The following is a 47,372-nucleotide window of genomic DNA, read 5'->3' on the forward strand; positions in this document are numbered from 1 at the left end:
ACAGCATCGTTAAAATTTAATCTTTATTTAATGAGATTTGCATTATGTTATCTTGATCACAATAATGGCATGGTGAATTTACAGTAATATACAAAATAATTGAAACTACTTTTTATTTGTGAGTGTCTTATTAGTCAGTGAAGTTGAGTGATTAATGAGTTTAGACAATATTAATATATCAGAGAATAGCAGGGCATATTATCCATGAATATTATTGACCACGATCGCCGAAAGTGGCTCGGCTTAAGTGTGGCTGCATTGGGATTAAGTTTATTACCTCAATCTGCTTTGGCTGCATTGACAACGCCTCGTCCCCGAATTTTACGTTTCGATAATCTGCATACCGGAGAAACGCTCAAGGCCGAATTCTTTGATGGTCACCGCTATAATAAATCAGAATTAATCCGTCTGGATCATTTATTTCGCGATTTTCGTCAAAATGAGATCAAAGCTATTGACCCGAAATTATTTGACCAAATTTATTTATTGCAAATGATGATGGGAATAAATAAGTCTGTTCAATTAATTTCGGGTTATCGTTCCTTGGCAACAAATAATCGATTGCGTCAGGTCAGTAGTGGGGTGGCAAAGCAGAGTTACCATACCCGTGGAAAAGCGATGGATTTCCATATTGAAGGTATTAAGCTCGCCCATATTCGTAAGGCCGCATTAAAAATGCGGGCAGGGGGCGTGGGTTTTTATCCAAAGAGTAATTTTATTCATATTGATACAGGCCCGGTCAGGACGTGGTAACCTTATTACCAGTTATGAGTCTTGATTGTGGAGTGAAACGATATCATGAAATACCACATTATCCCCGTCACGATGGCGATGCAAAATTGTACTTTAATTTGGTGTGAAGATACTCAGGAAGCGGCGATTGTTGATCCCGGCGGTAATGCTGAACAACTTATTGCCGAGATAGAACGCCGTGAACTGAAACTAACCCAAATTTTGCTGACGCATGGTCATTATGATCATGTTGGTGCGACGGTTGATGTTGCGAAGCATTTTGGTGTACCTGTTTACGGGCCACATAAGGAAGATGCTTTTTGGATCGAAGGTCTGGAAATTCAATGCCAGATGTTTGGTGTTGAACCATGCCCCTCTTTTACGCCGGAGCTCTGGCTGGATGAAGGTGATACATTGCAGATTGGCAATATAGAACTGTCTGTTTTGCATTGTCCGGGGCACACCCCAGGGCATATTGTCCTTGCTAATCACGCTGATAAATTAATCTCAATGGGAGATGTGTTGTTTAAGGGCAGTATCGGTCGCACGGATTTTCCCGGCGGGAATTATGATGAACTGATTCAATCTATCAAAGAAAAAGTACTGCCATTAGGTGATGAATATCAATTTATTCCCGGTCACGGGCCAATGTCGACATTGGGACATGAACGGAAAACCAACCCATTCTTGCAGGATTGATTGAACACGTCTTGGTTGTAAAAAATTGCTGTAAAAAATTCGTGTAAGAAGGATAAAAGCCGCTTTGTCAGCGGCTTTTAGGCAGAAAGAGCAACGATCCAGCTTAAAGAACTGCAACGATAGCTTCACACAGAGGAACCATATTCTCCAGTGTCAGGCCCGCGACGTTGATACGGCCAGAACTCACCGCGTAAACACCATATTCTTCACGCAGACGCTCAACTTGTTCTTTAGTCAAGCCGCTGAATGAGAACATGCCATTTTGGGCAATAATAAAGCTAAAATCTTGCTTCGCACCTTTTTCTTGTAAGGTGTTTACAAACAACTGGCGCATACGCTGAATGCGCTCACGCATTGTTGCCAATTCCTGAATCCACTCTGCTTTCAGATCATCATTGGACAGAATAGTCGTCACAACAGAGGCACCGTGTGCCGGTGGGTTGGAATAGTTAGTACGTACAATGGATTTTGCTTGGCTGAATGCTTTTTCTGCGGTATCGCTGTCTGCTGCAACGATGGTGCAGGCACCAACACGCTCATTGTACAAACCAAAGTTTTTGGAATAAGAGCTGGCCACGATCAGCTCATTGTGGTTTCTGGTAAAGATACGCAGACCTTCTGCATCTTCATCCAGCCCCTTGGAAAACCCTTGGTAAGCAAAGTCGAACACGGGCAGCCAGCCATTTTCAGCAGACAGATCTGCCAGTTTCTGCCACTGTTCAGCCGTTGGATCGATACCGGTTGGGTTATGGCAGCAACCATGCAGTAAGACAACATCGCCGGCTTGGGCTTCAGACAGGCTTGCCAACATGCTATCGAAATCCAAGGCATGATTTTCTGCATCATAATAGTTGTATTCGCGGATCTCTAAACCTGCGCTGGCGAAAACACCTTTATGGTTTGGCCAAGTTGGATTGCTGATCCAGACACGTTTTGCGTTGGTCTGTTTGGCAATAAAGTCAGCGGCAATGCGCAATGCGCCAGTTCCACCCGGACTTTGTACAGTACGGGCGCGTTGGTCAGTGACGACAGGGCTGGTTTTGCCGAAGAGCAGTTCCTGAGTGGCACGGCCAAATTCAGGTAATCCACTAATTGCCAGATAATTTTTGGTAGTCTCGTTTTCCAGCAGGAATTTCTCTGCCTTTTTAACGGTGGTCAGGACTGGCGTTTTACCTGTTTCATCTTTGTAAACACCAATACCCAAGTTAATTTTATTTTCACGGGGATCGGCTTTAAAGCTATCCGCTAAACCAAGAATAGGGTCGGCAGGCGCTGCGGTGATTTTTTCAAACATTTTTTTTGATTCCAAGACTTGGAGAGTTAAGCCCAAAGTAAGTGATACGCGTTCAGGGTAACCTTAAGGAATCTATTTGCCAACCACTTGTAGCAAAAAGAATAAAATCTTGTGAAGTCGTTTACGAAGTGAGAAAAAGAGCCTGAAAAAACAGGGAAGTAAAACGCAAAAAACAGCGCCGAAGCGCTGCTTTTTCTGCGATAAATGGGGTTAACTTTTTGTTAAACCGTTTATCAGCAGTAATTAGAACTGATAAGTCAGACCAACACCGAATACGTTGCGAGCGTTTGCATCGCCACCTTTGTGTTTGTCCAGCAGGTTGATTTTGTAATCAACGTAAGTAGACAGGTTTTTGTTAAAGTAGTAGTAAGTACCTACAGAAACGTATTTAACCAGATCTGCGCTAGTAGTGCTTCTTGGTTCACCAACGTTTTTAGCTTTAGACTGAACATAAGCCAGAGATGGTTTCAGGCCTAAGTCAGAGAACAGGTATTGTGCAACAGCTTCAAAGTTCTGGGTTTTATTAGCAACACCGTTGAATGAATCTTTCTCAATTTTTACTGAACCAGAAGTCATGTTACGGGTTTCACCGTACATTGCTGCCAAGTATACGTTGTTGGCATCGTATTTAGCACCCAAGTTCCATGCTTCAGCACGTTTACCGTGAGCATAACCCTTAACCCAATCACCGTTTGCACGAGTAGAGTTAGCGTAAGAAGCACCTAAAGTGATACCGTAACCTACGTCATAAGTAGTAGATAAACCGTAACCGTCACCGTTCGCAGTTGCTCCGCTGCGGCCATTTTTGGTGCGCTCGCTGTTTTGGCCTTGGTATTGCAGGGCAAAAGTCAGACCATCAACCAGACCAAAGAAGTCAGTGTTACGGTAAGTCAACAGACCTGTCGCACGGCCAGTCATGTAGTTATCAGTTTTAGACATGGAGTCGCCACCGAAGATTGGCAGTACGTCAGTCCATGCGTTGACATCATAGTTTACGCCGTAGTTGCGGCCGTAATCCAATGTACCGTAGTTAGCGAATTTCAAACCCGCGAAAGCCAGACGAGTTTTGGTTTCTTGCTTACCTTCTACATCGTTAGCATTCAGGTTGTATTCCCAACGACCGAAACCAGTCAGTTGGTCAGAGATCTGAGTTTCACCTTTGATACCGATACGTGCGTAAGAGTCATCACCATCTTGACCGCTTCTGCTGTCTGCGATTTGGTGACGAACGTCAACTTTACCGTACAGATCCAGTTTGTTGCCGTCTTTGTTAAAAATTTCAGCTGCGTTTGCTGTACCAGCAACCAGCAAAGCTGGGATGACCACTGCAAGAATATTGCGTTTCATTATTATTACCCTCATTGGTGTTATCTCGACACCTGCCACTGCCAGAAATAGAACACTAAAAAATTTTGGAACTATTTATGGGTATTGAGTGTCTTATTAGTCGGCGACCAGTGTTCCATTGGTCATGAATTTTATCTACCTTCAAAATGCTACAAAAGTGCAAAATAAGTAACAAAATGAAAATAGATGTTTCAAAATGTAAATATCAGGGAACTTTTTTTATGTGCTTTTCGCCATAGAATAAAAAAAGCCAACTTTCGTCGGCTTTTTGAGGGATTGATTTTTAGCTTATTTATTGATCTGATTCATTAGAAACTTGCGTTTCTTGGTGTCCGTGGGAAGGGAATAACGTCACGAACGTTGGAGACGCCGGTAACATAAGCGACCAAACGTTCGAAGCCCAAACCGAAACCGGCATGAGGAACGGTGCCGTAACGACGCAGATCACGATACCACCAGTAATCTTCTTTATTCAGCCCCATTTCTTCCATGCGCTGATCCAGCCTATCCAGACGCTCTTCACGCTGAGAACCCCCGATGATTTCACCGATGCCCGGCGCCAGCACATCCATCGCCGCAACGGTTTTGCCATCTTCGTTCATGCGCATATAGAAGGCTTTAATGTCTTTTGGATAGTTTTTCATGATCACCGGCGCGTTGAAATGTTTCTCTGCCAGATAACGTTCATGCTCTGATGCCAAATCCACACCCCAGAAAACCGGGTTTTCAAATTGCTGGCCACAATTTTCCAGAATTTCGATGGCGTCGGTGTAATCCAACTGAACAAAATCGGAATCAACAAATTTTTCCAGTCGCGTAATAACTTCACTATCAACACGTTCTGCAAAGAAAGCCAGATCATCAGCACGCTCTTCCAATGCCGCCTTGAAAACATATTTCAGCATCTCTTCGGAGAGCTTGGCAATATCATTCAGATCGGCAAAAGCCACTTCGGGTTCAACCATCCAAAATTCAGCCAAGTGACGGCTGGTATTGGAGTTTTCTGCCCGGAAAGTTGGCCCGAAGGTGTAAATTTTGCTTAACGCGCAAGCATAAGCTTCACCGTTTAACTGGCCGGATACCGTTAGGAATGCTTCACTGCCGAAAAAGTCTTGGCTGAAATCCACGTCACCTTTGTCTGTGCGTGGCAGGTTTTGCAGATCCAACGTGGAAACGCGGAACATTTCGCCGGCACCTTCTGTATCTGATGCGGTGATCAGGGGGGAAGACACCCAGAAGAAGCCTTTTTCATGGAAGAAACGGTGCAGCGCTTGAGCCAGTGTATGGCGAACACGCGCCACTGCGCCGATCAAGTTGGTGCGCGGGCGAAGATGGGCGACCTCACGCAGGTACTCAATACTGTGGCGTTTGGCCGCCATTGGGTAAGTATCAGGATCATCAACCATACCCACGACAACAACCTGAGCCGCTTGCAATTCAAACGACTGGCCTTTGCCTTGCGATTCCACCACGGTACCCGTGACTTCAACTGAGCAGCCCGTGGTTAAATGTAATACTTCATCCTGATAATTAGGTAAATTATTATTAACGACGGCCTGTAATGGATTAAAGCAGGAACCGTCATAGACGGCGAGGAATGAGATACCAGCTTTAGAATCTCTCCTTGTACGTACCCAACCGCGAACGGTGACTTCGTTGCCAACCGGAACACGACCTTGCAGCACATCGACTACAGGCGCTACGCTCATAAATTTCTCTCTTTTTTTATATAGTGGATTAATAACTTGATAGATTGACTCACTACTCCCTTGATTAGGGAGCAGATCCTCTATCTTACTTGCCATCTCTCAGGAAACAAGAGGAAATTGCGGGTGTTAAGGCGGAAACAGAGGGAAAAGTTGCTTTTTTATTTGCGTAACCAGCACAAGACTGGTTACGCAAGAGAATAATTAGCCAGATTATACCGTTTTTCTATATTGCTTGCGCTGGATATTGCTTGCGCTAGACGGCCTTCTCGATATAGGGAAGGTCAAACGCCCGACGTAATCGATCGACAAACTCATCATCTTCACAAATCGTCTTCCCGGGACTATCGGAAAGTTTTGCTACGGGTTTGCCATTGCATTCGACGAGCTTGATAACAATATTCAGCGGCTTTATGCCCGGAATATTACAGGTCAGCCGGGTGCCAATACCGAAAATAACATTGATTCTCTGATGGAAATGGCGATACAGCGCCAATGCTTTTTGCAAATCCAAACTGTCAGAGAACACCAATGTTTTCGTCATGGGATCGATACCCAGTGATTGGTAGTGCGCGATGGCTTTTTCACCCCACTCAATAGGATCACCTGAATCATGGCGCAGACCTTGGTAAGCCATTGCTAATGGTTTGTCAAAATCCCGCAGGAAAGCATCCATCGTGATGCAGTCAGTCAGGGCGATACCCAGATGATCTGGATATTCAGCCAGCCAGGTTTTCAGCGCTGCCCGCTGACTATTGGCGAGTTCCGGGCTAATCTGTTGATGAGCCTGAAACCATTCATGGGCTTGTGTGCCGAGGGGGGGAAGATCAAGCTGTTTTGCCAGTTGATAATTACTGGTGCCAATCAAATAAGGAAAGTTATTTTTCAGCTCATTGATAATGGCATATTGTACTTCGTGTGAAAAACGACGGCGAGTACCAAAATCCATTAACTTGAAACCGGACAGATCGATATTTTCTTCCGTCACGTCTTTATAAAACAGTTCAATCAGTTTTCTTAGCTGGATAACAGCATCTTCGGGGGTTATTTCAGGTGAGCGGTGACGATGAACCAATTCGCTGATCAGGGCAAGCAGAGGCACTTCCCACAAGATAACTTCGTGCCATAAACCAGTAATACGGACGGCCAATTGCCCTTCATGGGTAACAGAAACTTCGACTTGTTTAGGATTAAAGCGGAATGTTTTGCACCAGTTCAGGTAATCCTCTTTAAAGAACGGGAGGCGAGAAAGATAATCGACTTCGCGTTCTGTCAATGTTAAATCTGCCATCATGTCAACTTGATGACGTAATGCTTCGGCGTATTCTCCAAGCAGCTCATCACCACGACAACGAAATTCTGCAACAACAGGAATGGTGCTGTAATGGTGGTACACTGCTTGCTGCATGTGAAACTTATAAGCATCAGTATCAAGCAGTGATTTGATAATCGGGGTAGCGTCTAAAGTCATGGCGCGTCAGGCATCCTCGCGGAGCGTATTCGTGTCAGCTAAATCGATAAAGTCGGGAGAGTATAGCGTGATTATTGGGTTATTAAAGCCATATAACTATATATATTTTCCCGAATCTAAAGATCAAGGTTAATCCATTTATAGATAATATCATGTTAAATAAGATATGAGATGACAATTTGCACGAAAGTACTAATATGCTGACTACATCATTTATACCTTTATTTCATAAGTTATTAACATCTAAAAAGAGAAGCTTATTGATTGAAAGAAGGGTTTCTCTGTGGCAGCGTTAGCGATTTGAATGTTTCTATGGAAACGCAATATGCTAGGCGCCTTGTAGATAAGGTTATGCAGGTGTTATCAACTAAATCTGTCAAAACACATCCCGTTAAAGCACGCCGGTTAAAAATAATGGAAAAGGTTCCCTATGACACAACAGCGACTCGTTAAACACCGTCTGGATTACAAAGCACCAGATTATACAATAACTCACATTGATCTCGATTTTGAGCTGGGTGCTGAGAAAACAACGGTGACCGCAATCAGTCAGGTAAAACGTCAGGTTAATGGCATTACCCCGCTGGTTTTGGATGGAGAAAATCTCACGTTAAAAAGTCTCTATATAGATGATAAAGCGTGGGAGCATTATCAAGAACAGGATGGAAAGTTACAGATTGGGCAACTTCCAGCCCAGTTCACCCTGAAAATTGTGAATGAAATTAATCCGGCAGCCAATACCGCACTTGAAGGGCTGTATGTGTCTGGCGATGCCTTGTGTACCCAATGTGAGGCAGAAGGATTCCGTCACATCACTTATTATTTGGATCGTCCAGATGTTCTGGCCTGTTTTACGACTCGCATTACTGCGGATAAATCCAAATACCCATTCCTGCTTTCCAATGGTAACCGTATTGGGCAAGGCGAGCTGGAAGATGGGCGCCATTGGGTGAAATGGCAAGACCCATTCCCCAAACCGGCGTACTTGTTTGCCTTGGTGGCGGGGGATTTTGATGTCCTGCGTGACACGTTCGTGACCCGCAGTGGCCGTGAGGTCGCGCTGGAACTGTTTGTTGATCGAGGCAATCTGGATCGTGCTGGCTGGGCCATGACATCGTTGAAAAATTCGATGAAATGGGATGAAACCCGCTTTGGTCTGGAGTATGACCTTGATATCTATATGATCGTCGCGGTTGATTTCTTCAATATGGGGGCGATGGAGAACAAGGGACTGAATGTCTTCAATTCCAAATATGTTCTGGCAAAAACAGAAACCGCGACGGACAAAGACTATCTCGCCATTGAAGCGGTGATCGGGCATGAATATTTCCATAACTGGACAGGAAACCGCATTACCTGCCGTGACTGGTTCCAGTTAAGCCTGAAAGAGGGGCTGACCGTATTCCGTGATCAGGAATTCAGTTCTGATTTAGGTTCCCGTTCGGTTAACCGTATTAATAATGTGCGGATTATGCGTGCTTCACAGTTTGCTGAAGACGCCAGCCCGATGGCTCATCCAATCCGTCCCGATCAGGTGATGGAGATGAATAACTTCTATACGTTGACCGTCTATGAAAAAGGCGCGGAAGTAATTCGGATGATCCATACCTTATTGGGTGAAGAACAATTTCAGGCGGGTATGCAGCTTTATATCCACCGTCATGATGGCAGTGCTGCAACCTGTGACGATTTTGTTCAGGCGATGGAAGACGCTTCAAACGTCGATTTGACCCTCTTCCGTCGCTGGTATAGCCAATCCGGCACACCGGTGCTGGCTGTCCGTGATGAATACGATGCAGAAAAACAACAATATATTCTGCATGTCAGCCAGATGACACCACCAACGACAGATCAGAAAGAGAAACAGCCCCTGCACATTCCTCTGGACGTTGAACTGTATGATAAGCAAGGAAAAGTCATCCCGTTGCGCCGTCATGGCCAGCCCGTGCATCATGTCCTGAATGTTATTAATGCCGAACAAGCATTTGTATTTGATGATGTTCCATCACAGCCTGTGCCTTCTTTACTGCGTGAATTTTCTGCACCAGTGAAACTGGATTATCCCTACAGTGATGAACAGCTTTCATTCTTGATGAAACATGCGCGTAATGAGTTCTCCCGTTGGGATGCGGCGCAGGCATTGCTGACCAACTATGTGCAATTAAATGTTGCCCACAACCAAAAATGCCTGCCACTGGAATTGCCAATACATGTCATTGATGCTTTCCGTGCGGTATTGCTGGATAAAGATATCGATCCGGCATTGGCAGCATTGATTCTGACGCTTCCGTCTGAAAATGAAATGGCAGAACTGTTTACGGTCGTCGATCCTAACGCTATTCATGATGTCACCCATGCAATGACAAAAGCACTGGCCAATGAAATGGCTGATGAATTTGCGGCGGTTTATCACAGCCTCCAGACAGGCGCATACCGTGTAGAGCATAAAGATATTGCGAAACGTGATTTGCGTAATACCTGCCTCTATTATTTAGCCTTTATTGATGACAAAGCGCTGGCTGATAAATTAGTGGCGGCACAATATTATCAGGCTGATAACATGACTGACAGTATCGCGGCCTTGTCTGCGGCGGTGTTTGCTGAATTGCCTTGCAGTTATCAATTAATGGATGAATTTGATCAGCGCTGGCATCAGGACGGTCTGGTCATGGATAAATGGTTCAGGCTGCAAGCGACTAATCCAGCCTTCGATGCGCTTGATAAAGTACGTGGCTTGATGCAGCACCGCTCTTTCAGCCTGAGCAATCCAAACCGCGTTTATTCACTACTGAGAACCTTCTTTGGCAATAATGCAGTGGCTTTCCATGCGGAAGCGGGGAGTGGTTACCAATTCCTGGTGGAAGTCCTCACCGATCTGAATAGCCGCAACCCTCAAGTCGCCTCACATTTGATTGATCCATTGCTTCGTCTGAAACGTTACGATGAGAAACGTCAGGCTTTGATGCGTGCGGCACTGGAGCAGTTGAAAGGATTAGAGAACTTGTCGGGTGATCTGTTCGAAAAGATTACCAAGGCGCTTGAAAGTTAATCTGTCATCTATCCTCCGGTGCTGGCCGGAGGATATCAGACCGCTGGCCATCAAGAGTGCTTTTTTGTTTACGCATATAATGGTAAATTAGCGCTCTCTTCCTGTGACGACAACGCAGCAATGATAAAAGCAATAGGTCAATTTAAATGTATTATTCTCTAGTACGGAAGGCATTGTTCCAGCTTGATCCTGAACAGGCACATGAGCTGACTTTCCGCCAGCTTAAACGTGTCGCCGGTACGCCTTTCGAATTTCTTATCCGCCAGTCAGTTGCTACGAAACCCGTTACTTGCATGGGGTTGTCTTTCAACAATCCACTTGGTTTAGCCGCGGGTCTTGATAAAAACGGTGATTGTATTGATGCGTTCGGGGCGATGGGCTTTGGGTTTGTTGAAATTGGTACAGTGACTCCGCGCCCACAAGCCGGAAATGATAAGCCAAGATTATTTCGTGTGGTTGAAGCGGAAGGGATTATCAACCGGATGGGGTTTAATAACCTTGGGGTGGATAATCTCGTTGAGAATGTTAAACGCGCAAAATACGATGGGATTATCGGGATCAATATTGGTAAAAATAAAGATACGCCGGTCGAAAATGGCAAAGAGGATTATTTAATTTGCATGGATAAAATTTATCCTCATGCAGGTTATATTGCTATTAATATTTCTTCTCCTAATACGCCGGGTTTGAGGACATTACAGTATGGTGATGCACTGGATGATCTCTTATCTGCGATTAAAAATAAGCAAAGTGAACTTGAGCAAAAATTCCAGAAGTATGTTCCGGTTGCTGTTAAAATCTCTCCCGATCTGTCAGAAGAAGAATTAATAAAAATTGCTGATAGTTTAATGCGTCATCATATTGATGGGGTCATCGCAACAAATACCACATTGGATAGAAAGATTGTGGAAGGTTTGCATCACTGCCAGCAGGCAGGAGGATTGAGTGGACGCCCTGTGCAATTGCGTAGCACAGAGATCATCCGTCGCCTTGCTCAAGAATTAAAAGGTGAAATACCGATTATTGGTGTCGGTGGAATTGATTCACTTGTTGCAGCCAGAGAAAAAATGGAAGCAGGCGCTTCATTAATTCAGATATATTCTGGTTTTATCTATAAAGGGCCAAAACTCATCAAAGATATTATTAATCATATCTGAATATTTGCTGCAATTTGGGGGCAGGGGTTTATTTCTGTCCTCAACTCGTCTATATTTTATCTTATAGATAAAATTTTATCATTTATTTTTAACTTCCCATTTTGGTGTTAATGTTTATTTTTAACCAAAAAAGCTATTTTGAGCATAAAAGGGTAATCAATGAAAATTAGACCTGATGATCAGTGGCGCTGGTATTTCGACCCTGAGCATAGCCGCGTCATGCTCGATCTCGCTAATGGCATGGTTTTTCGTTCTTGTTTCCCAAGCAAAATGCTGACTAACGACGCTATTACCATGAAAGAAATGGCATTTTCTGTCGATGATGCTGCATTTTTTTACACCTTTGAAGAACATTCACGTTGTGTCAATATCGCTCCCGCACTGAGAGCTGAATTAGCTTTAAATGGGGTGGTTGCGTTACGTTTCATGAAACCACAAATGCCGAAGAGCTGGTATTTTTCCCATTTTTCTTTAGTAGAAAAACCAGAACACGGTGGCATTGTTCAGCTTCAATTACAGGCTAGTGGTACTGAAGCGCTGTTTATGGTTGTAGAGGTGGGGGACAATGCCAGTTTATGTCTACTGGCACAGCAAAAATTAGCACTGAATGATCGTGTAATGAATTTTTGTGATCCCATTAAAGTGATGAATGACCGCATGATGCCTTATATCGAGCCAACTCAGCCATCGGTATACGATAGGGCAATATAAATATTAGGCGTTGTGTTCATCATTTTATTAACCTTATTACGGCGGTTAATATTATTAATTGTACTTGATTACACTCCCCCAGATATATTTATCACATCAATCAACGCAATGGCTTGCTGCCATAATGATATCGCCTGATTAAAAATTCAATTAAAATTAATAAGATAGATATAAAAATAAAGTGGGTATAAAAATCAGGCAGAGGGATGCTTTACACCGCCTGATTTAATCGAAAACACTATCGCCTTATATTATTAATGATTACCCTAATTCAATGACTAAATTATTTTTAGGTATACAACTACATACCAGAATTTTTCCATCATTCTTGATGGACGTTGATTTTAATGGCAATACATCCCCTTTAATCAGAGACACCTTACAAGAGCCACAAATTCCGGCACGACATGAATAGGGAACCCGAATACCTTGATCTTCGAGTTGCTCTAAAATAGTTTGCTGATTATTGCCGATAAAACGCTGTCCATTGAATTCAATAGAAATAGCCTGTTGAGCAACTTCCTTGATCGCCAAATCGGTCGCCTGCTCACCGCCGCCATATTCGCGTGGCGGTCTTTTTTCTAAAATGGTAATCGGATCGCCAACACGGATAATGCCACTATTTCGGGCAATGGCATTCTGCCCAAAATCAACCGCCCCATTTTCTGTGGCCGTCCTGAAAGACTGTAGTGTAGCCAGTGGCTCCCCTTGCGGATTTTTACGCCCTTTTTCCGGACTGACGGTTGTCAAAATACAGCGACTGCAAGGTTTTGGCAGATCGAAAACAATATCGCCGATTTGGATAACCTGCCAGCTATCCTCTGCAAAAGGGGCAGCACCGGTGACAATGATATTGGCCCGAAACTGTTCTATTTTAATGCTGGCAGGGCAACGTTGTTGCAGGGCATGGAAAGAGGCTTCATTGATTATTAAATAGGGAAAGCCATCAGCAAATGATAAAGAAACATCGGGGAATTTTTTGACCCGCCGTGTCAGTTCTTCACTGAGCCAGCGGAGTTGTACCGGTGTATTAAAAAAACCACTGAGCCAACGATTCACCCTCTCAGGGGCGACTAAAGCGGTAAAATGATTTCCCCAGACTTCGGTGGGGAAACGCGCCTCTTGGAAATCATCATAAAGTACCGTTGCGCTTTCCCCGTTTGGTGCCTGCAAGTACAGACCGTTATGGAGCATCGCTGGCGTAAATAGCAGCATTTGTGGATATTGGCGGGCAGTCACAAAAGTACCGTCTGTTGTCGTTATCATAAAATTGCGGTCAAACATCAGGCCACTTTCATTGACGAGGGAATGAGAGAGTTGTAATCCACGCATGGATTTGACGGGATAGGTATAAAGGCGCGACAGAGTTAACATCCATTATCTCCAAAATATTTTCATCTTTGCCGACATGTTTTTATCTTTACCAACATGTTTTCATCATTGATCGTGTCAGCAACTTTAGGAGATGTCGAAGGTATTGGCTATAATGTGCAACAATTTTTTTTAGTGGTGAATTTTTTGTAATGATGAATAAGATGAACTCTCTGTTTGCCAGCACGGCTCGTGGGCTGGAAGAACTGTTAAAGAACGAACTGGAAATGCTGGGGGCGCAATCCTGCCAGATTGCCCAGGGTGGGGTTCATTTTCAGGGCGATGATCGGGTAATGTATCAGAGCCTGCTGTGGAGCAGGCTCGCATCCCGCATCATGATGCCGCTTAACGAATTTAACGTTTATAGTGACTTGGATCTGTATCTTGGTGTCCAATCCATTGACTGGAGTGAGATTTTCTCAGTGGAGAGTACGTTCTCTGTGCATTTCAGTGGCACCAATGAGGAGATCAGAAATACACAATATGGCGCATTGAAAGTCAAGGATGCCATTGTCGATAGCTTTATGCGCAAAATAAAACAACGTCCTGATGTTGCCAAACAACAACCGGATGTTCGTGTCCATGTTTTCCTGCATAAAGAGAAGGCAATCGTGTCACTCGATTTGAGTGGAGATAGCCTGCATATCCGTGGCTACCGTGATTTGGCGGGGCAAGCCCCCCTGAAAGAGAATCTGGCGGCCGCGATTATCTTGCGTTCTGGTTGGAGCGTAGGAACGCCAATGGTTGATCCTATGTGTGGCTCAGGGACATTGCTGATAGAAGCCGCCATGATGGCAGCAGATTGTGCACCCGGCCTGCACCGCAAGCATTGGGGATTTACTTCGTGGTTGAAATTCGATGAAACCCTCTGGCGTGAAGTGACGACAGAAGCACAGGTGCGTTTCCGTAAGGGGTTACCGGAAACAACTTCCCGCTTTTTTGGCACGGATATTGATCGCCGTGTCATGGATATGGCACGTTCAAATGCACGCAGGGCAGGGGTAGCCCAATTGATCCAGTTCCAGCAGGGAGATGCCAGCAAACTGGAAAATCCCCTGCCGGAAGCAGAGGGAACCGTATTGAGCAACCCGCCTTATGGTGAGCGTCTTGAAAGTGAACCGGCTCTGATTGCACTGCATAGCGTATTTGGTCGCGTGATGAAAGCCCGTTTCCCCGGTTGGCGCTTGTCATTGTTCAGTGCTTCACCTGAGTTGTTGAGTTGCTTGCAATTACGCGCAGAACGTGAATTTAAGGCTAAAAATGGCCCGTTGGATTGTATCCAGAAAAATTATGCTATCCAGAAGCGTGAGCAGGGAGCGGATAAACCTCAGTCATTGGATACCGGTATTGCTGAGGATTATGCTAACCGTCTGCGCAAGAATGAAAAAAAACTCAGCAAGTGGGCCAAGCAGCAAGGCATTGACTGCTATCGTTTATATGATGCGGACTTACCTGAATATAACGTGGCTGTTGATCGCTATGCCGATAAAATCGTTGTGCAAGAATATGCACCGCCGAAATCAGTGGATGCCAATAAAGCTCGCCAACGTCTGTTTGATGTGATCAGTGCAACAATGAATGTGCTTGGCTTATCATCCAGCCAACTGATTTTGAAAACCCGCCAACGTCAAAAAGGCACAAGCCAGTATGAAAAAGTGGCCGAGAAGAAAGAATTCTTTTTGGTCAACGAATATGATGCGAAATTCTGGGTCAACCTGACCGATTATTTGGATACGGGATTATTCCTTGATCATCGTATTGCCCGCAAAACCTTGGGTGAAATGAGCCGAGGCAAAGATTTTCTTAACTTGTTTGCTTATACCGGTTCAGCGACCGTTCACGCAGGATTAGGCGGTGCGCGTTCGACAACCACGGTAGATATGTCTCGCACTTATCTTGAATGGGCAGAGAAAAACTTACAGGTGAATGGCTTAACCGGACGCCAGCACCGTTTGATTCAGGCTGATTGCTTGGGATGGTTAGCTGAGTCGCGTGAACAATTTGATCTCATCTTTATTGATCCCCCCACATTCTCTAACTCCAAGCGCATGGAAAACACGTTTGATGTTCAGCGTGATCACATCACATTATTGAAACAACTAAAATGCTTGTTACGTTCTGGTGGAACGCTAATGTTCTCCAATAATAAGCGGGGTTTTAAAATGGATTTTGCTGAGTTGAATCAGTTAGGGCTGGTTGCCAATGAAATAACAGAAAAGACGCTGTCTCAGGATTTTGCCCGTAACCGTCAGATCCATAACTGTTGGCTGCTGCGTCACGCGGGTGAGGAAAAATAACACTATGTCATTAATTAATTTATCTGGTGCTTGGTTATCATTCAGTGATGCACCCTTGTTGGATAATGCAGAACTGCACATCGAAGAAAACGAAAGGGTGTGTCTGGTCGGGCGAAATGGTGCGGGCAAATCCACATTGTTGCGCGTGTTGGCAAAAGAGCAACCATTGGATGATGGTCAGGTTATTTATGAACAAGATCTGATTGTTGCGCGTTTACAGCAAGATCCTCCGCGTGACATAGAAGGCACGGTATTTGATTTTGTTGCCGAAGGGGTAAAAGAGCAGGCTGAATACCTTAAAGCGTACCATCATGCTTTACATTTGATCGAAACCGATCCGAGTGAGAAAAACCTCAACCGCTTGGCCGAGTTGCAGGAAGTGCTGGATATCCGTGGCCTCTGGTCACTGGATAAGCGGATTAGCGATGTGTTGAAACAGCTCTCCCTGCCGGCAGAAGCGGAACTCTCTTCATTGTCCGGCGGGTGGTTACGTAAGGCCGCATTGGGCAGGGCGCTGGTTTGCTCGCCAAAAGTACTGTTTCTCGATGAACCGACCAACCACCTTGATATTGATACCATCGAATGGCTGGAAAATTTCCTGAAAGACTTCAATGGCAGTCTGGTGTTTATTTCCCATGACCGCTCATTCATTCGTAATATGGCGACGCGCATTGTCGATCTGGATCGCGGAAAGATGACCTCGTGGCCGGGAAATTACGATAAGTATTTAGATGGAAAAGAAGAGGCGCTGCGGGTTGAAGAGTTGCAGAATGCTGAATTTGACAAAAAACTGGCGCAGGAAGAAGTTTGGATCCGTCAGGGCATTAAAGCACGCCGTACCCGAAATGAAGGCCGGGTAAGGGCATTGAAAGCACTACGTGTAGAACACTCTGAACGTCGCAATGTGATGGGAACGGCGAAAATGCAGGTCGAGGAAGCGACACGTTCCGGTAAGATTGTCTTTGAAATGGAAAATGTCAATTACCGGATTGGTGATAAGACATTAGTCAACAATTTCTCGGCCCAAGTTCAACGCGGTGACAAAATTGCATTGGTGGGGCCAAATGGCTGCGGTAAAACGACATTATTGAAGTTAATGCTGGGTGATTTGCCGGCAGACAGTGGGCGCATTCACTGTGGCACAAAACTTGAGGTGGCTTACTTTGATCAGCATCGTGCCGCACTGGATCCGGATAGAACCGTCATGGATAACCTCGCTGAAGGTAAACAGGAAGTGATGGTCAACGGGCGTCCCCGTCATGTACTGGGTTATTTACAAGATTTCCTTTTCCATCCCAAACGTGCAATGACCCCGGTGCGGGCACTGTCTGGTGGTGAGCGCAATCGCCTGTTGCTGGCGCGTCTGTTTTTGAAACCAAGCAACTTGCTTATTCTTGACGAACCGACCAATGACCTTGATGTTGAAACATTAGAATTACTTGAAGAATTAGTTGATGGTTATACCGGCACTGTGATTCTGGTGAGCCATGATCGTCAATTTGTTGATAATTCAGTTACTGAATGCTGGATTTTTGAAGGTAACGGTGAAATCAACCATTATGTCGGGGGATATTACGATGCCCAACAGCAACGGATGCAAACTGTTTCCCTGCGTCAACCCCCGGGGAAAAAGGCTGATGTTGAAAATAAGGCGGTAAAACCGAAAGAATCGCCTAAACAGACAAACAATAAGATAAGTTACCATTTACGGCGTGAATTAGAACAACTACCCTTATTATTAGAGAAATTAGAAACAGAGATCAATCAATTGCAATCTCAGGTCAGTGACCCGGAATTCTTTAACCAATCACATGAAATTACGCAAAATACTCTGAATGAATTGGCAAATAAAGAACAAGAATTGGAAACTGCTTTTGATCGTTGGCAGGAATTGGAAATGATGAAAAATGGATGATAGCTGCCGCGTAAAAGAAACGTGTGAGTTTTGCTAAAGGAGAAACACTTTGTGTTCCAACAATCACCAGCATGACAAGCTGGTTCTTTGTCCCCAATGCGACATGTTGGTGGCTGTGCCTGATTTGGAACAAGGGAAAAAAGCGGTTTGTCCACGGTGTAACGCGTTGCTGACAGCAAAGTGGAAAGAACCGCGTAATCAACCAACAGGCTATGCGTTAAGCGCACTCATCATGCTCTTTCTCGCTTGCCTGTTTCCTTTTGTTAGCATGAGTGTTGCGGGGATGGTGAGTGAAATAACATTAACTCAGATCCCCAAGGTGATGTTCAGTGAAAACTATTCCAGCATGGCGGTGTTTTTCCTGATCTTCGTCCAGCTCGTGCCGGCATTTTGTATGGTTGCCGTCATCCTCTTATGCCAGAACGTTAAAATGGCGCGCCGCTTGAAAATAGAGCTGGCGCGTATTTTGTTTCAGATGAAAACGTGGTGCATGGCAGAAATCTTCCTCGCGGGTGTGCTGGTGAGCTTTGTTAAATTGATGGCACATGGCGAAATCAGCGTCGGCCTGAGTTTCTTCCCTTACTGCCTGTTTTGCCTGTTTCAGGTCAGGGCGTTTCAGTGTCTCGACCGACATTGGTTTTGGAATGAAATAGCGCCGGCACCTAAAGTTTGTCATACCTTGCAGGCGGGGAAACCCGGCCTGATGCAAGGTGTCAGGCTCTGCCAGTGCTGTACCGCAATCTTGCCTGCCCAACAATCGCGCTGCCTTCGTTGCCACACAAAGGGACATGCCCGCCGTCGTAATAGCCTTCAATACACAATGGCACTGCTGGTAACATCAGCCGTACTTTATATTCCGGCGAATATTTTGCCTATCATGGTCACTCAGGCGCTGGGACAACAAATTAATTCCACCATTTTTGAAGGGGTGATTTTACTTTGGAGCTCAGGCTCTTATCCAGTTGCAATGGTTATTTTTATTGCCAGTATCATGGTGCCGGTCTTGAAAATGCTGGCGATTAGCTGGTTATGCTGGGATGCAAAAAGCCAGACGAGCCATGATTCCGAAAAAATGAATTTTATTTATGAAATGGTGGAGTTTGTTGGGCGTTGGTCGATGATTGATGTATTCGTTATTGCCGTTCTGTCCGCATTGGTTCGCATGGGGCAACTGATGAGTATCTATCCTGCTCTGGGCGCCGTACTGTTTGCACTGGTGGTTGTTTTGACGATGTTTGCATCAATCATGTTCGATCCGCGTTTAACTTGGGACAAAGCCAATCGAAAATTTGAGCGACATAAGAATGAGGAGTCGTAAGGTGACGGATAAAGAAGAAGATCTGACTCAGGCCAGAATTCGTAAACTTAAGAGCTGGTCACCTGTATGGATCGTACCCATTATCACTGTGCTTATCGGGGCTTGGATACTGTTTTATCATTTCAGTCATCAGGGACCGGAAGTCACATTGGTCACTTCCAATGCTGAAGGTATTGAAGCCGGTAAAACTAAGATTAAAAGCCGCAGCGTTGACGTTGGCGTCGTTGAAAGCGTGTCTTTGAGCGAAAATTTGGGGCAGGTTATCATTAAAGCCCGCCTCAATGACGGCATGAATCGCTTGTTACACAAAGATTCGGCTTTCTGGGTGGTGAAACCTCAGATTGGCCGTGAAGGTGTTTCTGGCCTGAGTACATTACTGTCCGGGGTTTTTATCGAATTACAGCCCGGTACAGAAGATGAAGAAGAAAACAGCTTTTCATTGCTGGATGCCCCACCACTTGCTTCCCCTGATGTAAAAGGAATTCGCCTTATTCTGACCAGCGAGAAAGCAGGGCGGTTAACCCCCGGCGATCCGGTGTTATTTCGGGGATATCGCGTAGGTTCCGTTGAAGCCGGCACGTTTGATCCAGTCTCCCGATTGGTTCGCTATCAAATTTTCGTTAAAGCACCTTATGACGCCCTGTTGACCACCAATGTCAGATTCTGGGAAGACAGTGGTGTCACATTTGATATGTCATCACAAGGGATACGGGTTGAAGTGGCTTCATTATCAACTTTGTTTGGTGCGGGGGTGAGTTTTGATATACCGAAAGGTTGGGAACGGGGTAATCCGGTTAAAGAAAAGGAAGTCTTCAAACTCTATGAGAGTGAGAAAAATATCCAAAACACACTTTATACAGAACATACAGAAATTTTATTATTTTTCTCTGATTCTGTGCGTGGCTTGCAGCCGGGAGCACCTGTCGAATTCCGGGGTATTCGGGTAGGAACGGTAGCAAAAGTGCCCTTTTATATTGAAGGTATTAAACAGCGTATCGACAGTGACTTCCGTATTCCTGTCTTGATTCATATCGAGCCTGGCCGGTTTGTCAAAGAGTTGGGTAATGGACTCAACACAGACAAAGAATTAAAAGAAACGATAGCGCGGGGTTTAAGGGCCACGTTGAAGTCCGGCAACTTATTGACAGGTGCGTTGTTTATTGATCTGGACTTTTTCCCTCATGAGAAAGCTTGGGAAGGTTCGTATGACATTGCAGGTTATAAAACCCTGCCTACGGTCAGTGGTGGTTTGGCGCAAATTCAACAAAAAGTCATCACGGCGCTGGATAAGATCAATGGCATGCCGATTGAGCCAGTCTTTGTTCAGGCCACGCGTGCACTGGAAGAGAGCCGGAAAACCATCAAAACAGCGCAGAAAACCATGGATGAATTAAACCGTATTCTTGCGAGTAAAGAAGCACAGGAGCTGCCTAAAGATATACAAAGTACATTACAGGCGTTGAATCGCAGTATGCAGGGGATTCAGCCAGGCTCACCGGCTTATAGTAAGTTGATGGATAATATGCAACGGTTGGATCAGGTATTACGTGAATTGCAGCCTGTTTTGCAGACACTCAATAACAAGAGTAATGCCTTGGTATTTGAAGCAGAAGCCGTAAACGATCCTGAACCTAAAAAGGCGCCTAACTGATGAAAAAATTGATTGCAAAACTGGCATTTTTTATCTCCTTCAGTGTGTTTATTGTGGGGAGTGGGCTTACTTCGGGATGCAGCAGCAGCCAGCCACAAAAAACCTATTATCAGTTACCGGTCTTGACTCACTTATCACCGGAAGAGCAGAGTCCGGTATCACAGGAAGGTAAACCGGGGGCTAAACATGAACGGCAGCTATGGATAAAACGGGTTAACCTTTCTGACTATCTTGCCGCTCCCGGCATTGGGTATCAGACGGGGAAGGTGAGTTATATCAACGCATCGAACCATTTATGGGCCAGCCCATTGCAGCAACAGTTACAACAAATCTTGATCTCTGAGCTGAGCGCCGCATTGCCACATCGTTTGGTTTCTGGGCAGGAATTGGAACCAGGCGCAGATACGTTGGATATCACACTAACGGCTTTTCACGGGCGCTATGATGGTCAGGTATTGATTGAAGGCTATTGGCTATTGTCTCACTCAGGCAGGGTGATTAAGCGGCCATTTAGCCTTAAGTTGAAACAGGAAAAAGATGGCTACGCTGAATTAGTCCTTACTTTGGCAAAGGGCTATAGCCAGTTAACCAAATCCATCGCCGGGCAACTCTCTTTGCAACATTAACAAGCGATGAATATCTCTGCTTGATATTCATTTCACATAGGGGTATGACTAGCGCTAATCGGGCAGAAAACGAACATTGTTTTATCTTCATGGTCACAAGTGAGGAAATGAGGCATGAAAAGACAGAAAAGAGACCGTTTAGCAAGGGCACTTTCCAGAGGCTATCAAGCAGGAGTTTCGGGGCGACCACGGGAGCATTGCCCTTATTATTCATTGGATGCTCGTTCGTATTGGTTAGGGGGATGGCGTCAGGCACAAGAAGATCGTGTTTGAATTAACGACATGAGTTAAAAGCACCTCCGCAGTCGCGGAGGTGTTCAGCATTGGCGATAGAAACGTTGATAAACTTATTGGGGTGCCAATGTGAGTGGATTAAAAAGCACTGGTATCTTTAAACAAGCCTACTTTCAAATCAGTCGCAGTATAAATCAGTTTGCCATCGACCAGAACTTCACCATCAGCCAGGCCCATAATTAATTTGCGATTAATGACACGCTTGAAACTAATGCGATAGGTCACTTTTTTGGCTGTTGGTAATACTTGCCCAGTGAATTTGACTTCCCCTACGCCGAGTGCGCGGCCTTTACCTTCTCCACCGACCCAGCCCAGAAAGAAACCAACAAGCTGCCACATTGCATCAAGGCCAAGGCAGCCGGGCATGACTGGATCATTGACAAAATGACAATCGAAAAACCACAACTCAGGATTGATATCGAGTTCAGCCTCGACATACCCCTTATTGTAAGTACCACCGGTTTCTGTCATTTTCGTGATGCGATCCATCATCAGCATATTGCCAGAAGGCAGCGGTGGCCCATTTTCACCAAACAATTTACCTTGCCCGGAGGCTTGAAGTTCTTCTTTCGTGTAGGACTCTTGTTTTTTAAACATACTCTCAGGTTGCCTCATAATCGTGTAAGGCTAGAGAATAGCGTACACTTGTACGCTCAACAACTCCGATCAGATAACGATGGAGTTAACCTAGCCAGTGTAAAAACCATGGAAGTCGAGGTCGTTCTTGAATATTAGCCTGTGTAATGCGCTCACGTATAATGGCTAACAAGTGTTCTTTTTGTGGATCATTTTGCGGTTCATGATCTTGAGGTTCATGATTTTGTGGGTCATGGTCTTGTGGATCATAGTCTTGTGAATCATGTCCTTGTGAACCATAGTAGAGCATGCCTGTTAACAGTGGTGTAGCCTCAGAGACATGCCCAACCGCCCAAATATGAAATTGCTCATTTTTTACTGCATTAACAACATCCTGACTCAGGCACAAATGTTGAATATTGGCGGTTGGAATAATGACACCTTGATGACCGGTTAGCTCCCGGTAGTGACATAAGCGGAAAAAACCCTCAATTTTTTCATTAACGCCGCCGATAGGTTGTACATAACCGAATTGATCCACCGCCCCAGTCACGGCAATTTGCTGATCGATAGGCTGCTGTGACAAGGCGCTGATAAGGGCACATAATTCGGCGAGTGACGCGCTGTCCCCATCTACTTCACCATAAGATTGTTCAAATACGATAGAAGCAGAGAACGGTTGTGGTTGATCTAATTTCAATTCAGAAATTAAATAAGCCTGCATGATCAGCATGCCTTTTGCATGAATATTGCCGCCCAACTCAACCTTGCGTTCCACATCAATAAATTCTCCATCCCCCAGATGTGCAACACAACTGATACGGGAGGGTTCTCCCAGTGGGGTAGGGTGCCCAGGATATTCGAGTACGGATAACCCATTGATTTGGCCGATAACTGAGCCTTGCGTATGAATCAATATCTGGCCTTTCAGAATTTCATCCATGCTGCGTTCAGCCAAATAGCCATGACGCCAAGTACGATTATCTTCCGCTTGTTGCAGAGAGTGTTGGGTAATCTGTTGTTCCTGATGATAATTGGCTGCGGCTTCCAGTTTTTGCTGCAACCATTGAATATCCAGCGGCAAGCGGCATTGATCTTCGGTATAACGAACGGCGAGTCTAATTAGCTCAGGCCAGGCATCAGCACTGAGTGAAGGCAGGTTTTGCTGCTGGATGAGACCATTAACGTATCGGCACCATACGGCCAAATCATCTTCTTCATGAAAAGGCATATCCAGCTCAAATTCGCCATACAATGCACTGCTTGCCAGTTCAGGCTCAATGGCCTGTAGCTCTTCAAGGCTGAACCGATCCCCGACCAAAACGAGACGCAGATCCAATTCCATTGAAGGTATCGGTAATGGGAGAGAGCGGTTCTCATCGTGAGACAACCAATCAAAACGGCGTTGAATTATCATCTGCTTGAGACGAACCCACATCAATGGCTGGGAGAGCAGGGTACGCAGGGGCAAAATCAAGACACCCCCATTCACCTGATGGATAAGCCCGGGTTGCAGTTGAATGACTTCTTGATAGGTATAGAGATTGCCGAATAATTGCTCAGGTTCAATCCATTCACAGTAAACAACGCGTTTGATTGGCGCAAAAAGGCCTTCGCCTGAAGGGTGCCAGGTAATGGTTTGATGCTCGGTCTGATAATAACCGCCAATATCTGGGCAGTCCTTTGGCAACAAAGAGGAAATAGTATCGGATAAAAGAGACAGGTAAACATCACTCTCTTCTGCCTTTAACAGCATAAACGGTTGACGCAGGGCGGTCTGGCAAAAAAGGGATAACCCACTGTGCAGCCTGGGCTGAACTCTATCCATTGTGATAGGGGATAATTCAGCGACAGAATTAAAGAGTGCCTGATAAGGCGCATTGTTTGGCTGTAATGCCTGCCAGTCTAGTTTTATATTCGTCAAAGTGATAGCTACGTCATAGTGTTAAAAAGGAAACATTTATTATACAAGATTAAGCAGTGAACCAACATGCCAGAATTTTGCAAGAAACGACATTTGAGCCAGTACTTTTATTGCTTGTAAAATATGCCAATATCTGAGTTGCTATTAGGTAATTTTAAGGAATAATTGCTATGCTTAATTTAAGTTACGCTGTCACTGAGAGATAAAATGAAATATCAACAATTGGAAAATCTGGAATGTGGCTGGAAATGGGCTTATTTAGCAAAAAAACACCGTGAAGGTGAGCCGATTACTCAATACATTGAAAAAAATGCTGCGCAAAATGCAGTCAATGAATTAATGAATTTAGAAAGCGAGCCAGTCAAAGTACTAACATGGATTTCCCAGCATATGAATCCGGATTTATCCAACCGAATGAAGCAAACGATTCGGGCACGGCGTAAGCGTCATTTTAATGCTGAACACCAACACTCGCGTAAGAAATCTATCGATTTGGATTTTCATGTTTGGCAGCGGCTTTCAGCGCTCTCCCGACGTCGCGGTAATACCCTGTCAGAAATGATCGTCCAGCTCTTGGAAGATGCTGAATATCGGGAAAAGTATACGCATCAAATGTCGAGTCTGAAACAGGATTTGGAAGCTATATTAGGGAAATGAGCCGCCTAAAAAATAGAAAAACAGCTAAAAAAACAAAAACCCCAGTTAAATGGGGTTTTTGATCAATCGATTATAGCAATATTAGTGAGCTGCTTGTGGCTGAGTCACCACTTCAGTCGTGCCCTGAATATTGATAATGACACGACGATCTGGCGCCAGACAGTCGATCAGTTTAGCGCGAACTTTAATGTTGTCACAGGTAGAGCCAGTGACAGGCTCTTCCTTACCACGACCTTCTGCCTGAATGCTGTTTTCTGGGATACCTTTAGTAACCAGATAATCTACAACGGACTGAGCACGTTTCTGAGACAGTGGCAGGTTGTAGTTTTGGCTGCCGATGCGGTCAGTGTAACCAAGTACCACAACCTTGCCCTGAGTTGGGTCGATTTTAGCCAGTTGGTTATAAAGGCTGTCCAGTTCCTGTTTACCTTCCGCCTTCAGGGTCGATTTGTTGAAATTGAACAGCACATCAGAGCGCAGAGTAAAGCTCTTGCTTTCAACGATAGGAGCAGGTGCAACTGGAGGTGCTACTGGTGCAACCACTGGCGCGACTTCTTTATCTTGACCGAAACGGTAAGAAACACCCACACTCAGCAGGCCATTATCTGGACGGGCACCAACGGTAGTCGCATCACCAATATTGTTAACCCACTGATAGTCTACACGGGTTGCCAGATTTTTGGTCAGTGCATATTCAACACCAATTGCGGCCAGAGGAGAAACACCGGTGTCGTTGTCTTTCAGCCTGCGCTGACCTTTTGCACCGGTTCCGGCTAAGGCATTAGCATTGTAGGTTGCAGAGGAGTCTGCACGCCATACCATACCACCAAGGCGAGTATAGACATCCAGATTGTTCAGCACTGGGTAGCTCAGTTTAGTGGTCAGTTGAATGCCTTGAGCACGGAAAGCACCGTTATTCACTCTGTCCTTATAAGCGATACGGCCTAACCAATCGTAACCCAGTTCAAAACCCAAGTATGGGTTTGCTTGATAACCGACATAAGCCCCTGCACCCAACTGGTTTTTTTGGGCAGAGCCGTTGCCAATCTGGTCGTTATAACCATTTCCGTAGAAATTTACGTCATGGTATTGGGACCAACCCAGTTTAGCACCGGTATACCAAGTGTTGTCCTTTGGAGCTGCTTGAGCAGTAGTTGCGAAAGCTGCCACTGCCACTGCTATTGCGATAGCTGTCTTTTTCATTGTGTACGCCTCGTTATCATCCAAATAGGCAATTGGCTTTAAAAGCCTTATTGTTAGCCACTGGTTAAAATGTTCTGTTAGGTAACCATGCTTTAATCAGAAGATCTGTTCTGAAATATAAGAGCAGTAAGCACAACCCCCTAAACTGTGTAAAGTCTACAACGAAGTTAAAAAGTTACAAGTGCACTGTGACACATGGCACAAAAAATTTAATTACCTACTGACACAAAATAAGTATTTTTGACGAATATTTACAACATTTACAATATTAATATATTGATTTTCATTACAAACAATAAAGATTGCTAATGGGTAGCTTATTTTTTATAAAAAATATTGGGATTAATCCTAATTTTAGTTAATGATGGTTTCAATCAATGATAGTAATTAGAGTGAATTTGTAGCCTATTTGTTTGTGAAAATTTTGTTTGTGTAAATTGAGCCAATAAATTTTGTGGGCGCATAATAAAGCCAAGAGTCATTCCTTTTTGTGCAGCGACTTGTAGCGTATTGAATTGATATTCTGATAATTCGGGCAACCATCCCAATACAACACTGTAATTGCCACTCGCCAACGCTTTTTCCATCGCACTCACCGAAGCAATGGGACGGATTTGATTTAGCTGGACAATTTTATTTAGGGGAAGCCCGGCATTTATTAACCATTGACGGCTCAATCTCTTATTCGGATTTACCCAAAGTAACCATCGCTCTTCTTTGCCGGACTGACGTAATAAAGGAAGAAGAATGTGATTAATGACCGGTTGCTGTTCACTGTAGACCAGCTCACTGACCATCCCTTTTATCGGGTGTGAAATACATTGAGGGGGTTCTGAAAAAGGCACTCTTTTCACGGTCATCCCAACCATTGTTTTGTCTGTTTTATATTCGTGCGCTGTTGTGCTGGCTGTTGTTGTTCTTTTCTCAGAGAGATATTTCCACGTTGTTCGGATGCTCATCATGTTCCTCGCCACAGGTTCTTGTCATAACAAACTGTATATTTATACAGTATAACGCTATTTGATTAAAAGCAAGTCCCTTTTTTTCAAAGCGCTTCGCAAAAATTTACAGAAATGAGCATTTTCCTGACTTAACGATTGGCAGTTGGAAATAGATTGCGTATGGTTTTAATTAGTTGTTCTTGTTATCTATTTTATTAACAACCGGCATGATTAAACATTGCGTTGGAAAGTGACTCATGGAGCGATAAAAATGTTTTTATCCGGAGATCGTTTTGCTCAATTGCAACACGGCGTATCTGCACTGGGCAAGATTAAGAAAAAATCTCAATTTGGGGGCATTGGGTTGCTAATTGATGGGGTTTTATTTGCTATCAGTTCTGATGGAGAGCTTTATTTACGAGGTAATAGTCACGCTGAGATATTATTTAAGGCAAGGGGAATGGAAAAGTTTATTTATTCAAAAAGAGGAATACCTGTGACCTTGCGGTATTATCGTGTTAATGAATCACTTTGGCAGAATCAAAAACAGTTATCCGAATATGTAAATTTAGCCTATCAATATACCATGAAAGAAATTATCGATAGACAGAAAATACCCCTTAGGCTTAAAGATCTAGCTAATTTAGGGATTGCTTTAGAGAGGCAATTATGGAAAGTGGGTATCTCTAAAGTAGAAGAATTACGGATTTTGGGCGCAAAAGCAACTTATCTCAAACTCCAGCAACATAGGAAAAAAACCAATGTCAGTTTGTTGCTTGCTTTGGCAGGGGCAATAGAAGGATGTCATGTCGCAGTATTACCTGAGAAATTGCGTGACGAATTAATTAGCTGGCACAGCGAACTGGTTCACTATCATTCAGATATTCATTCATCATGAATGAAAATTGGTGAATAGGGGCGTGTAGCCCCTATTTTCTAATTTCATGCAATCTCTTATGCAATGGTTGGAGATTTTTGGGTAACGTGCTGTTCTGCTATGGATTGAATTGTATGGCTTAATATAGCCGGATCATGTGAAAAATCATTCAGGGAAATAGGATGAACCTGAGCAATAGCTGATAACCCTTTTAGCAAATGGCTGGCAGAGTGATTAAAGGGTTGTTCAGTGACCAGTATAATCGGACGTTTTAAGGCGGAAGCCCAGCCTAATTCGATATGGGTGCCATCTGTTCTGATTAGTTGTTTCTGTTGTGGGCAGACCGGCAAAATAGCAACAAAAATATCACACTGTTCCATCCATTGGCGATCCCGTTGGGAAACTTCCTCCGGTGTAAATAGATGGGTTGCTCCGCCAAACTGTTCTGTGCGATGGGCTGAAAAAACGGTTGCACCGAGTGATTCCAATTGGTGAATAGCAGATTTAATATGAACTTGTAAATGATTGTCTAATACCCTGGATCTCAGTGCATGTTGAATAGGGCCGCCAATAAATACATTAAGATTAGAAAATATCATAGACATAGGGTTACCTCTTAGAGAAATAAGATTTCATGTATATCCGCAGATGATAATAATTTATTTTTTATATAAACATCACAGGATTATTATTTGAGTAAATTATATTTACATTGTTATTTCATGGTTGAATCAGAGTGCCATCTTACCATTTTTGATTGGAAAACCTCTTTTCAATATAATCAACAATAATGTCATCGGTATTTGGGCGGGGGAGATCATTTTTGGACATATCATTTGGGGAAATGTTATGGCAAAAATCAGTGCAATTTTTTTCTTTTTCAAGAAACTGGCTGATCATATCCATTGCTCGTTTTCTTTCTGTGGGGGTGTTAATAAATAAGTCATTACATTTTTTAATTAACGCTAAACCCTCTTTCTCTGGCAGGTATGGGGGAATAGCCGGGTAACCATATTCTGGTTGCCATAAGAAACCGCATTCATGACGATAATAACGTTGCAGATAAACGTCTAATTGTAATTGCTGGCTATAATTTTGTGGTGGTAAGAAAAAAACATCCTTATTGAGAGCGACACACTCATAAAATGTCGTAAGACCAGGATTGGCTAATACCTTACGGGCACGATGTAATTTTTGCAGGAAATCATGCCTTGCAAAACAGCCAATATCAATATGAGGATGCGTTTTGGCAAACATGTCTGCCAGACTGACGATTGTTTTTCCTCCACCTGCAATAGTAATATGGGTTTCATGTTGCAGGTAAGGAATAGACAATAATTCTGCCAGAAAATGGTAATAAAAATCGGTGGTATCGGCGTAGACGGTATCAATACCACCCAGCGTAATTAACACGCCTTCTGCCGGATGTTCATCCACCCTATATTGTTGCAGAGAGCTGTGGAGAATGGGTGGTATCACTTGATAATTGCCGAGCTTATCTTGGAATCGTTCAATATTGCGTTCTATTCCGTGAAAATCCTGAATAAATGTTTTCTCGGTTTGGTGCAGATCGACATGAAGATTGTCCCACATCCAAAATAGTGTATCGATATAGATAATGGGTGTATCAAGTTTCGAAACGAAATTAATTGAGTTAGGATTAGTATTGCTGATATACAGGCTTGCACCTGAAATAAGTTCAGAATAGCGTGAAAGCTCAGTAACAGAAGTGGTATCACATTCATAAACGGCATCAAATAAGCCGGATTTTTGGCCTAATTGAGAAGACGTGAGTGTACCTAACAAAATAAATTGAGTACCTGACATTAATTTATTTCGCCGCTTTAATTTTTCCACCACATTTAACGTGGTGGATATCGGGCCAAAACAGAATGGATCGGCGTCAAAGATAATATATGGAGCATTTTTTAACATTTTATTCTCTCATAAAGGAATATTGACATTTTCCACATCAAATTGTTTAGTGTAAGGACAATATAAAAAAGTACTGCCATGAAGATGATTAAGATGCCATCGCCCAGAAAGATTAAGATCGCGTGTCATTAAATGAGCCAAGAAAATATTGTGCAAATTTTGATGGGAAATAATCATGCGCATGGAAGACATTGAAAGCTCATCACCCATTTGCATGATAAAACGATGGATTCTGTTGGCGGCATCCGTTACCTGCTCTGAGTTTTTGAAAGGCGAATCAAGGGGGGTATGCAGCAACCGATGGGCATAATCTTCACCATAACGACGCGGAATATCTGCCAGCTTCAGGCCAATAAGTTCTTCTGGAAAGAATTCACAAAGTGCCTCCGTTTCTTGTAGTAAACACGATTTATCGGCTGAACTGAATGCCTTGGCAGTTTCAAGTGCCCGACGTTGAGGCGATGTATAAATAGTTTGCCACGGCCGTTTCCCCAGTATTCGTATACCGATTTCTTTAGCCTGTTTGATTGAAGTCGCATCAAGGGCGATTAAATGATCTTCAGGGCAGTAATCCAGATGATCCAGCGGAATAATGTGTCCATGCCTGATCCACAATATTTTTAGGGGAGGAATAGGGCCGTGGTAATGCACACGCTCATCGACTTGATAGCTTGCAAGCCCGTGGGATTGCCAAAAAAAGTTGGCATTTTTACCGACATCGGTTTCCAGATGAACCTGTGTTGCACCGTGGCGTCGCCCCCATTGCAACATGCCATGCCATAATCCATGACCTAGCTTTTGGCGTTGGTCTTCATCCCTGATATAAAATTCAGCAATATTCAGGGTAACTTTTTCTTTCCGCTCAAGTTCTTTTTGCACAAGTTCTTTTTGCTTAAGTTCTTCCCGTTCAAGATACACATTGGCTAATCCCGCCAATTGTCCGGCGTTCAGCAGCAAAAACAGCCCCCTGTCACCTTGCAGGATACGTTGCTCAAGAGCGGTATGGTTTTCTTTTGCTATCGACTCTTCTGGCTGATCCCCAAAGACTTCAGGCCAATGGCGTTGAAAATATTCGCCATAAAGATGAAGAAATGAATCCCACAAGGGAGATTGCGGGGTAACTTGTTTGAGTTCTAACATTTTACTGGCTCCATTCAACTCTGGGTGAACTGAACATCAACATGACTTTCCTATACCATTGGTGATAATTTGAGCTTGAAAGCCCTTTTTCTTGTCGGGGTTCGGCGAGTAACGGTTGAACCAGTCCCTGATGTTGAAGCAATATTTGCAGGGAAGGAGAGCATTTCTCCCAATCCAATATTGTGCGATAGGGACTTGATTGATAAGCCGCGTACAGTGAAGCATGGTGAATATCATCTGTGATGGCATGGCATTTTAGATGCTCTCTCAATGCCGCAAATTTTTCTTCGGCGGCGGTATAAAAGGCCGTGAAAATATTTCTGATCGGGGAGGGGATCGTCTCCCTGTTTGTCAGGTGAAGGCGTAATGCGCCACCAGTACGGATAAGTTTATTGCCGTTGAAAGAATAATACGCGGCATGAACATGCAAGATCTCCTGTAGGCAATCTTTCCTGCCATAGCCTTGGGAAAGATCCAGAAACAGATGAGCATGGGGAGTGTTCTGCTTTTGTTGCAAAAATGCGGTATATCCCGGATCGATATAACCTAAAGGATGGGCGAGAAGTACGGCACAGGGTTGTTGCAGGGTATTTAGCATGTCTATCATCGCTTGGATATCCGCTTGCAAGACCACGCTGGCCTGTTCCGGTGGCAAAACAGGATAGAAGCGCGGCCGCCAATTCGCGGCATAAACGGATTCAACCATACTCTGACATATCCACTCCGGCATCAGGCAGTCACCTTGGGGCGCTATAGCCTGTAAATCTTCATGGAAAAAGTTTCGTACCGAGTCGCCATAGTGAATAATATTTCCCGAAAACAGGTTATTGCGGTCAGCTATCATGGTGTGATCCTGAGATGAAGTCGTTCAATATACTGACTGGCTAATTGGTCATAGAATTCACTGTTTCTGCCCCAGAGATCAACCTGAAGGCCAGTGTCCGGGCAGTACAGCATCTCAAGATGACTCATCAGGCAATTGATCCCCATCAGATTTTCCCTGCCTTGGTGACTGCAACCCCATTTAGCGGCATACCATTGACCCGCACCGTTATTGAGCATCAATGACCAGGCACCGGGCGTATCCGTCTCATCATAAGTGACTGCCAGATGGTAATGGTGACTTTTGGATAACAAGCCGGGGAGATACTGGAGATCTTCACGGTTCAGGCTGCGCATATCACTTTGCTGAGTGGTTTTCCAGCTTCTGGCATCGACATATAAGGCATCTTGCCAGAGTTGCTCTGTTTGCCCTGAGGTACTGTAACGAGTGATAGTATTGTGGCTACGCGCTTTTTTCAGGCTGCGTTTTAATCGCGGCGAGTGCCGGATCAAAAAGTCAGCGACGGTTGTTTGCGGCGGGATGCTGGCAATGGGAGCTAACCATTGACTTTCTGCATGGCAGTGTAATCCATGCTGCTGCGCTAAACGGTGTAAATAGCGATAAGCGTGGGATCCCGCATCCAAGTATTTAAATACAATGGATTGGGATTGCTGCTGTAAAAAAGCGAGCAATTCTGTTTCTTCTTTCGCCGTAAAGGTGAAATCGAAGAAAGTATTGCTTTGCCATTGCTGGGAGCTTGCTTGCCAGACCAGATCAATATGCTTAAAACGTCTGAGTTCCGGGTAACGCAGCACTGTTCCCAGACGCCATAAATGTGAGGTTGTTGGATTGGCGAAACCGTTAACTGGTGCAGGTTGCTGCATAATCGCCCGGCTTATTTGTGCCACAATCCTGTCTGTAGAATATTCCGCGCTGTCCAGCAAAGTTTCATCGGGTAACGTGTCATTCCACAAACTATCTTGGGCGACTTCTCTGATCCGGGAAGCAGGCAGACGATCTTCGATCGCGCGTTCCTGATTACGGGCAATGAGAGTGGCTTCCTGTACAACCAGTCGATAATGCAGGATTCGGACATTTTTCCCGGTAAACAGGCAATGAATGGCGTCAATCTCTTCAGGATAAATGAATACGCCATCCAGAATAATCAGATCACTACCGGCATCAAGGCAATCATCAGCCACCTTTAATAGTCGCAAAGTATCTTCCATAATGATTTTTTGCGTCAGGTGTGATCGTGGTTCAACGAAATGATGAAAGGTATCCCACGGTAAATGGGAAACCGTTAATCCCTGCGCCAACATCGCCTCTTTCAATTGGTTACACGTGGTGGATTTGCCACTTGCCGGTGTTCCCCTAATCACAACAACGGTCTTCTGCTTCATTGCTCAATACCTTTATTGTCCAAGACATTTATTGCTCAAAACGTTTATTGTCCAAAACCTTTATTGCCCAGAACCTTTGCTTGCCAGCCCTGCATGATATCCACAATAGAATATGGGTTAAAGATAGCCTGATAATAATTCTCATGACCTATTTTAGCGGCACGATGCATGATCTGTTTGGCAGTCAGGCGCAATTCGATTTTATGATTGCTATTACCCAAGCACATTTCTTTTCCTTGGGTATTGGGTGCCGGATGGTAAAGCAATATGTTGCAATTTTGCCTTATTGCATGATAGTAAATCTGGATGGCTTTTTGTTGCGTGCTATTTTCCACAAACAGCGCCTGTTCTGGGGGAATACCAAGGGCTGCGTTGAGAAATTCAGGGGTATAAAGGGTAATATTGCGGTAATACACATCCAGCATCATCTGTTCTTCATCGGTTCCCTGCGGATAAGTGGCATCCGGTTTTTTAGCATAAAGGCCATATAGCCGTGATGGCGGCAAAATTGTCCTGATATGGGAAACCCACTGATCAAGATGCTGGCGGAGCTTATCCTCGGATGTGTCTACCCAATAAATCGGGGGCAAAGGGAGTTTAAGTTGTTCCAGCGTATAAATAATGCCGGCTTCCAGCCATTCCCTCATGGTCTTATGGTTGGCCTGTGCAGGGTCAAAATGCAATAAATCGGCCATCATGATCGCTTCATGAGACTGAAAATAGAGATAAACCGGGGCATTGTGCTGTGAAGCGATGATTGCCGGTAGCAGAGAATCGATCAAATCCTGTAGTGAAAGCCGGGCGGGAACGCCTTTTGCATAACAGATACAGGAGCCTCCCAGCACATACTGGACAGGCTGATTGTGATTGCCAAGTTGGGTGAAAAAGCTATTGTCTGATATCATGCCCGCTTTCCTTCCATCACCCACTGTAAGACATTTTCATAAGTTGCGTTATCAATAGGTACGGGCAGACAAATGCGATCCGCCACAATCGCAGGGTGTTTCGCTAATGCCGGTACAGGGAACGGATCTTGGTGCAGGCTCCAGGGGAAACGGTCAGAGTAGGGCGAAAGTTGATTTTTTATAATCGGGTGATTAGCCAAATCCCAGGCTTTCCAATCATATAACAGTGTTGAATTGAGACGATCTTTGGGCAATTTGCTGCGTTTTAACCAGACAGAGACGGGGATCGCCCCTTCCGGGCGTGGAGTCACCCAATCTGTAGGCAAATGTTGCAGGATTGCTTGATAACGCGCAATTAATAAAGCGCGAAACTGTTCGATATTCTCCAATTGGTCAATCAGCAAGGTAGCTTGTATTTCGTTGAATTTATTATTGTCACCAAAACCAATACTATTGCTCCAATCTGGATAGCCCTCTGCGGTACGTTCAGCCCCGTGGTCAGTCATCATGCAGGCATTGATAAACAGGGGATGATTTTGGGCAATCAGTAAACCACCCTCACCGCTGCTGATGAATTTATTGGCCTGAAAACTGAAACAACCATACTCACCAAATGTACCGACAGGCTGTTGCTGGTGTTTCACTCCCATCGCTTGCGCGCAGTCTTCAATCAGGTGCACATGATGTTGTTGGCAAATCTGGGCGATATCAGCAATTGAAGCGGGAGTCCCTTCCAGATGAACGGCAATGACCGCCAGCGGTTTTGCCTCTAGGTGATTTAATGTGCGTTTCAGCGCTTTTGGACACATCATGCCATTGTCATCGACATCAATAAGGACCGGGATTAATCCACAACTCAGGACAGCATTGGCCGTTGCGATAAATGAAATGGAGGGAATGAACACCCATTGCCCTATTTTGGGCCTGAGTCCAAGCAGGGCCGCCTTAAGCGCAACAGTGCCATTTGTGATGAGGATGGCGTGTTGAGTATGCAGGATATTCTGCAACAACTTTTCTGCCTGAAAGCAATATTGGCTCTCTGTGGCATATCTGAACACCGCTTTATTATCAAGGACAGTTTGCAAGCGGAATTGTACATTATCAGCCATCTTGGTGTTACCGAGATAAGGTCTAAGATATGACATATTATTATCCTAATAACGAATATGCTTATTAATATCACCTGCGCCAGTGATGCAGCGGAGCAGGGACTTTATTCATTTGAATGATGAAATAAACAGCGATTGCAATCAGTAAAAGTATAGAGAAGCCAACCACCGGTAAAATATATTGGCTGGCGTCAGGCGCAATGGATACGGTGATTGCCGCTATCGGGAATGAGAAATTCATTGTGACCTGAAATAAAGAAAATAACCGGCCTTGTTGCATTTCCAATTCTTTTTGATAAATGATGTTAGTAATTAAGATATTGAAATAAATGATTGCAATGTTATAGAGCAAATAGAAAAAGGATTTTGCATAGAATGTTGGTAGCTGAAAAAACAGAATGCCAAATATTAACAGACTAATAAAGATTGCAATGGGATAACGCTGGATACGGTTATCAACACGGGTTTTATTGAGTAAGGTTGTGCAGAAAATCGGGATCAGGGCGCTGAGTAAATAGAACAAGGTGACCAACCCATAACTTTTATGTGCCAGACTCTCCATGACAACAACGGGGAGTGCCACCATCAAAAACGCATTGGCAAAAATGGTGAAGACAACAGCAATGGCAAAAGTCTGATAATAACGCTGTTGAAATACAGCACGTAGCCCCACAGTTAACTGAGATTTTTGTTCTGCTGTCCGTTTTATCTGCATTTTCATCATAAGATAGCAGACATAGAAATAAGGTAGCAGGGAGAATAATTTGATTGCCACAATCGTATCGATCCCTTGCGTAATCCCCAGTAAGGCACCCAATCCAGGGCCAAGGGCGGAAATAAGCGAAGTGGCAATAACAATATAGAGAGAGACATTCAAATGCTGACCACCTTGTTGCTCTGTCCAGTGATTAAGTTCATGCCAGGCAACACGCGACCACGGAATTTCATAGGCAAAAAGAAACTCTAATATTGCAATAAATAAAAGCAGTATAATAGGAGGAAAGGCTATTTTACTCACCAATAATATCAAGAATAATAAAGTGCTAAAGATCTCAATCAATAATATAACAATACGGAACTGCCAAATATCCTCTGCATAATCAATTTTATAACCCCATAAAAAAGCACCAATGGAGGTAAATAAAAAGATAACACCCATATTGGCATAATAGTACGTCATTGGTGTGTCTTCAGATAATAATATATACGGGTATCCAACGGCGAGAATACTTGAACCAACACCATTGATAACTAAAGATATAAGAAACAGACCTCTTATCATCGCATTACTCTTTTTTTATGGTTGTATAATGGAATTTAGTCTTGTAATTATTTAAATGTTGCAGGCAGTCATGTTCATTTTGGGCAGAGCAAATAATATAGCCCATTTTTTCAGTATAATGGGTATTGGAAAAATAACTGCCGGTTTTGGCATACTGCTCCCATTCAATAACATGCTCATCAATAATTTCACCTATGGGTGTGATGGCATCTACTTTCCCAACCGGCGGGTTAAAAATGATCATGCCAATACAATTGGGATCGGCGCGCCCAGTGGCGAAAGAAGGCGTGTTGCTGATCGAAGCCGGAGCAGTCAAGGCCTTGATAAAGACATCAAAGGCATGTCTGTTATTGGCTTGTGCGTGAAGATCGAATAGCCTGAGTCCGGGGGGACGTGATGCGGTTTCGCAAAGTATTAAATTATCGGTATTTTCTTCAATAAAAATTTCAGTATGTGTAAAACCGTATCCGAGGTTGAATGCCTGCAATACCCGTTGGTTAAATTCAAACAACCGATGGCTGTCCGGAGAATCCGGCAGCATGGTATGCCACATAAAATGGCCGGGTTCGGTTTGATCGGCAGAGAGTAATGAGCAGGCGTAAACGCCGATGCCTTGATAGAGTATCTTATGCCGGAAGACGGCGGTATCAACATGCAGCAACTTGCCTTGGATTTTTTCTTCAACCAGATACGCTTCCGGGGCATCAAGTTCCTGCAATGCACAGAGCAAAGAAGCGCGATCTGAATGTGCGGTAACCCCCATCGATCCCCAAAAGGAGCGAGGCTTGACAATAAAACCGGCCTGATTGCCTTTATGTTTGGCGGCATTCTCGACTGATTCGGTAAACGCCGCGAAATGTTCAGGGGAGATAAGCATCTCTGACGCCAGAGTGAATTGGGGACAATAAAGCCCATGTTGATTGGCAATCTTGCGCATGATCCATTTATCCCTGAATGATCGGGCGACCTCGATAAGATGGGGATCTTGGTGAATATGCGCTGCGATCGTCGCCATTAATTCAACATGCAGCTCAGAAAAAGCCATAAAATAGGCGATATGAATGGGTTCGGTAACCATTGACCGGTTTTTTTCGACCTGTTTCAGCGCCTCGATGATTCTTTTATCGGCATGATTAGCCAATGGATCATCAATCACTAAATAGGCCAATGCAGAAGAACAATCCGTTGAGTCCAGCCATTTTTTCTTGATCAACAGAATGATATTTATATTATGTTGATAACATAACTGAATAAAACGTTCACTGTCCTTGATATCCGGCATACAGAAAATCGTCGGCTGCCCGCAATGAAAACTTGCTTGATTATTAATATGTATTTCCAGAGACATCGTTTTACCTTAATCTATTGGCAGGATCACAGCCTTTAATACAATCACAGGTGATGACGGGATACATTTTTTTACGGAACAGTGAGAACTTATCGCCATGCCAAATATCGTGCAGCGAATGCTCGAGGACATTGCCCATAATATATTGCTCGGGGTTTGGCCGATACATCGTGGTATCGCAAGGATAAACGTTTCCTGTTACGGCATCAATGAATAGGGTTGTCAGTGGAATAGCACAGGCTTTTTTGCTGGAAGCGTTATAATTCCCCATTTCAGCGCGGGAATAATCTTCTTCGTTACGACCAAAAATTTCGTAGTTGGCATCCATAAATAAATGGCGTGAAATCTGTTTACTTTCCAGCAGCGTATTTATTTTCTGCATAAATACTTTAATTTGGGCCGTATTTAAAAACAGCAGGGGATAATCTTTAATCGGGATTAGATTAACGCCATCTACGCCCAGTTCAGCCATTTTAAGCAAAAACTTATCGATAGTGTCATAATTTAGTGAAGTCACAACATGATTGACGACAATAACCGAAGCCGGTATTTCCTGCTTAATATATTTCATTGCATCATAAAGATTGTTTGTTAACCAACGAATGCCGCGTGATTCACCATTTTTTTCAGGTTCTACATGATCAATCGAAATATAAAATTTCCTGACAAGATGGCTTTTGTTTTGTATCCGATTGAAAATCTTTTTTGATAAAGCTGTGCCATTAGTGGTAATGGAAATCGGTGTGTTTTTATTACAATCCAGAATAGCCAGAAAATCTTTGGATAAAAAGGCTTCACCCCCATGAATATTGACTTCCTGTGGTGATAGCGCCTCCAGTTCTTGCCAGAGTTTAATCATATCTATTTGTTTATGTGCATCAATCTGAGCAGTTTGCCAGACATCGCAAAATTCACAACGTGCATTACAAATATTATTGATACGTATAAACGCATAGTTAAGTTTAGGTACGGCAAACAGCCTTTCCGGGTCCAGGCCAATAGGATACTTCGCAATGGCGATTGTCTCTTCCATATTATTTTCCACGTCATTATAAATCCAAGAGTGATAATTCTTACTGTCAATGAAAGTTAAAATAACGATAATGGGTTTTTGTTTTTATAGAGTTGCGACTCTACAGCAGTTTTACCTATGATCAATATCAAAAATGAGGGCGGATGATATTAATATTTGTAAATATCGCTACAAACGGAAAGGTATTGATGGGGGAACGGTATTTTGTCAGTAAATGTTACAGGTGGCGAGTACAAAACCTCACGGAGTAAGGAATCCTCATAATTTGAGTGTATGGTTAATTAACCAACCATATCATTCACAATCTAAACTACCCCAACTTCCAATCACATGATATCAAGTCTTCTGGTGTTGGTTCCCAATCATACGGAAAACTTTGTTGATCATGCTTCTCAATATGGACAGGGGCACTGCTATCACTTTTAGTAGTAAGCTGTATATATTCATTTGAGGCATCCCAACTACTACGACTCACTACCTTTCCCAAATACACTGAATCAGCGCTCATGGAAGAGAACCCACGGGTGATACGCCATCAATTTCAACATCAACCTTTTTTTGTATTGGTCTGGATTGAATGGACAATTCAAGTCAGTGTTATCTAGCTTATTAATTTTAGACATAAATCCCTCACTTGTTATTGGTTAAAGTACAAGGTTATTTTATCCTACTAATAAACAGCTAGTTAATATTACTTAGGTCAGATATATTTATCTTAAAATAGACGGTTAATCCTAATTTAAGGGAATGAAACTCTGTTTACTTTCAGATTAACAATGTTGCACTTATTATGTTAATCCAGCTCAATCTTTCCAGCCATAATATTATTCCTTTCAAAATATGCATTTGTTAGGGTTATTTATGTTTAGAGGAAACTATAACTGAACGATATATTTACTTATGTGGTATTGTCACTTAACATATCCATTAGATGTTGCTTTTTATGACTCGCAGCCAGAATTTCATGTATAATTAATAACGGCAATGCCTTTAATAAAAAACAATTAAATTTTAAAGTTGATGTGAATTAATTCTCTTGCTCGTATTTTTTGATTAATTATCAATAAAGGAGACGAATTGGATGTTTTATTTTTCATGTTAACCAACTGATAACTTTTTATTGTCGCCAATGACAAAATTTCATTACTCCGTTGGCAATAAATCATTTAATGTTTTTCAACGGTATTTATTAATTTATTGAAGAAATAATTTTATCAGGGGCGGGGTCGCCCCTGAAGAAAGTTTATCAATGTGGCTCTTGTTCACTAATTTGCTCTTTCAAACAAATTAATTCCGGTAATAGCTCAATCAGCAATCCTATTTGTTGTAGTATCAACTGGGTTTTATTGTGACTTTCAGACGGTGCCAGATTGATTTTCTCCAGCAAATGATCCACCTCGGCTTGTAATGTATCACCATTTACCTGACCTTGTTTTAAGCCAGATTCAACATAGCAAATGGCATGATTCAGGATTTCCAATATTGCAGGATCATTGAGCTTATCGCGATGGGCGCCTAAGGCAGAAATATAGCTTAACATGGTGTGATTAAGGCACAGTAAACGGAAAGCGGCCTCTTGGGAAATACGATAGTCTTTTGGCTCTGATGCCATATTTGAGATCACAGATGCTAGTTCAGCGTCACAATTATGGGCGTCACGACGGGCGATGCGATAATTCAGGCTGTTGCTTTTACCTTGGTGGTATTGCCTTAAAATCGCACCCAGATAGCGGCAATTGGCTTCCATTGTTCGGGTAATCACTTGGGGTAATTGACGGAACTTCCAATCCGGCCAGATGAAACTGACGGCAAGTAAGGCAATTCCACAACCGATGAATGTATCGATAATTCTCGGCAATGCCACTTCAAACCCTTCGCCTAATAAATTGAAACTCAGTAATACCAATAACGTGATAAACAGTGTTGCATGGGCATATTGGCTATTGCGAAAAGCAAAGAACAGCAGGCCGGAAATAACAATCAAGACTAATTGACCTTCAATGGAAGGAACAAAATAGAGCATTGGCAGGCCAATTAAAATCCCCGCCAGTGTGCCAATAACCCGCAAGGCCAGGCGGCGGCGGGTGGCGCTGTAGTTTGGCTGGCAGACAAATAAGCTGGTTAGCAAGATCCAATAGCCCCGCTGTAAATCAAATAGCTGAATAATCGCATAGCCGGTGCACAGCAAGGCCGTCATGCGGATCGCATGGCGGAACAGGGCGGATTTGGGTGTCAGGTTACTTTTGATCCTAACCCCGATATCCCGCCAGCCAGTGAGCGCTTCCTCAGATAATTGGGTTTCTTCTTGTTTATCTTTTGCCGAGATATGTTGGGAAAGGAGGTATTGATCCGAACCCAGCCCGGCTAATTGGGCATCAATGGCACGTAAGTTTTTCAATAAATTATCGAATGCCATTATCTTAGCATCCGTGCCTTGCTGGTTTTTTAAACGCTCAATGGAACTTTCAAGATAGCTGAATGCGTTTTCAAACCGAGGATTATGTTGATATTTCTCACGCAGGATAATTGATTGTGAAACTTGCTCACATGCCCTGGCTTGCATCGAAAGCAATCGCTGAACGCGGAACATGATATCGCTGTGACGGAACACTTCCCTCAGTTTTTGATACTGAATATGAGATGAACTGGCGCGTTCATGGATATCTTGAGCGACAAAATAATAATGCAACGTATGGCGCGTACCCCGTTGTCCTCTATCGCCCCTTAAACGATTTAACAAAGAACTCTTGGCCTGATTGAGCGTGGTGACTAGCGCACGATTCGCCATCGCAACATCAAATACCGTTTGTTTATATTCCTCAACTTCGGCATCGGGATCAAACAGGCTGGTTTTCGCATAGAGATAGGCTGAAAGTTGCTGGTAACAGCGTGCCAGATTTTCTTGCAAGGGACGAATAGGAAATAATAAATGGCCGGTTAATGTCAGTAAGTTATACCAGATTGCGCCAATAAGCAGTAATAACGGCTGTTGATACCAGAGAGGAAAAATTGACGAACCAAGCATGGTATAAATGGCAATAAGCAAAGCACCAAAGGCGATGGTGGCGTAACGTTGCCCCAATGCCCCAAGCAGGATAAAGCCACAAGTGGACAGGGCTAAACCGAGCATAAAAAGCCACGGATACGGAAACAGCAGGGTAATAGAGGCGGAAGCAATAAAGAAAGAAATTAAGGTAATCGTGAGGTTGCGCAGGCGTCCAACCAGACGGTCATCCAGATCGGTCAAGGCTGCCGCAACAACCCCCAACAGCAACGGAATCGTTATTTTAAGTTCTTCCCCTAATAGCCAAGGAATAAGTGTGGTTCCTGTTAGTGCAATGAATATACGGATATAATAGAGGGTGTGACTGTTATACAGAAAATGGCGGGAGTTGGATAAAACCGTTCGCACAAAATACCCCTAACAACATTTACGTGATGAAGTAGTTCAACAATTTTCAGGTACGGTGCCACGACAATGGAACTAAAATCAACACAAATCGGCCAACGTCTCGCTCAACACCCTTATAATCGGGTGCGTCTACTTAATGCTGGTATTGAAGTTAGCGGTGACAAACACCAGTACCTTATTCCATTTAATCAATTAATTGCTATTCAGTGTAGGCGAGGGATTGTTTGGGGGGAACTGGAATTTGAATTGCCAGAAAGCAAAGTGGTTCGTCTGCACGGCACGGAATGGCAGCAAACACAACATTTTTACCATTACTTATTAAAGGAATGGCAAAAATGGAGCTTCGAGATGAGTGATGTCAGTGCAGATGTTTTGGCGGCGCAAGTCAATGAAATCGCTAAAATCAAACAACAAAATCGCTGGCTGAAAACCGAAGACTTAGCGTCTGTGCGGCAACAAATCGAGGAAACCTTTCAGGCTTTGCCTTTGCCATTACAACGGATTGCGCAATTTGAAAATTGTCGTGACGATTATAGGATTTGTCTGGATTGGTTAGATAAGGGTGAACAAACCATTCAAACCCTGAACCAACAATGGGTTGAACACATGCTGGTGCAATATCGACAATGCTTCCAGACATTTTTCCAATCAACAGAAACGTCGCCACTTAATCGTTCCCAGTGTCAGGCCGTGATTAATGGGGAACAAAGTATTCTGGTATTAGCCGGGGCGGGCAGTGGAAAAACCGCTGTTTTGGTTGCGCGCGCTGGCTGGTTATTGTTACGCCAACAAGCACTTCCTGAACAAATTTTATTGTTGGCTTTTGATAGTCCGTCTGCCGACGAAATGAATGAACGCATTCAGGCTCGTCTGGCAACAAAAGAAATAAAAGCCAACCCATTTCATGCCTTGGCATTGCATATTATTCAGCAAGGCAGCAATAAGTCACCGAAAATAAGTGCGCTGGAAACTGATGCCCAAAAGCGCCGTGATTTTCTTATTCAGGAATGGCAAAAACAGTGCAGGGAAAAAAAAGCTCAGGCTAAAGGTTGGCGGGAATGGTTGAATGAAGAATTGGATTGGCAATTACCCGAAGGTGAATATTGGCATGATGAGTCATTGACGACTCGCTTATCGGTGCGTCTGGAACGTTGGCTGGAGCTAATGCGTATGTATGGCGGCAGTCAAAAAGAGATGATTGAACAGGCACCTGCTACTTATAGTGATGTATTACAGAAACATCTGCGACTTATGGCACCTTTGTTGAAAGCCTGGAAATCCGCATTGAAATCGGAAGGGGCAGTTGATTTTTCCGGCTTGATCCATCAGGCCGTGAATATCTTACAGAAAGGGCGATTTATCAGTCCGTGGAAACATATTTTGGTGGATGAGTTTCAAGATATTTCTCCCTTGAGAATGAAATTATTAACTGAATTAAAAGCACAAAATAAGCGAAGCCATCTCTTTGCGGTGGGCGATGATTGTCAGGCAATCTATCGCTTTAGCGGGGCTGAATTAACGATAACAACGGCATTTTCCACTTATTTTGGCAAAGAGGTGACATATACATTGGATACGACTTATCGTTTCAATGACCGCATTGGGGAAATAGCCAACCGATTCGTCCAACAAAATCCTCATCAATTAAAGAAACCGCTCAATAGCCTGATAAAAGGGAATAAAAAAGCGGTGGTCATTTTACCGCAGGAGCAATTGGAAGCATTGCTTAATAAAATGAGTGGTTATGTTCCTCAGCAGGAAACCATTTTATTATTGGCGCGCTATCACTATCTCAAACCTGAATTATTGAAAAAAGCACCTACCCGCTGGCCAAATTTGAACATTGAATTTATGACAATTCATGCCGCTAAAGGGCAGCAAGCGGATTATGTCATTATTTTGGGATTGCAGCAGGGCAAAGACGCTTTTCCGGCACCAGAAAGAGGATCCGCGATAGAGCAGGTTTTATTGCCGCAACCTGAGGATTTCCCTGATGCACAAGAGCGTCGTCTTTTATACGTCGCATTGACGCGGGCAAAAAAGCAAGTTTGGTTAATGCAGGAGCCGAAAAACCCATCGATTTTTATTCATCAATTGGTGCAATTGGGTGTTCCGATCCAGCGTAAGCCCTGAGCGTAAAAAACGCAGGTTGAAAAACAAATAACACAAGGGATAGGGGAGATTAAATGAACGATCAAGATATCGCAAATATACTGGGAAAGGTTGAAACCATCGCATTAGTCGGAGCGAGTGAGAAAACCGATCGCCCAAGTTATAAGGTCATGAAATACTTATTGGATCAGGGATATACCGTTATTCCTGTTAGCCCCAGACTGGCAGGGAAAACTTTACTGAACCAGCCTGTCGTGAGTCAATTATCTGAGATCAAACAGCCCATTGACATGGTTGATGTCTTTCGTAATGCGGACGTTGTCTATGGCGTTGCACAGGAAGCTATCGCCATTGGTGCCAAAGTGCTTTGGCTGCAACAAGGCGTGATCAATGAAGAAGCCAAATTATTGGCAGAAAACGCAGGGCTAAATGTTGTGATGGATCGTTGTCCCAAAATTGAAATCCCGCGCTTGGGGCTGGAAAAGTAAATAAGGCGGCGATGGGTGAATGATTCACCACCTTACGGTTATGATGGGAATAACGGTAATAAAAGTACTTAATTTCGTAGTCGCGGAGCTTGTAATTGACTGCGGATAGATTCGGCCAACTCATCCAGAGAAGATTGTTCTGGGTGCTCATCCGATGTTTCGTAAGTCAATTGAGCTTCTGCCAAATAAGTATGGATAGGTTGTCCATCGTCATCTTCCATTACCACGTGATACCACGGCGCAGAACGTAAGGTAGCATTAGATGCAATATCATTTTCCTGCGGTTGCTCCAAAGAATATTCTGCATCAATATCTACAATAACACCCAAGTAACCCAGCAACTTATGTCGTACTTGCTGGCCGATACCGAACTTGCTGGCGATCATCATAGTCACCTCCAAAGAAACTTTGCAATGACTCTTATATAAGGACAGTAAGGTAAATTTCAAGCGCACACCCGGTAGCGGTAGCCGGAATTTCTGCATGATTTTTGAAACCAAGATGATATGTGACCGTCACCGCATAATTTCAGGTTAGCTGTTGCGTATATAAAATACAATATCAAAAGTGGGATTAGCGTTTTTAAAGTTCTTACTATTTTATCTGGGGGGAATGTAATGATGACTAAATACAGCGTTACTATTTATGTATACGGAAGAGTACAGGGAGTTGGATTCCGTTATCACACTTACCGTTGGGCAAAGAAAAACAAGCTGGTGGGCTATGTCCGCAATAGGGATGACGGAAGTGTTAAAATCGTCGCGTGTGGCAATGATGCGCAAATCAAAATGTTAACCCATTGGTTGGAGCAGGGAGGGCCACCGGGTGCCAAAATAGACCATTTTCAATCGCAGTTTGGTGAAACAGAAGCGATGAATGATTTTAGCATCCGCCATTAGCGACGGATGAATCGGTCAAATACATTTAACGGGTTTGGGAAGGCCTGCAATTTTAGTTGCTTGTTTTGCCGGCCCTTTGGGAAATAGGCGATAGAGGTAGCGGCTATTCCCTTGTTCCTCACCATATTTTTGCGAAATCGCTTTGACCAACATACGAATAGCGGGTGAAGTATTAAATTCTTCATAGAATTCACGTACAAAACGTATCACTTCCCAATGCTGTTCAGTCAGAGTGATAGCCTCTTGCTCCGCAATAACAGGAGCCATGGCTTCTTGCCAATCACGGTAATCTTTTAGATAACCTTGTGCATCCGTTTCGATTTCACGACCTTCAAATACCAACATAACTTTTTACCATCCAATAACGATGGCCGCAATTTAGCAAAAATCACCACGATTCCCAAGAAAGATCCCCAAAAATGCTGAATAAGTAGACCAACAGGCAGTGTTGTGAGTAAATTAACGGCAGTCAAACAGATAAACGCTTTACATTGAGAACAGTGATGTTTATAGTGCTCGACATCGCGGAGGGGTGGCCGAGCGGCTGAAGGCAGCGGTCTTGAAAACCGCCGATGGGAAACCATCCGAGAGTTCGAATCTCTCCTCCTCCGCCATCTACACTTCTCCTAACGTCTCTTCAAGTCTACTTTTCTTAGTAAAATCAACAAATAGCCATAATCCCAAGTCTCCTAATATTTTTTAACATCTCCTGAAAGCGACATGAAATTGTGCATAGTTTTGTGTATGGTTTTTTCTATACACATCTTCCTATACACACGGGTGAAATGATGAAGCTAACAGACGTGGCAATTAAGCGAGCCAAGCCAGAAGCAAAGTCTTATACGCTGTCTGATGGAAACGGGCTTTAGTTATTGGTAGAACCGAACGGCTCCAGAGGCTGGCGATTCCGTTACCGTTTTGAGGGTAAGCAAAAGATGATCTCTTTAGGTACTTACCCAGAAGTGTCTTTGGCTGAGGCAAGAAGGCGAACTGCTGAATATCGTTCAATGGTTGCCGATGGCATCAACTCTTCTGAGGATAGAAAAAGACAGAAACGAGAAAGTATTATTATGTCAGAGAATACTTTCGAGAAAATGACTCGTGAATGGTATGAAAAACGCAAAGATAGGTGGTCGGCAGGATATCGGGCTGACATGATGAGTGCTTTTGAAAATGACGTCTTTCCTTATATTGGTAACAGGCCAATAGCAGATATAAAACCCTTGGAATTACTTGATGTTCTTTCAAGAATGGAAAAACGTGGGGCGACTGAGAAATTAAAGAAAGTTCGCCAGCGCTGCGGGGAAGTTTGGAAATACGCAATTATAACGGGTCGTGCTGAATATAATCCCGCTCCCGATCTTGCCAGTGCATTTATTCCTCATAAAAGAGAGCACTATCCTCATCTTGATGTTAATGAATTGCCTGAATTCCTAAAGTCCATTGATAAGCATATGGGCAGCCAAATAGTTAGACATGCTTTGCGGATTCTAATTATTACGGAATTGCGCCCTGGCGAGTTAAGAAAATTAGAGTGGAGTGAGGTTGATCTAGAAAAAAGGCTTATCCAAATCCCAGCAGAAAGAATGAAAATGCGCAGACCACACTGCGTACCTTTGTCTGATTAGGTGGTGGTCTTACTTCAGCAATTAATACCTATTAGTGGC

Annotated in this window: 38 protein-coding genes, 1 tRNA gene and 2 pseudogenes; 18 read left to right on the forward strand and 23 right to left on the reverse strand. The window is 43.7% G+C overall.

All coding sequences use genetic code 11. The features are described 5' to 3' along the window. Positions 1 to 204: 204 nt before the first annotated feature. A complete protein-coding gene (locus tag PSI17_RS07385) occupies positions 205 to 753 on the forward strand; it encodes a YcbK family protein (protein WP_273551360.1) in 549 nt (182 codons plus the stop codon). Positions 754 to 798: 45 nt separating this feature from the next. After that, on the forward strand, positions 799 to 1,431 hold the full coding sequence (locus PSI17_RS07390; protein WP_273551361.1) for an MBL fold metallo-hydrolase: 633 nt from the start codon (positions 799 to 801) through the stop codon (positions 1,429 to 1,431). A gap of 103 nt (positions 1,432 to 1,534) precedes the next feature. Here PSI17_RS07390 and PSI17_RS07395 read toward each other — a convergent pair whose 3' ends face one another. The 4 genes from PSI17_RS07395 to pncB all read right to left on the reverse strand — a co-directional run bounded on the left by PSI17_RS07395 (position 1,535) and on the right by pncB (position 7,249). Continuing rightward, a complete protein-coding gene (locus PSI17_RS07395) occupies positions 1,535 to 2,725 on the reverse strand; it encodes an amino acid aminotransferase (protein ID WP_273551362.1) in 1,191 nt (396 codons plus the stop codon). Between the two features lie 243 nt (positions 2,726 to 2,968). Then, complete coding sequence (locus PSI17_RS07400; RefSeq protein WP_273551363.1) at positions 2,969 to 4,072, reverse strand: porin; 1,104 nt, start codon at positions 4,070 to 4,072, stop codon at positions 2,969 to 2,971. 308 nt (positions 4,073 to 4,380) lie between these two features. Then, entirely contained in the window at positions 4,381 to 5,781 is a 1,401-nt protein-coding gene (asnS, locus tag PSI17_RS07405; protein ID WP_273551364.1) for an asparagine--tRNA ligase, read from the reverse strand. A 253-nt stretch (positions 5,782 to 6,034) separates the two neighbouring features. After that, positions 6,035 to 7,249 carry a nicotinate phosphoribosyltransferase gene (pncB, locus tag PSI17_RS07410; RefSeq protein ID WP_273551365.1) on the reverse strand — a complete coding sequence of 405 codons (1,215 nt, stop codon included), beginning with the start codon at positions 7,247 to 7,249 and terminating at the stop codon, positions 6,035 to 6,037. Between the two features lie 430 nt (positions 7,250 to 7,679). On the opposite strand from pncB, the gene pepN reads away from it, so the two are divergent. The 3 genes from pepN to PSI17_RS07425 all read left to right on the forward strand — a co-directional run bounded on the left by pepN (position 7,680) and on the right by PSI17_RS07425 (position 12,166). Next, positions 7,680 to 10,298 (forward strand): aminopeptidase N, encoded by a 2,619-nt coding sequence (gene pepN, locus PSI17_RS07415; protein WP_273551366.1) that lies wholly within the window; start codon positions 7,680 to 7,682, stop codon positions 10,296 to 10,298. Between the two features lie 146 nt (positions 10,299 to 10,444). Further along, on the forward strand, positions 10,445 to 11,455 hold the full coding sequence (pyrD, locus tag PSI17_RS07420; RefSeq protein WP_273551367.1) for a quinone-dependent dihydroorotate dehydrogenase: 1,011 nt from the start codon (positions 10,445 to 10,447) through the stop codon (positions 11,453 to 11,455). 159 nt (positions 11,456 to 11,614) lie between these two features. Next, on the forward strand, positions 11,615 to 12,166 hold the full coding sequence (locus PSI17_RS07425) for a cell division protein ZapC (RefSeq protein ID WP_273551368.1): 552 nt from the start codon (positions 11,615 to 11,617) through the stop codon (positions 12,164 to 12,166). Between the two features lie 261 nt (positions 12,167 to 12,427). Here PSI17_RS07425 and PSI17_RS07430 read toward each other — a convergent pair whose 3' ends face one another. Further along, positions 12,428 to 13,540 (reverse strand): YcbX family protein, encoded by a 1,113-nt coding sequence (locus PSI17_RS07430; protein WP_273551369.1) that lies wholly within the window; start codon positions 13,538 to 13,540, stop codon positions 12,428 to 12,430. Between the two features lie 161 nt (positions 13,541 to 13,701). Here PSI17_RS07430 and rlmKL point away from each other — a divergent pair, with 161 nt between their 5' ends. The 6 genes from rlmKL (at position 13,702) to rmf (ending at position 21,617) form a co-directional block, all read left to right on the forward strand. Continuing rightward, positions 13,702 to 15,834, forward strand: a complete 2,133-nt coding sequence (gene rlmKL, locus PSI17_RS07435; protein ID WP_273551396.1) for a bifunctional 23S rRNA (guanine(2069)-N(7))-methyltransferase RlmK/23S rRNA (guanine(2445)-N(2))-methyltransferase RlmL — start codon at positions 13,702 to 13,704, stop codon at positions 15,832 to 15,834. Between the two features lie 4 nt (positions 15,835 to 15,838). Next, positions 15,839 to 17,749, forward strand: a complete 1,911-nt coding sequence (locus tag PSI17_RS07440; RefSeq protein WP_273551370.1) for an ABC transporter ATP-binding protein — start codon at positions 15,839 to 15,841, stop codon at positions 17,747 to 17,749. Positions 17,750 to 17,798: 49 nt separating this feature from the next. After that, a complete protein-coding gene (gene pqiA / locus PSI17_RS07445) occupies positions 17,799 to 19,067 on the forward strand; it encodes a membrane integrity-associated transporter subunit PqiA (protein ID WP_273551371.1) in 1,269 nt (422 codons plus the stop codon). A 1-nt stretch (position 19,068) separates the two neighbouring features. Further along, on the forward strand, positions 19,069 to 20,718 hold the full coding sequence (pqiB, locus tag PSI17_RS07450) for an intermembrane transport protein PqiB (RefSeq protein ID WP_443256013.1): 1,650 nt from the start codon (positions 19,069 to 19,071) through the stop codon (positions 20,716 to 20,718). Then, positions 20,718 to 21,344, forward strand: a complete 627-nt coding sequence (gene pqiC, locus PSI17_RS07455) for a membrane integrity-associated transporter subunit PqiC (RefSeq protein ID WP_273551373.1) — start codon at positions 20,718 to 20,720, stop codon at positions 21,342 to 21,344. The genes pqiB and pqiC overlap by 1 nt, the downstream gene beginning before the upstream one ends. 114 nt (positions 21,345 to 21,458) lie before the next feature. Continuing rightward, positions 21,459 to 21,617, forward strand: coding sequence for a ribosome modulation factor (rmf, locus tag PSI17_RS07460; protein WP_273551374.1), 159 nt, complete (start codon positions 21,459 to 21,461; stop codon positions 21,615 to 21,617). Positions 21,618 to 21,716: 99 nt separating this feature from the next. Here rmf and fabA read toward each other — a convergent pair whose 3' ends face one another. Next, positions 21,717 to 22,235, reverse strand: coding sequence for a bifunctional 3-hydroxydecanoyl-ACP dehydratase/trans-2-decenoyl-ACP isomerase (gene fabA / locus PSI17_RS07465; protein ID WP_273551375.1), 519 nt, complete (start codon positions 22,233 to 22,235; stop codon positions 21,717 to 21,719). A gap of 85 nt (positions 22,236 to 22,320) precedes the next feature. After that, positions 22,321 to 24,138, reverse strand: a complete 1,818-nt coding sequence (locus PSI17_RS07470) for a Lon protease family protein (RefSeq protein WP_273551376.1) — start codon at positions 24,136 to 24,138, stop codon at positions 22,321 to 22,323. A gap of 207 nt (positions 24,139 to 24,345) precedes the next feature. Here PSI17_RS07470 and matP point away from each other — a divergent pair, with 207 nt between their 5' ends. Then, positions 24,346 to 24,795 (forward strand): macrodomain Ter protein MatP, encoded by a 450-nt coding sequence (gene matP / locus PSI17_RS07475; protein ID WP_273551377.1) that lies wholly within the window; start codon positions 24,346 to 24,348, stop codon positions 24,793 to 24,795. Between the two features lie 81 nt (positions 24,796 to 24,876). Here matP and ompA read toward each other — a convergent pair whose 3' ends face one another. Then, positions 24,877 to 25,998, reverse strand: a complete 1,122-nt coding sequence (gene ompA, locus PSI17_RS07480; RefSeq protein WP_273551378.1) for a porin OmpA — start codon at positions 25,996 to 25,998, stop codon at positions 24,877 to 24,879. Positions 25,999 to 26,372: 374 nt separating this feature from the next. Next, positions 26,373 to 26,960 carry an SOS-induced cell division inhibitor SulA gene (sulA, locus tag PSI17_RS07485; protein ID WP_443256014.1) on the reverse strand — a complete coding sequence of 196 codons (588 nt, stop codon included), beginning with the start codon at positions 26,958 to 26,960 and terminating at the stop codon, positions 26,373 to 26,375. Positions 26,961 to 27,210: 250 nt separating this feature from the next. Here sulA and PSI17_RS07490 point away from each other — a divergent pair, with 250 nt between their 5' ends. Next, positions 27,211 to 27,837: a TfoX/Sxy family DNA transformation protein gene (locus tag PSI17_RS07490; RefSeq protein WP_273551379.1), complete on the forward strand. Its 627-nt coding sequence runs from the start codon at positions 27,211 to 27,213 to the stop codon at positions 27,835 to 27,837. Positions 27,838 to 27,893: 56 nt separating this feature from the next. Here the strand turns inward: PSI17_RS07490 and PSI17_RS07495 are convergent, their stop codons facing one another. From PSI17_RS07495 to yccS, 12 genes and pseudogenes are all read right to left on the reverse strand, one after another. Further along, positions 27,894 to 28,421 (reverse strand): nucleoside 2-deoxyribosyltransferase, encoded by a 528-nt coding sequence (locus PSI17_RS07495; RefSeq protein ID WP_273551380.1) that lies wholly within the window; start codon positions 28,419 to 28,421, stop codon positions 27,894 to 27,896. Between the two features lie 139 nt (positions 28,422 to 28,560). After that, positions 28,561 to 29,751, reverse strand: a complete 1,191-nt coding sequence (locus PSI17_RS07500; RefSeq protein ID WP_273551381.1) for a hypothetical protein — start codon at positions 29,749 to 29,751, stop codon at positions 28,561 to 28,563. A 9-nt stretch (positions 29,752 to 29,760) separates the two neighbouring features. Next, entirely contained in the window at positions 29,761 to 30,891 is a 1,131-nt protein-coding gene (locus PSI17_RS07505; RefSeq protein ID WP_273551382.1) for a GNAT family N-acetyltransferase, read from the reverse strand. 1 nt (position 30,892) lies between these two features. Beyond that, a complete protein-coding gene (locus PSI17_RS07510; RefSeq protein ID WP_273551383.1) occupies positions 30,893 to 31,735 on the reverse strand; it encodes a hypothetical protein in 843 nt (280 codons plus the stop codon). Further along, entirely contained in the window at positions 31,732 to 33,117 is a 1,386-nt protein-coding gene (locus tag PSI17_RS07515) for an AAA family ATPase (RefSeq protein WP_273551384.1), read from the reverse strand. Before PSI17_RS07515 ends, PSI17_RS07510 begins: the two co-directional genes overlap by 4 nt. A gap of 44 nt (positions 33,118 to 33,161) precedes the next feature. After that, positions 33,162 to 34,022, reverse strand: coding sequence for a hypothetical protein (locus tag PSI17_RS07520; RefSeq protein WP_273551385.1), 861 nt, complete (start codon positions 34,020 to 34,022; stop codon positions 33,162 to 33,164). Continuing rightward, positions 34,019 to 35,167 (reverse strand): DegT/DnrJ/EryC1/StrS family aminotransferase, encoded by a 1,149-nt coding sequence (locus PSI17_RS07525; RefSeq protein ID WP_273551386.1) that lies wholly within the window; start codon positions 35,165 to 35,167, stop codon positions 34,019 to 34,021. The genes PSI17_RS07520 and PSI17_RS07525 overlap by 4 nt, the downstream gene beginning before the upstream one ends. 34 nt (positions 35,168 to 35,201) lie before the next feature. Next, entirely contained in the window at positions 35,202 to 36,311 is a 1,110-nt protein-coding gene (locus PSI17_RS07530; RefSeq protein ID WP_273551387.1) for a hypothetical protein, read from the reverse strand. Between the two features lie 106 nt (positions 36,312 to 36,417). Beyond that, the gene (locus PSI17_RS07535; RefSeq protein WP_273551388.1) at positions 36,418 to 37,761 is read right to left on the reverse strand and encodes an ATP-grasp domain-containing protein; all 1,344 of its coding nucleotides are present in this window, start codon (positions 37,759 to 37,761) and stop codon (positions 36,418 to 36,420) included. 4 nt (positions 37,762 to 37,765) lie between these two features. Then, positions 37,766 to 38,794, reverse strand: a complete 1,029-nt coding sequence (locus PSI17_RS07540; protein WP_273551389.1) for a radical SAM protein — start codon at positions 38,792 to 38,794, stop codon at positions 37,766 to 37,768. A gap of 316 nt (positions 38,795 to 39,110) precedes the next feature. After that, positions 39,111 to 39,417 (reverse strand): annotated as a pseudogene (locus PSI17_RS17415) (Thoeris anti-defense Tad2 family protein); the annotation flags it as partial. 623 nt (positions 39,418 to 40,040) lie between these two features. Next, on the reverse strand, positions 40,041 to 42,206 hold the full coding sequence (gene yccS, locus PSI17_RS07550) for a YccS family putative transporter (RefSeq protein ID WP_273551391.1): 2,166 nt from the start codon (positions 42,204 to 42,206) through the stop codon (positions 40,041 to 40,043). Between the two features lie 66 nt (positions 42,207 to 42,272). On the opposite strand from yccS, the gene helD reads away from it, so the two are divergent. Together helD and PSI17_RS07560 are read left to right on the forward strand one after the other, a co-directional pair. Continuing rightward, positions 42,273 to 44,339, forward strand: coding sequence for a DNA helicase IV (helD, locus tag PSI17_RS07555; protein WP_273551392.1), 2,067 nt, complete (start codon positions 42,273 to 42,275; stop codon positions 44,337 to 44,339). Positions 44,340 to 44,392: 53 nt separating this feature from the next. After that, positions 44,393 to 44,806, forward strand: a complete 414-nt coding sequence (locus PSI17_RS07560) for a CoA-binding protein (RefSeq protein ID WP_273551393.1) — start codon at positions 44,393 to 44,395, stop codon at positions 44,804 to 44,806. A 68-nt stretch (positions 44,807 to 44,874) separates the two neighbouring features. Here the strand turns inward: PSI17_RS07560 and hspQ are convergent, their stop codons facing one another. Next, positions 44,875 to 45,195, reverse strand: a complete 321-nt coding sequence (hspQ, locus tag PSI17_RS07565) for a heat shock protein HspQ (protein WP_273551394.1) — start codon at positions 45,193 to 45,195, stop codon at positions 44,875 to 44,877. Positions 45,196 to 45,426: 231 nt separating this feature from the next. Here hspQ and yccX point away from each other — a divergent pair, with 231 nt between their 5' ends. Next, complete coding sequence (gene yccX, locus PSI17_RS07570; protein WP_273551398.1) at positions 45,427 to 45,705, forward strand: acylphosphatase; 279 nt, start codon at positions 45,427 to 45,429, stop codon at positions 45,703 to 45,705. Positions 45,706 to 45,720: 15 nt separating this feature from the next. Here the strand turns inward: yccX and tusE are convergent, their stop codons facing one another. Beyond that, positions 45,721 to 46,050, reverse strand: coding sequence for a sulfurtransferase TusE (gene tusE, locus PSI17_RS07575; RefSeq protein WP_273551395.1), 330 nt, complete (start codon positions 46,048 to 46,050; stop codon positions 45,721 to 45,723). 181 nt (positions 46,051 to 46,231) lie between these two features. Between tusE and PSI17_RS07580 the strand changes: the two genes are divergently transcribed. Further along, positions 46,232 to 46,319: transfer RNA gene (locus PSI17_RS07580), tRNA-Ser, on the forward strand. Between the two features lie 174 nt (positions 46,320 to 46,493). After that, positions 46,494 to 47,330 (forward strand): annotated as a pseudogene (locus PSI17_RS07585) (tyrosine-type recombinase/integrase); the annotation flags it as partial. Between the last annotated feature and the right edge of the window lie 42 nt (positions 47,331 to 47,372).

Source organism: Xenorhabdus sp. IM139775 (genome assembly GCF_028598745.1).
Lineage (GTDB): Bacteria > Pseudomonadota > Gammaproteobacteria > Enterobacterales > Enterobacteriaceae > Xenorhabdus.

Excerpts from the sequence above, each read along its gene's own strand:
- PSI17_RS07385 (WP_273551360.1), top strand. The coding sequence starts at position 205 with ATGAATATTATTGACCACGATCGCCGAAAGTGGCTCGGCTTAAGTGTG.
- PSI17_RS07390 (WP_273551361.1), top strand. The coding sequence starts at position 799 with ATGAAATACCACATTATCCCCGTCACGATGGCGATGCAAAATTGTACT.
- PSI17_RS07395 (WP_273551362.1), bottom strand. The coding sequence starts at position 2,725 with ATGTTTGAAAAAATCACCGCAGCGCCTGCCGACCCTATTCTTGGTTTA.
- PSI17_RS07400 (WP_273551363.1), bottom strand. The coding sequence starts at position 4,072 with ATGAAACGCAATATTCTTGCAGTGGTCATCCCAGCTTTGCTGGTTGCT.
- asnS (WP_273551364.1), bottom strand. The coding sequence starts at position 5,781 with ATGAGCGTAGCGCCTGTAGTCGATGTGCTGCAAGGTCGTGTTCCGGTT.
- pncB (WP_273551365.1), bottom strand. The coding sequence starts at position 7,249 with ATGACTTTAGACGCTACCCCGATTATCAAATCACTGCTTGATACTGAT.
- pepN (WP_273551366.1), top strand. The coding sequence starts at position 7,680 with ATGACACAACAGCGACTCGTTAAACACCGTCTGGATTACAAAGCACCA.
- pyrD (WP_273551367.1), top strand. The coding sequence starts at position 10,445 with ATGTATTATTCTCTAGTACGGAAGGCATTGTTCCAGCTTGATCCTGAA.
- PSI17_RS07425 (WP_273551368.1), top strand. The coding sequence starts at position 11,615 with ATGAAAATTAGACCTGATGATCAGTGGCGCTGGTATTTCGACCCTGAG.
- PSI17_RS07430 (WP_273551369.1), bottom strand. The coding sequence starts at position 13,540 with ATGTTAACTCTGTCGCGCCTTTATACCTATCCCGTCAAATCCATGCGT.
- rlmKL (WP_273551396.1), top strand. The coding sequence starts at position 13,702 with ATGAACTCTCTGTTTGCCAGCACGGCTCGTGGGCTGGAAGAACTGTTA.
- PSI17_RS07440 (WP_273551370.1), top strand. The coding sequence starts at position 15,839 with ATGTCATTAATTAATTTATCTGGTGCTTGGTTATCATTCAGTGATGCA.
- pqiC (WP_273551373.1), top strand. The coding sequence starts at position 20,718 with ATGAAAAAATTGATTGCAAAACTGGCATTTTTTATCTCCTTCAGTGTG.
- rmf (WP_273551374.1), top strand. The coding sequence starts at position 21,459 with ATGAAAAGACAGAAAAGAGACCGTTTAGCAAGGGCACTTTCCAGAGGC.
- fabA (WP_273551375.1), bottom strand. The coding sequence starts at position 22,235 with ATGTTTAAAAAACAAGAGTCCTACACGAAAGAAGAACTTCAAGCCTCC.
- matP (WP_273551377.1), top strand. The coding sequence starts at position 24,346 with ATGAAATATCAACAATTGGAAAATCTGGAATGTGGCTGGAAATGGGCT.
- ompA (WP_273551378.1), bottom strand. The coding sequence starts at position 25,998 with ATGAAAAAGACAGCTATCGCAATAGCAGTGGCAGTGGCAGCTTTCGCA.
- sulA (WP_443256014.1), bottom strand. The coding sequence starts at position 26,960 with ATGATGAGCATCCGAACAACGTGGAAATATCTCTCTGAGAAAAGAACA.
- PSI17_RS07490 (WP_273551379.1), top strand. The coding sequence starts at position 27,211 with ATGTTTTTATCCGGAGATCGTTTTGCTCAATTGCAACACGGCGTATCT.
- PSI17_RS07495 (WP_273551380.1), bottom strand. The coding sequence starts at position 28,421 with ATGTCTATGATATTTTCTAATCTTAATGTATTTATTGGCGGCCCTATT.
- PSI17_RS07500 (WP_273551381.1), bottom strand. The coding sequence starts at position 29,751 with ATGTTAAAAAATGCTCCATATATTATCTTTGACGCCGATCCATTCTGT.
- PSI17_RS07505 (WP_273551382.1), bottom strand. The coding sequence starts at position 30,891 with ATGTTAGAACTCAAACAAGTTACCCCGCAATCTCCCTTGTGGGATTCA.
- PSI17_RS07510 (WP_273551383.1), bottom strand. The coding sequence starts at position 31,735 with ATGATAGCTGACCGCAATAACCTGTTTTCGGGAAATATTATTCACTAT.
- PSI17_RS07515 (WP_273551384.1), bottom strand. The coding sequence starts at position 33,117 with ATGAAGCAGAAGACCGTTGTTGTGATTAGGGGAACACCGGCAAGTGGC.
- PSI17_RS07520 (WP_273551385.1), bottom strand. The coding sequence starts at position 34,022 with ATGATATCAGACAATAGCTTTTTCACCCAACTTGGCAATCACAATCAG.
- PSI17_RS07525 (WP_273551386.1), bottom strand. The coding sequence starts at position 35,167 with ATGTCATATCTTAGACCTTATCTCGGTAACACCAAGATGGCTGATAAT.
- PSI17_RS07530 (WP_273551387.1), bottom strand. The coding sequence starts at position 36,311 with ATGACGTACTATTATGCCAATATGGGTGTTATCTTTTTATTTACCTCC.
- PSI17_RS07535 (WP_273551388.1), bottom strand. The coding sequence starts at position 37,761 with ATGTCTCTGGAAATACATATTAATAATCAAGCAAGTTTTCATTGCGGG.
- PSI17_RS07540 (WP_273551389.1), bottom strand. The coding sequence starts at position 38,794 with ATGGAAGAGACAATCGCCATTGCGAAGTATCCTATTGGCCTGGACCCG.
- helD (WP_273551392.1), top strand. The coding sequence starts at position 42,273 with ATGGAACTAAAATCAACACAAATCGGCCAACGTCTCGCTCAACACCCT.
- PSI17_RS07560 (WP_273551393.1), top strand. The coding sequence starts at position 44,393 with ATGAACGATCAAGATATCGCAAATATACTGGGAAAGGTTGAAACCATC.
- hspQ (WP_273551394.1), bottom strand. The coding sequence starts at position 45,195 with ATGATGATCGCCAGCAAGTTCGGTATCGGCCAGCAAGTACGACATAAG.
- yccX (WP_273551398.1), top strand. The coding sequence starts at position 45,427 with ATGACTAAATACAGCGTTACTATTTATGTATACGGAAGAGTACAGGGA.
- tusE (WP_273551395.1), bottom strand. The coding sequence starts at position 46,050 with ATGTTGGTATTTGAAGGTCGTGAAATCGAAACGGATGCACAAGGTTAT.